Source organism: Novosphingobium indicum (assembly GCF_014645195.1).
GTDB classification, from domain to species: domain Bacteria; phylum Pseudomonadota; class Alphaproteobacteria; order Sphingomonadales; family Sphingomonadaceae; genus Novosphingobium; species Novosphingobium indicum.
Window position 1 is genome coordinate 1,542 of sequence record NZ_BMLK01000026.1, and the last position, 47,050, is coordinate 48,591.

46 protein-coding genes and 4 pseudogenes are annotated in these 47,050 nt (G+C 62.5%); 8 read left to right on the forward strand and 42 right to left on the reverse strand.

The window, feature by feature from the left end; genetic code table 11:
- Both IEX64_RS20045 and IEX64_RS20050 read left to right on the forward strand, forming a co-directional pair.
- A partial coding sequence (locus IEX64_RS20045) for an HpcH/HpaI aldolase family protein (RefSeq protein WP_229710598.1) occupies positions 1 to 605 on the forward strand: 605 nt, incomplete at its 5' end.
- Positions 606 to 609: 4 nt separating this feature from the next.
- Entirely contained in the window at positions 610 to 1,776 is a 1,167-nt protein-coding gene (locus tag IEX64_RS20050) for a CaiB/BaiF CoA transferase family protein (protein ID WP_188822604.1), read from the forward strand.
- Between the two features lie 9 nt (positions 1,777 to 1,785).
- On the opposite strand, the gene IEX64_RS20055 is transcribed toward IEX64_RS20050, so the two are convergent.
- Both IEX64_RS20055 and IEX64_RS20060 read right to left on the reverse strand, forming a co-directional pair.
- Entirely contained in the window at positions 1,786 to 3,018 is a 1,233-nt protein-coding gene (locus tag IEX64_RS20055) for a multidrug effflux MFS transporter (RefSeq protein ID WP_229710599.1), read from the reverse strand.
- A gap of 101 nt (positions 3,019 to 3,119) precedes the next feature.
- Positions 3,120 to 3,971: an IclR family transcriptional regulator gene (locus IEX64_RS20060; protein WP_188822606.1), complete on the reverse strand. Its 852-nt coding sequence runs from the start codon at positions 3,969 to 3,971 to the stop codon at positions 3,120 to 3,122.
- Between the two features lie 192 nt (positions 3,972 to 4,163).
- Between IEX64_RS20060 and IEX64_RS20065 the strand changes: the two genes are divergently transcribed.
- The 3 genes from IEX64_RS20065 to IEX64_RS20075 all read left to right on the forward strand — a co-directional run bounded on the left by IEX64_RS20065 (position 4,164) and on the right by IEX64_RS20075 (position 7,412).
- Positions 4,164 to 5,093: a fatty acid desaturase gene (locus IEX64_RS20065; protein ID WP_188822609.1), complete on the forward strand. Its 930-nt coding sequence runs from the start codon at positions 4,164 to 4,166 to the stop codon at positions 5,091 to 5,093.
- Between the two features lie 62 nt (positions 5,094 to 5,155).
- A complete protein-coding gene (locus IEX64_RS20070) occupies positions 5,156 to 6,475 on the forward strand; it encodes an LLM class flavin-dependent oxidoreductase (protein ID WP_061939696.1) in 1,320 nt (439 codons plus the stop codon).
- 4 nt (positions 6,476 to 6,479) lie between these two features.
- Positions 6,480 to 7,412 (forward strand): 2-dehydropantoate 2-reductase, encoded by a 933-nt coding sequence (locus tag IEX64_RS20075; RefSeq protein WP_188822611.1) that lies wholly within the window; start codon positions 6,480 to 6,482, stop codon positions 7,410 to 7,412.
- Here the strand turns inward: IEX64_RS20075 and IEX64_RS20080 are convergent, their stop codons facing one another.
- From IEX64_RS20080 to IEX64_RS20120, 9 genes are all read right to left on the reverse strand, one after another.
- On the reverse strand, positions 7,413 to 7,823 hold the full coding sequence (locus IEX64_RS20080) for a BphX family protein (RefSeq protein ID WP_008828093.1): 411 nt from the start codon (positions 7,821 to 7,823) through the stop codon (positions 7,413 to 7,415).
- 10 nt (positions 7,824 to 7,833) lie between these two features.
- Entirely contained in the window at positions 7,834 to 8,118 is a 285-nt protein-coding gene (locus IEX64_RS20085) for a DUF1330 domain-containing protein (RefSeq protein WP_008828092.1), read from the reverse strand.
- A gap of 44 nt (positions 8,119 to 8,162) precedes the next feature.
- Positions 8,163 to 9,230, reverse strand: a complete 1,068-nt coding sequence (locus IEX64_RS20090) for a tartrate dehydrogenase (protein WP_188822613.1) — start codon at positions 9,228 to 9,230, stop codon at positions 8,163 to 8,165.
- 13 nt (positions 9,231 to 9,243) lie between these two features.
- On the reverse strand, positions 9,244 to 10,257 hold the full coding sequence (locus tag IEX64_RS20095) for a ketopantoate reductase family protein (RefSeq protein ID WP_188822615.1): 1,014 nt from the start codon (positions 10,255 to 10,257) through the stop codon (positions 9,244 to 9,246).
- A 25-nt stretch (positions 10,258 to 10,282) separates the two neighbouring features.
- Positions 10,283 to 11,245 (reverse strand): dihydrodipicolinate synthase family protein, encoded by a 963-nt coding sequence (locus tag IEX64_RS20100; protein WP_010890876.1) that lies wholly within the window; start codon positions 11,243 to 11,245, stop codon positions 10,283 to 10,285.
- Positions 11,246 to 11,298: 53 nt separating this feature from the next.
- A complete protein-coding gene (gene ppdK, locus IEX64_RS20105; protein WP_188822618.1) occupies positions 11,299 to 13,965 on the reverse strand; it encodes a pyruvate, phosphate dikinase in 2,667 nt (888 codons plus the stop codon).
- A 72-nt stretch (positions 13,966 to 14,037) separates the two neighbouring features.
- Positions 14,038 to 15,135, reverse strand: coding sequence for an NAD(P)-dependent alcohol dehydrogenase (locus IEX64_RS20110; RefSeq protein ID WP_039336917.1), 1,098 nt, complete (start codon positions 15,133 to 15,135; stop codon positions 14,038 to 14,040).
- 42 nt (positions 15,136 to 15,177) lie between these two features.
- Positions 15,178 to 15,702, reverse strand: a complete 525-nt coding sequence (locus IEX64_RS20115; protein WP_039336915.1) for an aromatic-ring-hydroxylating dioxygenase subunit beta — start codon at positions 15,700 to 15,702, stop codon at positions 15,178 to 15,180.
- A 25-nt stretch (positions 15,703 to 15,727) separates the two neighbouring features.
- Entirely contained in the window at positions 15,728 to 17,107 is a 1,380-nt protein-coding gene (locus IEX64_RS20120; protein WP_039336913.1) for an aromatic ring-hydroxylating oxygenase subunit alpha, read from the reverse strand.
- Positions 17,108 to 17,244: 137 nt separating this feature from the next.
- Here IEX64_RS20120 and IEX64_RS20125 point away from each other — a divergent pair, with 137 nt between their 5' ends.
- A complete protein-coding gene (locus IEX64_RS20125; RefSeq protein WP_010890881.1) occupies positions 17,245 to 18,174 on the forward strand; it encodes a DMT family transporter in 930 nt (309 codons plus the stop codon).
- Positions 18,175 to 18,236: 62 nt separating this feature from the next.
- On the opposite strand, the gene IEX64_RS20130 is transcribed toward IEX64_RS20125, so the two are convergent.
- From IEX64_RS20130 to IEX64_RS20150, 5 genes are read right to left on the reverse strand one after another with little or no spacing between them, the layout of a single operon-like run.
- The gene (locus tag IEX64_RS20130; RefSeq protein ID WP_039336911.1) at positions 18,237 to 19,766 is read right to left on the reverse strand and encodes a DHA2 family efflux MFS transporter permease subunit; all 1,530 of its coding nucleotides are present in this window, start codon (positions 19,764 to 19,766) and stop codon (positions 18,237 to 18,239) included.
- Positions 19,767 to 19,772: 6 nt separating this feature from the next.
- Positions 19,773 to 20,918, reverse strand: coding sequence for an EmrA/EmrK family multidrug efflux transporter periplasmic adaptor subunit (locus IEX64_RS20135; RefSeq protein ID WP_039336910.1), 1,146 nt, complete (start codon positions 20,916 to 20,918; stop codon positions 19,773 to 19,775).
- Entirely contained in the window at positions 20,915 to 22,366 is a 1,452-nt protein-coding gene (locus tag IEX64_RS20140; RefSeq protein WP_039336907.1) for an efflux transporter outer membrane subunit, read from the reverse strand. Before IEX64_RS20140 ends, IEX64_RS20135 begins: the two co-directional genes overlap by 4 nt.
- Positions 22,356 to 22,769 carry a hotdog fold thioesterase gene (locus IEX64_RS20145; protein WP_188822620.1) on the reverse strand — a complete coding sequence of 138 codons (414 nt, stop codon included), beginning with the start codon at positions 22,767 to 22,769 and terminating at the stop codon, positions 22,356 to 22,358. Before IEX64_RS20145 ends, IEX64_RS20140 begins: the two co-directional genes overlap by 11 nt.
- 28 nt (positions 22,770 to 22,797) lie before the next feature.
- Positions 22,798 to 23,649 carry an alpha/beta fold hydrolase gene (locus IEX64_RS20150; RefSeq protein WP_229710600.1) on the reverse strand — a complete coding sequence of 284 codons (852 nt, stop codon included), beginning with the start codon at positions 23,647 to 23,649 and terminating at the stop codon, positions 22,798 to 22,800.
- Positions 23,650 to 23,723: 74 nt separating this feature from the next.
- Here IEX64_RS20150 and IEX64_RS20155 point away from each other — a divergent pair, with 74 nt between their 5' ends.
- Entirely contained in the window at positions 23,724 to 24,170 is a 447-nt protein-coding gene (locus tag IEX64_RS20155) for a MarR family winged helix-turn-helix transcriptional regulator (RefSeq protein ID WP_188822622.1), read from the forward strand.
- A 156-nt stretch (positions 24,171 to 24,326) separates the two neighbouring features.
- Here IEX64_RS20155 and istB (IEX64_RS20160) read toward each other — a convergent pair whose 3' ends face one another.
- The 10 genes and pseudogenes from istB (IEX64_RS20160) to IEX64_RS20200 form a co-directional block, all read right to left on the reverse strand.
- Positions 24,327 to 25,091 carry an IS21-like element helper ATPase IstB gene (gene istB, locus IEX64_RS20160; RefSeq protein ID WP_188822624.1) on the reverse strand — a complete coding sequence of 255 codons (765 nt, stop codon included), beginning with the start codon at positions 25,089 to 25,091 and terminating at the stop codon, positions 24,327 to 24,329.
- Positions 25,078 to 25,698: pseudogene (locus IEX64_RS24490) on the reverse strand (Mu transposase domain-containing protein); the annotation flags it as partial. The gene istB (IEX64_RS20160) and the pseudogene IEX64_RS24490, both read right to left, overlap by 14 nt.
- Positions 25,699 to 26,058: 360 nt before the next feature.
- Positions 26,059 to 26,304, reverse strand: a pseudogene (locus tag IEX64_RS24650) (IS110 family transposase); the annotation flags it as partial.
- 112 nt (positions 26,305 to 26,416) lie between these two features.
- A complete protein-coding gene (gene istB, locus IEX64_RS20170) occupies positions 26,417 to 27,262 on the reverse strand; it encodes an IS21-like element helper ATPase IstB (protein WP_188822627.1) in 846 nt (281 codons plus the stop codon).
- On the reverse strand, positions 27,259 to 28,761 hold the full coding sequence (gene istA, locus IEX64_RS20175) for an IS21 family transposase (RefSeq protein WP_419181723.1): 1,503 nt from the start codon (positions 28,759 to 28,761) through the stop codon (positions 27,259 to 27,261). Before istA ends, istB (IEX64_RS20170) begins: the two co-directional genes overlap by 4 nt.
- 469 nt (positions 28,762 to 29,230) lie before the next feature.
- Positions 29,231 to 29,799 (reverse strand): annotated as a pseudogene (locus IEX64_RS20180) (transposase); the annotation flags it as partial.
- 165 nt (positions 29,800 to 29,964) lie between these two features.
- Positions 29,965 to 30,495 (reverse strand): lytic transglycosylase domain-containing protein, encoded by a 531-nt coding sequence (locus IEX64_RS20185; RefSeq protein ID WP_308422620.1) that lies wholly within the window; start codon positions 30,493 to 30,495, stop codon positions 29,965 to 29,967.
- Between the two features lie 31 nt (positions 30,496 to 30,526).
- The gene (mobF, locus tag IEX64_RS20190; protein ID WP_188822629.1) at positions 30,527 to 33,490 is read right to left on the reverse strand and encodes a MobF family relaxase; all 2,964 of its coding nucleotides are present in this window, start codon (positions 33,488 to 33,490) and stop codon (positions 30,527 to 30,529) included.
- Positions 33,487 to 35,589, reverse strand: coding sequence for a type IV secretion system DNA-binding domain-containing protein (locus tag IEX64_RS20195; RefSeq protein WP_188822632.1), 2,103 nt, complete (start codon positions 35,587 to 35,589; stop codon positions 33,487 to 33,489). The genes mobF and IEX64_RS20195 overlap by 4 nt, the downstream gene beginning before the upstream one ends.
- A gap of 157 nt (positions 35,590 to 35,746) precedes the next feature.
- On the reverse strand, positions 35,747 to 36,025 hold the full coding sequence (locus IEX64_RS20200; RefSeq protein ID WP_229710602.1) for a CopG family transcriptional regulator: 279 nt from the start codon (positions 36,023 to 36,025) through the stop codon (positions 35,747 to 35,749).
- 536 nt (positions 36,026 to 36,561) lie between these two features.
- Between IEX64_RS20200 and IEX64_RS20205 the strand changes: the two genes are divergently transcribed.
- Positions 36,562 to 36,870: a hypothetical protein gene (locus IEX64_RS20205; RefSeq protein WP_229710603.1), complete on the forward strand. Its 309-nt coding sequence runs from the start codon at positions 36,562 to 36,564 to the stop codon at positions 36,868 to 36,870.
- A 159-nt stretch (positions 36,871 to 37,029) separates the two neighbouring features.
- Here IEX64_RS20205 and IEX64_RS20210 read toward each other — a convergent pair whose 3' ends face one another.
- From IEX64_RS20210 to IEX64_RS20285, 16 genes and pseudogenes are all read right to left on the reverse strand, one after another.
- Positions 37,030 to 38,010, reverse strand: coding sequence for a DUF2493 domain-containing protein (locus tag IEX64_RS20210; RefSeq protein ID WP_188822638.1), 981 nt, complete (start codon positions 38,008 to 38,010; stop codon positions 37,030 to 37,032).
- 410 nt (positions 38,011 to 38,420) lie between these two features.
- Entirely contained in the window at positions 38,421 to 38,663 is a 243-nt protein-coding gene (locus IEX64_RS20215) for a DUF6117 family protein (protein WP_188822640.1), read from the reverse strand.
- A gap of 68 nt (positions 38,664 to 38,731) precedes the next feature.
- A complete protein-coding gene (locus IEX64_RS20220) occupies positions 38,732 to 39,730 on the reverse strand; it encodes a DUF2493 domain-containing protein (RefSeq protein WP_188822642.1) in 999 nt (332 codons plus the stop codon).
- A 95-nt stretch (positions 39,731 to 39,825) separates the two neighbouring features.
- Positions 39,826 to 40,287 carry a DUF736 domain-containing protein gene (locus IEX64_RS20225; protein WP_188822644.1) on the reverse strand — a complete coding sequence of 154 codons (462 nt, stop codon included), beginning with the start codon at positions 40,285 to 40,287 and terminating at the stop codon, positions 39,826 to 39,828.
- Between the two features lie 480 nt (positions 40,288 to 40,767).
- Complete coding sequence (locus tag IEX64_RS20230) at positions 40,768 to 40,980, reverse strand: DUF5818 domain-containing protein (protein ID WP_054946280.1); 213 nt, start codon at positions 40,978 to 40,980, stop codon at positions 40,768 to 40,770.
- 186 nt (positions 40,981 to 41,166) lie between these two features.
- Positions 41,167 to 41,307 carry a hypothetical protein gene (locus IEX64_RS20235; protein ID WP_229710604.1) on the reverse strand — a complete coding sequence of 47 codons (141 nt, stop codon included), beginning with the start codon at positions 41,305 to 41,307 and terminating at the stop codon, positions 41,167 to 41,169.
- Positions 41,308 to 41,384: 77 nt separating this feature from the next.
- Entirely contained in the window at positions 41,385 to 41,774 is a 390-nt protein-coding gene (locus IEX64_RS20240; RefSeq protein ID WP_054946282.1) for a type II toxin-antitoxin system VapC family toxin, read from the reverse strand.
- Positions 41,771 to 42,016, reverse strand: coding sequence for an AbrB/MazE/SpoVT family DNA-binding domain-containing protein (locus IEX64_RS20245; protein WP_039286629.1), 246 nt, complete (start codon positions 42,014 to 42,016; stop codon positions 41,771 to 41,773). The genes IEX64_RS20240 and IEX64_RS20245 overlap by 4 nt, the downstream gene beginning before the upstream one ends.
- 144 nt (positions 42,017 to 42,160) lie before the next feature.
- Entirely contained in the window at positions 42,161 to 42,367 is a 207-nt protein-coding gene (locus tag IEX64_RS20250; RefSeq protein WP_067734561.1) for a hypothetical protein, read from the reverse strand.
- A gap of 59 nt (positions 42,368 to 42,426) precedes the next feature.
- A complete protein-coding gene (locus IEX64_RS20255) occupies positions 42,427 to 42,681 on the reverse strand; it encodes a type II TA system antitoxin, ParD family (RefSeq protein ID WP_067734560.1) in 255 nt (84 codons plus the stop codon).
- 131 nt (positions 42,682 to 42,812) lie between these two features.
- Entirely contained in the window at positions 42,813 to 43,100 is a 288-nt protein-coding gene (locus tag IEX64_RS20260; RefSeq protein ID WP_188822646.1) for a DUF5983 family protein, read from the reverse strand.
- Positions 43,101 to 43,172: 72 nt separating this feature from the next.
- A complete protein-coding gene (locus tag IEX64_RS20265; RefSeq protein ID WP_188822648.1) occupies positions 43,173 to 44,378 on the reverse strand; it encodes a DUF932 domain-containing protein in 1,206 nt (401 codons plus the stop codon).
- Positions 44,379 to 44,493: 115 nt separating this feature from the next.
- Positions 44,494 to 45,195 (reverse strand): hotdog family protein, encoded by a 702-nt coding sequence (locus tag IEX64_RS20270; RefSeq protein ID WP_188822650.1) that lies wholly within the window; start codon positions 45,193 to 45,195, stop codon positions 44,494 to 44,496.
- 30 nt (positions 45,196 to 45,225) lie between these two features.
- The gene (locus tag IEX64_RS20275) at positions 45,226 to 45,861 is read right to left on the reverse strand and encodes a hypothetical protein (protein WP_188822652.1); all 636 of its coding nucleotides are present in this window, start codon (positions 45,859 to 45,861) and stop codon (positions 45,226 to 45,228) included.
- Positions 45,854 to 46,339 carry a hypothetical protein gene (locus IEX64_RS20280; protein WP_188822653.1) on the reverse strand — a complete coding sequence of 162 codons (486 nt, stop codon included), beginning with the start codon at positions 46,337 to 46,339 and terminating at the stop codon, positions 45,854 to 45,856. Before IEX64_RS20280 ends, IEX64_RS20275 begins: the two co-directional genes overlap by 8 nt.
- A gap of 113 nt (positions 46,340 to 46,452) precedes the next feature.
- Positions 46,453 to 47,050, reverse strand: a pseudogene (locus IEX64_RS20285) (methylase); the annotation flags it as partial.

Sequence of the window (47,050 nt, forward strand, 5' to 3'; positions counted from 1 at the left end):
CGGTCGAGGCGACGCCGCCGTGTTCGGCGATCGTCCGGATTGCCGGCCACGATCCGGTAGCGATCAAGCAGGTTCTCGATCTTGGAGCGCAGACTCTGATGGTTCCGATGGTCGAGACCGCCGAACAGGCCCAGGCCATCGTAACTGCGTCCCGCTATCCGCCTGCAGGCGAACGCGGCCTCGGCGGCGCCCGTGCCGCGCGCTGGGGTGGCTATCCTGCCTATGTCGCAGAAGCCAATGCGCAGGTTTGCATCATCGCCCAGATCGAGACCGCGACCGCCGTCGACAACATTGAGGCGATCGCCGCAGTGGACGGAATCGACGCGCTGTTCCTTGGACCTGCGGACCTGGCCGCGACCGAAGGTTTGCTGGGCGCAATCAATTTCGATGCCCTGTTCAAGCTGACCGGCGAAGCACTGGCGCGGATCGTCTCAACCGGCAAACCGGCCGGGATCCTTTCGCGCGACGAACGCCTCGTCCAGCAGTTCCTCGATGGCGGTGCCCGCTTCATCGCCAACGGGATCGACAGCTTCACGATGGCCAAGGGCGCGGGCGACGGACTCCGGGTCTGGCGTGAGCGTATCGCGGCACAGGGCGGCAACTGAGGCTATGGCAAAACCGGCTTGGCAGACGCCTCGTTCCAGTGACCCGGTCAAACCGCTTGATGGCGTCCGGGTGCTTGAATTAGCCCGCATCCTGGCTGGCCCATGGTGCGGACAGCTGCTGGCGGACCTTGGCGCCGAAGTGATCAAGATCGAACGGCCCCGCGTAGGAGACGATACGCGGCATTGGGGGCCGCCGTTCGTGACAGCAGAAGATGGCACCAATTTGGGAGCGGCTTATTTCCATTCGACCAATCGCGGCAAGCGGTCTTTCGCAATCGACATCGCCAGCGCGGAGGGCCAGGCCATCATTCGCGATCTGGCAAGCGGCGCAGATATCGTGATCGAGAACTACAAGGTCGGCGGGCTGTCGAAGTACGGGCTTGACCATGCCGCGCTTTCCGCACTGAATCCCCACCTGATTACCTGCTCGATCACGGGCTTCGGGCAAACCGGTCCCTATGCCCATCGTGCAGGCTACGATTTCATTGCCCAGGCCATGGGCGGCATGATGTCGATGACCGGTGAACCCGATCGCGAACCGCAGAAGGCCGGCATCGCCGTGGCCGATCTGTTCACCGGCATGTACAGCACTGTTGCCATCCTCGCAGCGCTCCATCGCCGGGACCGCAGCGGACGCGGTGCCCATGTCGACATGGCCCTGCTCGACACCCAGGTCGCGGTCATGGGCAATCAAGCGCTGAACTGGATGACATCCGGTAAGGTGCCGCGCCGGTTCGGCAACGGTCATGCTAATCTCGCACCCTATCAGGCCTTCCCGACGCTTGACGGACCATTGGTGATTGCGGCCGGCAACAACGACCAGTTCGCGAGCCTTTGCCGCATCCTGGGATGCTCGCTGCACGAAGACCCGCTATTCGCCACCAACCCCGCGCGGGTTGCGAACCGGCAGGGACTTGTCGCAACCTTGGAAGCGCTTACCGCCCGATGGAACCGACAGGAACTATTCAACGCGCTGGAGGATGCGGGCGTCCCAGCCGGCCCAATCAATGAACTCGACGAAGTGTTCGCCGATCCGCAGGTCGTCGCCAGGGGCCTGACGACATCGGCTGGGGGTCGCAGGGGTGTCTCAAGTCCAATCGTGATAGATGGGGTGCGGATGGTTTCGAATCTGGCCGCGCCGGGAAGTCCCGAGCAGGTCGGAGACGAATAGGCGGCGCAGTCAGTTCGCAGCCTGAACCGGTATAGGTCCCCCGAACAATCGCCAGCCTTCGCTGAACAGTACAAGCACGATGGTCACGCTCGCCACCCCGAAGAACGAATAGGCCAGAGGCAGCGGGGAACCATTGTAGGCCTGCCCGATCAGTGCGCCCAGCCCCGCGCCAAGCACCAAACGGAAGAACGTCTGAACAGAGGCCGCGGCCCCGGCCACCTTGCCGAATGGCTGTAGGGAAATCGCGGTGAAATTGATGAAGACCGTGATCAGCAAGCACATGTTCGCGGATGTCAGAAGCACGAACTGAAGCAGGGTTTCGCCCGGTCGGGATGCCAAATAGATCTGGCCGATCGACACAAGGAAATGGCACAGGATGGCGGCATGGCCGATCCCCCGGATGCCGAAACGGTGTACGATCGCAGAATTGGCAATGCTGGCCAGCATCATCGAGCCCGCCATCAAGCCAAAGATTACCGAATAGGCCCCGCCGGCCCCGAAATGTTCGCCGATCAATTGCTGCGAGCTGTTGATGAAGCCGAAGTGAGCGCCGAAAATCAGGGCCATGCCAATGACGTAACCGATCGACCGGCGGTTTGTCAGAACGAGGCGGATGTTGCCGAACAATTCACTGGCACCATGGGACTGCCGCCGGGAAAGCGGCAGCGTTTCTTGCATGCGGTAGAAATACCATGCTGACACTCCCATCGACAGCACCCCGATGACGATGAAGACGGCACGCCAGCCGAGCACTGTAAAGATCACATAACCCAAACTTGGGGCAAGGGTCGGGACTGCCATAAACAGCATCGCGACAAAGGCTTGCAGCTTGGCCATGTCTTCGCCTTGATAGCGGTCGCGAATGATCGCCAGAGGAAGGACGGTCAGGGCGGACGAGGCACAGCCAAGCAGCGCGCGGGCCGCCAGCAGGACGGAAAAGTCAGTCACGAAAGCACAAAGCAGATTGATCAGGGCGAACAGGCCCATGCAAACCAGCAGGACCGGCTTCCGCCCAAGCCGGTCGGAGATCGTCCCCGGAACGAGCGAAAACAGGCCGGAGCAGATCAGGAATGTGCCGATGACCCATTGCCGCTGGTTTGAACCGCTTGCCCCCAGATCGTTTGCCATGACACCCAAGGCCGGCAGCAAAGTTGTAAACCCAAGTGACTGCAATGCCTGGATCATCGCCATCATGGCGATGAACTCCCGTTTGCCAATTGGCTCTTTATGGGTCAGCGACAACGTTGATACCTTCCGGATGGTCGGGCCTTGGCAGTGCCCTCGCCATGAAGCCGGTCCACCAATATGGAGGCCAGTCCACTTCTGATGAAAAACCGCAGGAGCTATCCTTGCCAGCCGATCGCACGGCTCGCTGCCATGGCCGCCGAACGGATCTTTTCGATCTTCGGCTTCGAATAAAAATGCTTGTCCTGAACTCGCGAGAGAACGCTCATCGTTGCAACAAGCCTGTTCCCGGAATCAAGCACAGGTACACTCAAGGCAGAGAGACCAGGCACAACCGTACCCTGTGTGGTTGCGTATCCCAGCTCGCGCGCTTGGACTACCTGCCTTTCCAGTTCGTCGTCGGAAACCTCCAGCCCGCTGGCACGCTCTTGCACGATGACGGGCCGGGTCAATGCTCGTGAACAATGGGTCAAGAACAGGATACCGGTAGACGACGCCTGCAAGGGCAAAACAGAGCCGACGTGCAAACTGGTCATCAGGGGCAGACCGCCATCGATCCAGCGAATCACCGATGGCCCGTAATTACCCCAGACCGCCAGCAACCCTGTTGTTTGCAGGTCTTCCAGCACACTCGCCAGATTATCGCCCGCTATCCGTACCGGCTCCACCCGCGCCAGGGCGGCCATGCCAATACGAACTGAAAATGCACCTAGTGCATAGCGGCCATTCTGGACATTCTGCTCGACAACGCCTGTGTTGACAAAAGCCAGCAGGTAACGGTGTGCCTGGCTGCGTGACAGACCCGATTTCTCGGCAACTTCACGCAGATGTGCGCCATCCCTTGGGCAATCCATCAAGGCCCTGAGGACGCGAACACCAATTTCCACGGACTGGATAGCCTTGCGTGGCGAATCAGTCGCGCTCCAATCTTCGGCGGGCAAGCGCTCGGTAGCCTGATGTTCGATTTCATCACCTTTACCTGCAAGCTGGTTAGCCTTGCGTGCATTCATCGGTATTCCCATTACCAGCATTCCCCGGCCCGAAGTCCCCTTGCATGACGGGAAAAGAGTTGCATATTGTCCAACGAATAGTGTAGGCGGCAAAATTGTGCAAGAGCATGACCTGAGTCAATTACGACAAAGAGGCCAAGCGTCAACCCAACTAGGCGCTTCTAAACCAGTGAGAGGAAAGGAACCCGGGTAATGGCTGCAATCGCGTTTCCCAGATCGTCCGAAGAGCATTTCGAACAGCTGCGAAAGGCGCCCGTTCTCGCCCTGCCGACGGCTCTCCTGTTTGTCATTTCCATGGCAGGGATCGCAACGACCTGGTACCTGGCGCTGAACTCGATGCTTCCGCTTTGGGTCGGTGCGATCTCAAACGGCCTCGTGACATATCTGCTCTTCAGCGTGATCCACGACGCCTCGCACAAGTCGTTGTCTAGCGTTGGCTGGATCAACGAATCGATCGGCGCGATCGGCTTGTTCTTCCTCTTTCCCTATGCCCCGATGGTCCTGCTCCGCTGGGTCCACAACAAGCACCACACGCATACCAATGGACCCAAAGACCCCGACCGGTTCGAGCATGAATCGCCCTGGTGGCAGGTTCCATTCCGCTGGACCTTCTTCGATGGTGCCTACATCTGGTATTTCGTCAAATATGGTCAGAACGTGCGCAAGAAACATGGCACCGAACTGCTTGTCTTCTATTCGCTCCTCGCGCTGCTGTTCGTTGCGGCAATTTACTTCGGCTTCGGCTGGGAACTGTTCATGCTGTGGTTCGTGCCGTCGCGGATCACGCTGTTCATCATCGCCATCGTCTTCGTCATCCTGCCACATCATCCCGCGATCATCGCGCAAGACGAAGACCCTTACATGGCGACAACCATGCGGTTCGGCTGGGAATGGTTGCTCAACCCGCTACTGGTTTATCAGAACTACCACCTGATCCACCACCTCTGGCCGGAAATCCCGTTCTACCGGATGCACAAGGCCTATTACCTCAAGTACGATGAAATCAACGCCAACCGCATCCCGCGCCAGAAAGCCTTCGCCCTGAAGCCCGAGAACTATGACGACCACTTTGCGGTTCGCCGGGAACTCGACCAGGCGCAAGGCAAGGCCATGCATGCCTAACGAAATAACGGCCGGACCGTTCGGTATGGTCCGGCCGTACCTCCAGATCGGGGAACGCACTGATGGCCAAGCAACTTCACCTTGGCGCGTTCATGCGCCCGGTCAGCATCCACACCGGAGCCTGGCGGTATCCAGGTGCCTTACCCGACGCGAACTTCAGCCTGGCAGCGATCCAGCGCTTCATCCGCAGCCTTGAAGCTGCCAAGTTCGATTATTTCTTCATGGCTGATCACCTCGGCGTGCTCAACCTGCCACGCCAGGCGCTGATGCGCAGCCACACTGTGACCTCGTTCGAGCCATTCACGTTGCTTTCCGCACTGGCCGGGGTGACTGAGCGAATCGGCCTCGTCGCAACGGCCTCGACCACTTACGACGAGCCGTTCCATGTCGCGCGCCGCTTTGCCTCTCTCGATCACATCAGCGGCGGGCGGACCGGCTGGAACGTGGTGACCACTTCGAATCCGGACAGCAGCCGCAACTTCGGCCTGGAGACCCAGCCAGATCACGCCGCGCGCTATCACCGCGCCCGCGAGTTTCATGACGTTGTGACCGGGCTGTGGGACAGTTTCGCCGACGATGCCTTCGTTATGGACGCAGCAAAGGGCATCTATTTCGACCCCGCCCGGATGCATGCGCTGAACCACAAGGGCGAGCATTTCTCGGTCAGCGGGCCGCTTAACATCGCCCGTCCGGTTCAGGGCTGGCCGGTCATCTTCCAGGCCGGTGCCTCGGACCCGGGCCGCCAGCTGGCTGCCGAAACCGCCGAAGCCGTATTTGCTGCGGAATCGACGCTGGAAGGCAGCAAAGCCTATTACGACGACGTCAAAGGGCGGGCGGCGACGGTAGGACGCAATCCCGATCACATCAAGATCATGCCGGCCGTATTCCTGGTTGTTGGAGACACCGTCGAGGAAGCCCGCGCAAAGCGCGCGAAACTGGACAGCCTGGTCCACTACGACAGCGGCATCCATTCACTGTCCGGCATGCTGGGTCACGACGTATCGGGCTTCGATCCCGACGGCCCCCTGCCCGACATCCCCGAATCCAACGCCAGTAAAAGTTCGCGGCGGTTCATGATCGAATTGGCCAGAGCTGAGAACCTGACGATCCGCCAGCTCGCTGCGAAGGCCGGCAGCTATGGCGGTTTGGCCTTTGTCGGCACCGCCAAGACCATCGCCGACGAGATGCAGCATTGGCTTGAGCAAGCCGCTTGCGACGGTTTTACCACCATGTTCCCTTACCTGCCCGAAGGCCTGGAAGACTTTACCGGCAAGGTTGTACCCGAACTGCAGGCACGCGGCCTGTTCCGCACCGAATACGAAGGCGAAACGCTGCGCGACCATCTTGGCCTGCCGCGCCCGGACAACCGCTTCTTCGCCTGATGCGGTGAGCCGGTTTGTCATCATCGGCGCCGGGGCAATCGGCAGTTTCCTGAGCACGCGGTTGCACAACGCCGGGCATGAAGTTCTGCTGATCGCCCGAGGAGCGCGGCTCGAGGCCTTGCGAAACACGGGCGTGCTGCTGTCCGAAGGCGGGGCCGAGCGGCAAGTGCGTGTGCCGGTGTCCGCAGCATGCGATCCCGCAACGCCGCCGGATCATGCCATCCTGGCAACCAAAACGTTTCAGATCGAATCCGCGCTTGCCCTGCTCGAACCACTGCGCGGAAGCCGCTTCACGCTGCTGACGGTGCAGAATGGGGTCGAAGCACCCGGCATCGCCCAGGCCGCCCTGCCCCGCGCTGTCGTGCTTGGCGCACGCATGCACGGCTTCTTCGAGCTGGAAGACGGGATCGTGCGCCACACCGGCGTCCCCGCCACGCTGCTGGCCGGCCCGGTCGCCGATCGCGCAACCGACCCGGCTCCCGGACAGGCCTCGGCAATCCTTGCGGGCGACCTTATTGCCGCTGGGGTCCCCACCACTCTGACAGGCGACATGCGCCCAGCGTTGTGGGACAAGTTCCTGATGGCCGCGACGATCGGCGCGGTGGCCCCGGCGTTCGGCCTGAAGGTCGGTCAGGTGCTAGGCCATCCCCAGGCCAGCTCGCTTTTGCGCGAGGCCATGGCCGAGGTCGAACGGATCGCAGCGGCGTTGGGCATCGAATTGCCGCCCGATTGCATATACGAGAAGCTGGACTTCATCGGCCGCTTTCCACCCGACGTCACCAGTTCGCTGCAGCGCGATCTCGAAGCGGGCAGACCGTCGGAATTCGTCCACCTCAGTGGGGCCATACCCCGCTTCGCGCGACAGGCCGACCTGCCCTGCCCGGCCACAGACGAAATCCTCGCGCGGCTGCGCGCCCGCGGGCTTCAACCTGATTGATCAGACGATATCCCGCTCCATCGCGCGCCTGGCAAACCATGCACCCGCCATGATCACAGCATGCGCGGCCAAGGTCGTCAAGCCGACCCACAAGGCTTCTCCGCTCCAAACGACGCTATAGATGTCCCAGGCGGAGCCGACGAGTTCGGTCAGCACGATCACCGGAACCAGCGCCCAGTAGCGCAACGGATCGCGCGCGCCCCACAACGCCACAAGGCCGATTGCCGCCAGTTGGATGCCAACGATCAACCAGGCATCAAGCAGCAGGCCGAAAGACGGCGTCCCCTGCCCCAGCGCAATACCGGGGTAGATCAGCCGCAGGGCCCCCGCATAGACCGGCGGCCAGAGCAGCACGAGATTGCAGAGATACCAGATCCCCACGGCAATCAGGTAAGTGCGCAGAACCTTCATGGCGGCCTCCTCAGGCGATCGCGAAGATATCCGATGTGGCGCAGGCGATGCGCGCATCCTTGTGCGGCGCATAGTCTGGATCGTTCATGAAGGCGTCGATCGCCTCCATCGAAGGAAACCGGATCACCACGACATAGTCAGGTGCGGCTCCCTCGCCCTCATAACGGACGAACTCGTGCGAACGGCAGACCATTTCCCCGCCGTGGCGTCCGACCAGCGCCGGAACTGCGGCCATATAGCCTGCCACCCAGGTTTCGTCGTGCGATTTGATCGATCCGATGAAATAGGCAGCCATCACTCCGTTTCCTTTGGTCAGCGCCGGGACCGCTAGCTTTCCCGCTAGAGCCCCAGCAAGGTGTTGCGAACAGCTTGCGCAAATCCCGCGGTTGTCCCGTTTCCGCCAAGATCGGGGGTCCTCGCAATATCGGGCGCAATGAGCGCCGTTTCGAGTGCGCGCATCACCAGCGCGGCGGGCTCGGTTTCGCCGAGATGTTCCAGCATCATTGCACCCGACCAAATCTGGCCGATCGGATTGGCGATGCCCTGCCCGGCGATGTCCGGGGCAGACCCGTGGACCGGCTCGAACATCGAAGGGAACCGCCGTTCGGGGTTGAGGTTAGCAGAAGGAGCCACAGCGATGGTGCCAGTGATTCCCGGCCCCAGATCGGAAAGGATATCACCAAAAAGGTTCGACCCAACCACCACATTGAACCGTTCGGGCGACATCACAAAGCGTGCGGCGAGAATATCGACATGATACTGATCGGCGGCAACATCGGGGTATTCGGCGCCGATCGCGGCAAAGCGCTCGTCCCAGAACGGCATCGAATGATAGAGTCCATTGGACTTCGTCGCGCTGGTCACATGCCTGCGCCCGCTCCGCCGAGCGAAGTCGAAGGCATAGCGCAAGATGCGGTCGGTGCCCCGGCGGGTGAAGATCGCCTGCTGGACGACGATTTCGTTCTCGCCGGTCCCGGTCCGACCGCCGATCTGGGAATATTCGCCTTCCGAGTTTTCGCGCACCACCCAGAAATCGATGTCGCCGGGAGCCTTGTCGCGCAGGGGCGAAGCGATGCCCGGCAGCAGCCGCACCGGACGCAGATTGACGTACTGCTCGAACTCGCGCCGGATCGGCAGCAGCAGCCCCCACAGCGAGATATGATCGGGTACCCCGGGAAAGCCGACCGCGCCGAGGAACACCGCATCATGATCGCGCAACCGGTCTAGCCCATCATCGGGCATCATCTTGCCGGTTTTGAGGTAGGTCTGGCAGCTCCAGTCGAAGTGCCGGAATTCGAGCACGAAACCGCACTTGGCCGCTGCCGCCGTCAGCACCTCGATTGCGGCAGGCACCACCTCGCGGCCAATTCCATCTCCCGGAATGCTGGCGATGGAATAACGCCTCATGGTCAATCTTTCCCTACAGATAGCTGTTCAAAGTCTTGAGCACCCGATAGGCGCTGAGAAAGGCTGGCGCAGGAACCTGCAGTTGCTCCGCTGCCGCCGCGAGCGGCCCCAGGACCTCGTCAACTTCCATCCGCCGGCCCGCCACGAGATCGTCATGCATCGAGGTGCGGACGGGACGGTTTTCCGGCTTGAATCTGGTGCCCATCGCCATGACACCGTACACTGCCTCTTCAAAGCCTTCACGGTCAATCTCGACCAATCTGGATACAGGCGCGAAATAGTTCTGCGGTTCGTAGCCAAGTGCCTTGTAGATCGCCAGCAGATCCTTGACGACGTGGACATAGTGTTCGGCGCCTTCGCGAACCGCCACACCATCCACAAAATCGAGCTTTGGAAGCGCGCCCAGCGTACTGGCGCTCCACGACGATGCTCCACCGACCTGAACCACTTTTTCCCAATGGACATGGACGATATCGGGAGTTGAGCGCGAACCCATGCCCGCAGCGTCGAGCGCTTCGGCCATGATCCGCGTGCGCTCGCTCTCCCCGCCTTCCAGCTCGCCGAAATAGGCGGTGACGGGAACCGCCATGTGATTGAGCGCCTTGCCCGGTTCGAGCAGGGTCGCCCCGTCCATGATCGAGCCGCCGATCACCTTGTCCTTGCCAAACGCGGCCTGGAGTTTGCCTTCCTTGCCCACGCCGTTCTGCAAAGTCAGCGCGCAAGCGGTGCGATCGACCAACACCTGCGCATCGGCCAGCGCCTGATCGGTACCCTTGGCCTTGGTCAGCAGGATGTAATAGTCGATGTCGCCTTCAACCTCCTCGGGCGTTTCGACCGCGAAGAGGTTTTCGCGCTGGACGAATTGCGCCCGCACACCCGAAATACTCAGGCCATCCCGGCGGATCGCCTCGACATGGGGCTTGCGCGCAATCAGCGTGACCTTGTGGCCGCCGCGCGCCAGGAATCCGCCGATGACCGAGCCTAGCCCGCCGGCGCCGTGGAAACAGAAATGCAATTGCTTGGACATGCTTTGGGATTCCCGTTGGTTCGGTTCAGGCAATGCCCAGTTCGACCAGCTTGGCCCTGATCTGCTCTTTCTTTTCCGGCGTCACATCAGCCACCGGCGGCAGGATCGGGCCAGCCTTGAGGCCAATCGCTTCGTACCAGGCCTTCACATTGGCAAGTGCGCTGGCATAGGTCGCGGTGCGGGCGATATCCCACAGGAAGTTGTCGTGATAGAATTCGCGGACTTCGCTGAGCTGATCGGAAGCGGCCCGCGCTTCCTCCCATTTTCCTTCATGCGCCAGGCGGATGTATTCCTTGGCGAAATGGCGCTTCTTGCCGTACAGCATGTAGGACAATTCACCCCAGCAAACGGTGCCGCCAAGACGCAGATCGTCGAGGAAGAAGTATTCGAATGGCTCCATCGTGTTGAAGCCTTCGGGCATTAGCTGGCGGATCTTGATTGTCTCGGCACGGCTCATGGCACCTTGTTTGACGCCGATCACGGTATCGATATCGGCCAGGCGGCGCATCAGGTCCCAGCTCAGCACGGTGCCCGAAACCGGGGTCCGGTAGAGGCAGACGGCCAGATCGGTGTGGTCGGTCAGGAACTTGAACCAGGAATAGATTTCGTCGTCGCGCTTGAGCTGCACAACCGGGTTGATCACCTCAGCCCCGTTATACCCGAGCTTCTCGACGAACTGCATCTTCTCGATCGCGGTATAGACGCTGGGATCGAGCACGATGGTCCACAGATCGAGCCGCCCGGCATTCGCCTCGGCGACGATCTCGTGATAGCGAAACCAGTCTGACGCTGAGACGTTCCAGCATTCGGCGATGAACCCGCCGACGGCCAAGCCATCTACGCCCATTTCGACATATTTATCGATGTTGTAGCGGATACCGTCCACATCGAACTTGTAATCGGCGGTCATCGGGGTGATCGGACACTGATAGAAGCCCCTGACGGTCTTCGTTGCCCAGGCCTTGGCGTCCTTACGATCATATTCCATTTGAGGTGCACCTCATCTCGATTTGGTTCAGAATTTCAGCTTGCATCGGCCGTTCATGAAGGCGCCAGCGCCGCCTGGGCCGCAGCCAGTCGGGCAATCGGCACCCGGAAAGGCGATGCGCTGACATAGTCCAACCCGATCTCCTCACAGAAAGCGATCGTGGCCGGATCGCCGCCGTGCTCGCCGCAGATCCCCAGTTTTAGGTCGGGCCGGGTTTCGCGCCCTTTGCGCGATGCCATTTCGATCAGCTTGCCGACCCCTTCGATATCGAGGGTGACGAACGGGTCCTTGGCGATAATGCCTTTTTCCACATAAGCACCCAGGAAACGCGCCGCATCGTCGCGGCTGATCCCCAGCGTAGTCTGGGTCAGATCATTGGTTCCGAACGAGAAGAATTCCCCGCTTGCAGCGATTTCGTCGGCAACCAGGGCTGCCCGCGGCAGCTCGATCATGGTGCCAACGCTAAAGGCGATCCGCTCGCCTTTTTCGGCGAACACGACTTCAGCGACCCTGTACAGGGTATCCTTCAGTGATTCCAGTTCACGCGGCAATCCGACCAGCGGGATCATGATTTCGGGACAGACCGCCATGCCCGCCTCGCCCGCGACTTCGAGCGCAGCCTCGAAAATCGCGCGAGCCTGCATTTCGTATATTTCGGGATAGACCACGCCCAGTCGGCAGCCTCGATGCCCCAGCATGGGGTTGGTTTCCGCCAATTCGATTGCGCGATGCCGAACCTGCTCCACGTCAATACCCATCGCCCGCGAAAGCTCGGTGAATTCGCTATCCGTATGCGGCAGAAACTCGTGCAGCGGCGGATCGAGGAGGCGGATGGTGACTGGCAAGCCTTCCATGATCTCAAAGATCCGGCGGAAGTCGGCGCGCTGTTCGGGCAATAGCTGGTCGAGCGCGGAGCGTCGTTCCTTTTCGCTGTCGGCCAGGATCATCTGCCGCATGGCGAGGATCCGGCTTTCATCGAAGAACATGTGCTCGGTTCGGCAAAGCCCGACCCCTTCGGCCCCGAACCGGCGGGCCATTTCGCAATCGAGCGGGGTTTCCGCGTTGGTCCGAATCTTCAGGCGGCGATGCTTGTCAGCCCATGCCATCACCGTTGCGAAATCGCCCGAAAGTTTGGGCAGGATCGTCGGCAGTTCGCCCAGGAACACTTCGCCGGTCGAACCGTCGATCGTGATGAATGCGCCCTCTTCGAGCCGCTGGCCGCCGATCTCGGCGACCCGCGCGACCGGGTCGATCTTGAGACTGGCGGTGCCCGCCACGCATGGCCGGCCCATACCCCGCGCGACCACGGCCGCGTGGCTGGTCATGCCGCCGCGCGCCGTCAGGATGCCGGTTGCGACGTGCATGCCATGGATGTCGTCAGGCGACGTCTCATGCCTGACGAGGATGACCTTCTCTCCCAATTCGGCCCACCGTGCCGCTGTTTCCGCATCGAATACCACACCTCCCGAGGCTGCCCCGGGCGAGGCAGGCAAACCCTTTCCGAGCAGCACCCGCGGGGCATTCGGATCGAGCGAGGGGTGAAGCAACTGGTCGAGCGAGGCCGGGTCGAGGCGGAGCAGCGCGGTCACTTCGTCGACCAGGCTCTCTTCGACCATGTCGACGGCAATCTTGAGCGCGGCCTTGGCGGTGCGCTTGCCCGAACGGGTCTGAAGGAGGTAGAGCCTGCCGCGTTCGACTGTGAATTCGATGTCCTGCATGTCGCGATAGTGGCGCTCCAGCAGTTCGAACACCTCAGCAAGTTGGGCATAGGCCTTCGGCATCGCTTCCTGCATTGAGGGAAGCCGCGCACCTGCGGCTTCGCGGGCAGCCCTGGTCAGATACTGGGGCGTGCGGATGCCGGCGACAACATCCTCACCCTGGGCGTTGGCCAGCCATTCGCCGTAGTAGGCCTTCTCGCCGGTTGCAGGGTTGCGGGTAAAGGCGACGCCGGTAGCGCTGGTCTCGCCAAGATTTCCGAACACCATGGCCTGGACGTTAACCGCCGTGCCCCAATCTCCGGGGATATCGTTCAGGCGCCGGTAGACCTTGGCTCGCGGTGAGTCCCATGAGCGGAACACCGCCTCGATTGCCGTCCAGAGTTGTTCCTGTACATCCTGAGGAAAGGCCGCGCCGTGATGGGCAAGCACGAGATCCTTGAAGGTCGCGATCAGGCCGCGCAGATCCTCCACTCGAAGATCGATATCCTCATCGACGCCGCGATCTTCCTTGATGCGGTCAAGGGCTGCCTCGAATACGCCATGCTCGATTTCGAGCACGACACTGGAATACATCTGGATGAAGCGGCGATAACTGTCGAGCGCGAACCGCTCATCCCCGGAGGACTGGCCCAGGCCGGTGACGGTCGCATCATTAATGCCAAGGTTGAGGATCGTGTCCATCATCCCCGGCATGGATACCCGCGCGCCCGAACGCACCGAGACCAGCAGGGGATCGCGAGGATTGCCGAACGTCTTGCCCGTCGCCCGTTCGACCAGCCCCAAAGCAGCCGAAACCTCATCGCGGATGCGATCAAGTGAAGCTCTGCCGTGGTCAAGATAAGCGAGGCATTCGCCGGCGGAGATCGTGAATCCAGGCGGGACGGGCAGCCCGATCCGCGCCATCTCGGCGAGGTTGGCCCCTTTCCCGCCCAAGACGCGCTTGTCGAGGCCAATCTGACCTGCGACCAGAACGCCGGAACCGAAGGAAAACACACTCGACATTGTTAAATTCCTGAGGTCCAAGTGCAGGTCCAAGGCGGCGCAATTCGATTGGTGCGCCGCCCCAAAAGCGATCTACATTTTGAGAATGGCCTTGATCGCCTTGCCGGTCTTTTCGGTATCCTCGACGGCCTGGTTGATCTGGTCGAGATCATAGAAGGTGCAGAGCTTCTCGAACGGGAACAGCCCGGCCTTCTGCATCGCAATCAGTTGCGGGATGAAGACCTGCGGGGTGCTCGATCCTTCGACTACGCCGCGCAACTTGCGGCCAAACAGCATGTTGTTCATGTCTAGCGAAAATTCGGTGCCCAGCTTCGCCCCGCCGACCACTGCGGTTTCACCCATGTTGTGCGTGCTGTCCACCGCCGAGCGCAGCACCGCTGGAATGGCGGTGGTATCCATGGCATAGTCGGCGCCGCCACCGGTCATCGCGACGATCGCTTCCTGAGCGTTGACCGTGTTGGCGTCGATCACATCGGTGGCGCCCAGTTCACGCGCCAGTTCCAAGCGGCCTGCGTTGCGGTCAACCGCGATGATCTTGAGGCAGCCCGAGGCCTTGGCGGCCATCACTGCGCTGAGGCCGACCGACCCGACCCCGAAGATCGCGATCGAGGAGCCAGGTTCGGGACAAAGCGCATTGAGGATGCTGCCCGCCCCGGTCTGGATGCCGCAGCCCAGTGGGCCCAAAAGTTCGATCTGTGCGTCGTCGGCAACCTTGACGCAGTTGTTTTCCGACGCGATCGAATAGGTCGCGAACGAGGATTGACCGAAGAAGCAGGCGTTGACTTCTTGGCCGTTGCGGGTGATCGGCGTCGAACCATCCAGGCGGCGGCCCATGAAATTGAGCGGGAACAGGCTCGGACAATAGGCCTGATGGCCCTTGAGGCACGATGGACAGGTGCCGCAATAGCTGAAGGAGAGCACGACCTTGTCGCCTGGCTTGACAGTGGTCACGCCGCGGCCGACCTTTTCGACAACACCCGAACCTTCATGGCCCAGCACCGCCGGCAGCGGCGTCGGATAATATTGATCGCGAACCGTCAGGTCGGTGTGGCATATGCCAGCTGCGGCAACCTTGACCAGCACTTCGCCGTCGCGCGGATCCTCGATGGAGACGTTATCCAGAACGAATTCGCCACCCTGACGCTCGATAATTGCCGCGTATGCGTCCATTTTTGCTCTCCCGTTTCCTGATTTCTATTTGATTGAATTTGCTTATACAAAGAAATAGAGATTCTTGTCCTGCACGACGCGCGCGTCGATATTCAGCTTTCTGCTGAATACCTTGAAGCCGCTGTCTGTTTTCCGCAGCTTGTCTTCGCGTCCCAGCGTGTGCACGTAAACTTCGCTCTGTCGGCGATTGCGGTGCACCAGAACGTTAGAGAAGACCTCGAATTCAAACGGTGCAATTTCGAATGCTTCGACATTGGTGACGAAATAGCGGATTCGTGATGGCGGATCTTCCATCCATACCTGACCCGTCAGCAACCGGTCGACCCGCTGCTGCAGCTCGGAATAGTCATCGTTGTAGATTGCGGCATCCCCCGGGGTTGGATCCGGGCGGCGGTCACGTGCGAACCGCTGTTCGTAAACTGGCATCCAGTAATGGATATCTTCGGCGATTACAGTATCGAACCATTCGCGATATTGCTGGTTTTGCAACATCCGCACCTCGGCGGAATAGTGACTGACGATGGCATGATGCAGTTCCATGCCTACGGGCTTGCGTGTTTCGGTCATCTTGCGGTCCAGATTGCTGTCGGGATCAGTCTTGCGGCTCGGCTTGCTTCGCCGACAGACGATCAGGCCAAAAATTACGGTTGGTCCACATTACATCCCAGGTATCGTCATTGGCCCGGATAGCTGCCCAATCCGGCGCATCGAGCATTTCTTGCCAGAAACGATAAAAGCCCCGATACGAGGTTTCGCCGATGAAGCTGACCCCGACAATTCCTGGATAGACGGGGTGCGGCCCTTCGCGGTCCTTGCCCATGCTCGAATTCATCCGCCCCTTGCGGGTGATGATACCGTTGTTGATGTAGGTAGCCGACGACATATTTTCGCCATCGTCGCTTTCGAGCGTTCCCGCCGTTCCGAATGAACGGATCGCTTCGCGCTGGATCGACCGCTTTGTTTCGGTGTCGGCATTCTTCGGCACCATGGTATAGGTCCAGACCTCGATTTCATGCGGCCCGCGCGGATGCCAGATCTTGAAGGTGTTGGTTCCGTAGAGGAACGAACAGTTTGGGAAGATCGACGTATTCCAGTGACCGACATAGAGCCGTTCGCGCTCCGGCCCGAATTTTTCGCGAATTCCGCCCCGCGTCTCCTCGAGATATTTGACGTACCCGTCGCGCTTGACGTGGATCGCAGTCGCCGCGTTATCGATCAGGCCAAACCCGTGGCCATGCCGCATGGTGAATTGCAGACCAAGGTCGTCAAACGGCATGTCGGCGCGATTGCCCGACAGGCCAGCCAGCTCGCCCCCGATCATCTGGAGAGCGGCGGCATGCGTCCAGCCCACGTGATACCCATCGCCGACGAAGTTCTCGGTCGGGACTTTCCAATTGCAGGCGAGGGTGCTCTTCAACGGCGGCCCGAGCAGTTCCAGACCACCGTCCGGACCGTCCCAGATCGTATCGAGGTACCAGCAGAAGTCCCCCAGATAGTCCTCAAGCGATGGCGCTTCGGGATCATGGCAGCCGAAGATGAAGCCCTTGTAAGTTTCGACCCGGATCGGCGCGAGCCCCAGCTTGGATTTGTCGAGATCGCTGTGATAGCACCGCTCTTCCATCGGAACATCGACGAGCGAACCATCCTGACCGAAAACCCAACCATGATAATTGCACACGAACGCCTTGGCGCTGCCGCTGTCGGCATGACAGATCTGGTTGCCGCGGTGAGTGCAGGAATTGATGAACGCCTTCAGCGAACCGTCCGGCTGCCGCGACAAGATGACACGGTCTTCTGCCATGTACGTCGTAATGAAGTCGCCCGGTTTGGGAACTAGCGAATCATGTCCGAGCATGAGCCAGCATCGCGAGAATATCCGCTCCAGCTCCAGCTGATAGACATCTTGATCCCAGAACACCCGGCGAGACTGGCTCGCACCGGCGTTGTCGACGAGTGCCGACGATCCATTCATCGCATCGCTCCCATGCTTTTTGTTCCGAGTGCTGCATAGTCGATTCGCGCTATACATGCAACGCGATGCACCATATGCAAAACCTACCGTTGGCGCAAGGACGATTCTCAAGCCGCGTTTCTGGGGAGAATTTTAGGTTGCAAGATGCCGACCGCAACACGTCCAGCATCCTGGGTCTTGTGTCCAGGCTCTGGCAATCACCAGCCCTGTTGCTGTGTCTGGCCTCGTTCTTTTGGGCCCTGAATCCGATCGTCGGGCGGGCGGCCAAGGACTTGCTCTCACCCGTGACGCTGGCGTTCTGGCGGTGGGTGGTGGCGCTGGTCTTCGTGCTCCCGTTCGCTTGGCGACACCTCCGCGACGACCTGTCCGCCATTGTCGGCGGCTGGCGGTTCCTTGGGCTCCTCGGGGCCTTAGGAGTGGGGCTGTTTTCCTTTCTCGTCTATCAAAGCTTGCAGTTCACCACCGCGACCAACAATCTTCTGTTGCAATCGACCATGCCGGTGATGACCCTGCTCATGCCAGTTGTGCTGTTTCGGGAGAGGGTGCACCCGATCCTTCTCGTTTGCGCACTCCTTTCGATCACCGGAATCGCGTGGATCATGACCAAGGGGCATCCCGACTATCTGCGCTGGGATGCGCTGAACCGAGGCGATCTGCTCGCCATCATTGCGGTTTTTCTCTATTCCGCCTATGCTACCTTCCTGCGCCGCGCACCGGCGATGCACCACCTCAGTTTGCTGGTTGTCCTGTTCGGGGTCGGGATCGCGGCTTTGAGTGTGCCCTATGCCTGGCACCTCTGGTGGGCTGGCCTGACCGTGGCTTCACCCGCAGCGCTCGCATCCCTGCTCTATGTCGGGATATTTCCTTCGCTGCTGTCCTACGCGCTGTTCAATCGCGCGGTCGCCTTGGTCGGCTCGGGCCGCGCGGGGGTCTACATGAACCTGCCATCAGTGTTCGGGGTTCTGATGGCCGTACCACTGCTTGGAGAACGGTTCGCAAAATACCACCTGATCGGTTCGCTGTTGGTGGTTGCATCAATCCTGCTGTCGCGTCGGGTCAAGACATAAGGCCAATGAAGTTCTGGAGCCGACAGAGCCAGATCTGCCTCCTGGTTGCCGGTCAGTCTTCTTTAGTGGCCCATCGTAATGCCGCCTGATTTCGACGGTCGTGGGGCAAGCCAGATCAGGGCGGCGGCAAAAAGCAAAACGGCTGTGGTCGCCCAGAAGGTATGAATAAGCGCCAGCGTTGTCGCCTCCAGCTCAACCATGTTGCTGAGCACTTGCCTTATCTGTTCAGAAGGGAAGCCGAGGCTGGAAAGGCTTGCCTGCGCCGCTTCCGGCTGCAGGACCGCCACCGCATCGCTGCGCGCGATGCGCTGGGTATCACCCCAATAAGACAGAGTGATGGAAGTCGCTACGGCGGTGGCGATGGTTCGCATGAAGCTTTGCAGGCCGGCGGCCGATGCCACCTCGTTTTCCTCAACCGTATTGAGCGTCAGGGTCATGAGAGGAAGCATCATGAAGGGAGTGCCCAGCCCCTGAACGAACTGCGGAATGCTGAGGGTCCAGAAATCGGAGTCTGTTGTCCAGGTTGTGCGCACGAGCGTCATCGCCGCAATCCAGGTGACGCCGCACGAAACAAGGACACGCAGGTCGAGGCGGCTCATCAGAAAAGCCACCACCGGCGCGGTAATCAGTCCGCCCATAGCCGAAAACGAAGAGGACAAGCCGGCTGCTGTCGCAGGAAATCCGAGCCAGGCTTGCTGCCACTGGGGGACAACGACAAACCCCGCGAAGTATCCGGCAAATGCGAGCGACAGAACAGTCAGGCTGACGCTGAAGCCACGGTGCCGCAGGACTCGCAAATCGACGATCGGGTGATCCTCGCCCAACTCCCAGATAATGAAAACGATAAAACCCACGGCAGAGGTGATCGCCAGCGCCACGATCATCGGGTCGGCGAACCAGTCGTGGTTACGGCCAAGGTCGAGCACGATCTGGAGGCAGCCGACCCAGAGCACCAGCAAGGCAAGGCCGACATAGTCGATCGGCAGGATCTGCCGCTCGGTCTCGATCGGCCTGAGCAGCGCGAAACCCACCACGATGCACAGGATGGCGACGGGCAAGTTGATCAGGAATATCCAATGCCAGGAATAATTTTCTGTGAGATAGCCACCGATCATTGGACCAAGAGCAGGTCCCATCAGCAGTGTAACAGCCCATAGTCCCATCGCCATATTGCGCTTCTCGGGCGGGAACACGCTGAGCAGCAAGGTTTGCGACATGGGCATCAGGAAGGCGCCGAAAATTCCCTGTCCGATACGACTGGCGACCAGCATGCCCATCGTGACTGAGATCCCGCACAGGAATGAGCAGATCCCGAACCCGACCATGCTGAACAGGAAGGTGCGTACCGATCCGAAGCGTCCGGCGACCCATCCGGTCAAGGGAACGCAGATCGCCTCGGCGACCGCGTAGGAGGTGATGACCCATGCGCCTTGTTCAAGCGTGATGCCCAGATTGCCCGCGATATGCGGGATCGAGACATTGGCGATGCTCAGGTCGAGAATGACCATGAAATTGGCAAGGGCAAGCACGAGCCCGGCAACAAGCTGCCGGGACGGGGCTATTCCTGCGCCTGATGAAGCGGTCTCGCTCATCTGGTTTCACTCACCGGAAACATCGATCTCGACTTCCATCGACAGCCCGACGCGCAACGGGTGCTTGCGCAGTTCGGCAGGATCAAGCTCGATCCGCACCGGCAGGCGCTGGACAGTCTTGATCCAGTTGCCGGTGGCGTTCTGGGCGGGGATGATTGCCATCGACGATCCCGTACCGCCGGCCAGCCCGGTGACCTTGCCTTGGTAGACGACATCGCCGCCATAAAGATCCGACTTGAGGGTTACAGCCATGCCAGGACGGACACGGCCGAGTTGGCCTTCCTTGAAGTTGGCATCGACGTAGAGCTTGTCGATCGGGACGATGGTCATGATAGTCTGACCGGGGCTCAGGCGCTGTCCCACCTGAATCTGCAGGCGGCTCACCACCCCGGAAACCGGCGCGCGAATTTCGGTACGCTGGAGGTCGAGCAAGGCGGCATCGAGCCGGGCCTTGGCCGCCTGAACCGCTGGGTCGGTATCTACGCTGGAGCCGCGCACCAGGGCGTCGTTGGCGGCAAGTTGCCCTTGCGCGACCCGTCGGGCCGAAGTGACTTCGGAGATGCCCCCGCGGGCCGCCTCGAGCGCCGCGTTGGCGGAGGCGTAGGCCTTGCGCGCCTGGGTCAGTTCCTCACCCGAGATCGCGCCGCTGGCAATGACGGCCTCACGGCGCCGCAAGTCGATCCGCGCCTTGTCGAACTCGGCCTGCGCGGAGCGGAGCCTTGCCTGCGCCTGGACAAGACCGGCGCTTGATGTGTCGATCTGCGCCGACAGCGCGCTGTTGGTCGCAACCGCCTGCCCGAATTTGCGGCGGGCGGCGGCAAGATCGGCTTCAGCCTGCGCGACGGCGATTTTGGCATTGGCCTGATCGAGCCGGACGAGGACATCACCCGCCTTCACCTGCTGCGTGTCTTCGACCAGCACCTCGATGGCCGATCCGACAACCAGCGGCGTGACCTGCGCCATTCGCGCATTCACGTAGGCGTTGTCGGTGCTGACATAGTTGCGGGCGACCAGCACATACCAGGCACCCCATGCGAGAGCCGCCACTGCGAGCACAATGGCCAGGCGCTTGAGCCACATCGTCCGGCGTGCCTTGCGAAAGGCGGACAGTTCCGGATCGACTTCGGCAGCTTGTGTCGCAGTATCGCTCATTGCTCGGTCTGTCCTGATGGTTGGGTAGTGGCCGCGTCGAACCCGCCGCCCAGTGCACGGATCATCGCCAGCGTCGCCCCGCGTTCGTATGTCTCAAGGCCGATGACTGCGACGCGAAGGTCTTGCGCGCTGCGTTCACTGGCGAGGACATCGAGGTAACTGGCAAGCCCGGCCTCGTAGCGTGTGCGCACCAGACCTAGCGCTTCCTCGCTTGCGGCCAGCGCCGTGCGGGTTGCGCCAAGCCGCTTGTCCGCTGCGTCGCGCTGGGTCACCGCGTCGGCAGCCTGCTGGTACGCGGTGACAACGGTCTGGTTGTAGTTCGCAACGGCCTCGTCATAGGCCGCCTCAGCGCTGCCATATTGCGCCTTGAGCGCGCCGCCCTGGAAGATCGGCAGGCTGATTGCCGGACCGACGGCTCCGAATAGCGAGCCCGAATCGACCAGATTGCCAAGTCCCAGCGCCTGAAGCCCTACCAATGCCCTCACGTTCACGGACGGAAAGAAGCCGGCCCGCGCCACCTTGACGCGGCTGGCTGCGGCCTCGACCCGTTCGCGCGCCGCGACGATATCGGGCCGCCGACCAAGCAGATCGGTGGTGACACCGGCGGGAACCCCGCCGGGTGTCGAGGGTGCAAGCGGCGGACGGGTAATCGACGTTCCCCGATCCGGGCCAGCACCCAGGAGCGCGGCAAGCTGGTTGCGGCGGATGCCGATGTTCTCATCGACGGCTGCCAGATCCTGCTCCGCCAAGGCAACTTCGGCATCGGCGCGGCGCAGGCTGGCGAGGTTGTCGAGCCCGTTGCGTTGGCGCTGGGCGACAAGCTCGCGCATCGAGCGGCGGTTGGCGAGCGTGGCCGCTGCGTTGTCGCGCTCGCGGTAATGGCGCCCGAGCTCTGCGTAGGCGGCGGCTATCGCGACCGAGAGCACGAGGCGAGCCTGCGCCGCATCGACCATCGCCGCGCGGGCCTCCGATGTCGCGGCAGCATAGGCAGCGCGGTTGCGACCCCACAGGTCGAGGTCGAAGCCGAAACTCAGCGAGGTCTGCCCGTAGTCTTTCCAGCCATCGGGGAGGAACTGCGCGGGGATGCCGTTGTTGCCGCTCTGACGGCGCAGGCCGCCTTCGGCCTCGGCACCGATCGCGGGAAGCCGCGCGGCCCCGACGCGCTGCGCCTCGGCTTCCGCGCGCCTGACCCGCGCCACCGCCACCGCAACCTGCGGCGAATTGGAAAGGCCCTCCTCGATCAGCGCGGTCAGTTGCGGATCGCCCGCAAGGCGCCACCATTGGTCTGGCGGCCAGGCCGTATTGCCGCGCACGGCCAACGTCTGCGCAGCCTCGATTGTGTCGGCGGTTTCCATGACCGGACGAACTCCGGCGTCGGGGACCGCAACGCAACCCGCCAGCGCAAGTACTGCCAAGGCTCCCGGAGCAGCTAAGGGCTTAGCCGACATAGGCACCCCGTCCGCTGGCCAGCAGCCTGCCCTCGGCATCTTCGATCCGGGTCTCGGCAACGCTCAATTGCTTGCCCAGCTTGACCACCCGCCCGATCGCGCGCAGCGGCCCCGAAGTGGCGGGTCGGTGGAAATCGACCCGCATGTCAGCCGTCGCGTGCGCCGATCCGCCGAGCGCGTTGATGGTGTAAAGCCCGGTCAGGTCGATCAGCGCCGAGAGGACACCGCCATGGGCCGATCCGATCATCGGGTTGGAGACGATTTCCTCGCGCCACGGCATCTCGAGGACCAGCGCCTCGCCGGTAAGTTCGGCGATATCCAGCCCAAGCCATTGGTGGAACGGCGCGATGAGCAGCATCGCACGGAGCTGTTCGAGGTCGACCTTCGCTGCAGGTTCGCTCATGCCGCGATCTCCGTGCCGTGTGTCCGCATCAGGAAATCGAGGATCGCGTCGCCAAAGGCGTCGTTCTGGTCGCCGACACCATATGCGTCGCATCCGCGATGTCGCTGTAAGCGGCGTGGGGAACCAGCGCGCGGAAATGCGCGACGGCTTCGGGCGAGACCAGATCGCTCGATCCGCCCCGGATCAGGTGGACCGGCAACGCAAGCCGCGCAGCGGCTTCGCCCAGCTCACCCAGTCCATAGTCGCTGCCATCGCCGCGCTCGGCATGGCGACGCATGATGCCGTCGATGAACGCCGGGTCCCAATGCCAGTAATAGCGTCCGTCTTCCTTCTGTCGCAGATAATGGGCGAGGCCCGACGAGGCCTTGCGGCTTGGACGGTGGGGGAGATATTCGGAAATCACCCGCGCTGCCTCGTCGGGCGAGGCAAAGCCTTCGCGCGCGTGCGCCGCCATGAAACCAACCACGCGCGTTACTCCGCCCGCCTCCATTTGCGGGGTGATGTCCACAAGGGTCAGCGAGGCGAAGCTGCCGGGGGCGACCTCACCTTCGGCCATGATCCCGGCCAGCCCGCCAAGCGATGCCCCGATCAGCGCGGGCTTGCGGTCGAGCGACCCGGCGATGGCGACCAGATCGCCAGCGAAATCGACGATGTCATAGGCACCGTCATCGGCCCAGGCGCTTTCGCCATGACCACGCAGGTCCAGCGCGATGGCGCGGAACCCATGTCTGGCCAGCATCGCCGTCACCTGCTTCCACGCCCGCTTGGTCTGCCCTCCACCGTGGGCGAGAAGTACCGGAAATCCTTGCTCAGGTCCTTCGGTAAGTGCGGCGATGGCATGACCGGAATGGCCGGAGAGTGTAAAGTGCGGATTCGGCATGATCATATCTTACTATAAAATATTTTACAGTAAAGACTGTCCTCTTGAGCAATCGAAGGCTATGAGCGACGACCATGGCGAAGACGTCCGACGAGCAAAGCTACCTTACCGAAGCCGATGGGCTCGTGTTCCTGATCGAGGAGGTGCCGCGCAAGCTTCGCCGCGTGTTCGATGCATCCACCGCGAAGTTCGGGCTAACCCGCACCCAATGGCGCGCTCTCGCCTACATCTTCAGGACACCCGGCCTGACCCAGACTGAACTCGCCAAATGCCTGGAGCTGGAGCGTGCAAGCGTTGGCCATGTCATAGACCAGCTCGAAAAGGCGGACTATGTCGAGCGCCGCGCTGTCGAAGGCAATCGCCGGGTGTGGACCTTGCATCTGCGCCCAAAAGCCATCGGCATCCTGCCCGCGCTTAGGGCGGAAGCCGATGTGGTCTACGAACGGTTGCTCGCTGGCATATCGGCTAATGACATTGCCACCTTCAAGCAACTCCTGGCCAGTATGGCCGCCAATCTGTAGTATTGGCACCGAACGCGTCTATCACAACTCGCGAGACAGTGATCAGCCATCGATTGTCAACCGAACCGAGGATTTGCCCCCCCCTGTTGCCTCAATGTAGATTGCCGCTGAGAAGTGACCCGGGTGGAAGTTATGTCCCGCGGTGCGGGGTTGAGGTCAAGCGGGTGATTTTTCCTTTCTGGTTTTGGGTGCTGCCGAGCTGGCCCTGAACCGGAAGCTGTCGTTGCCGGTCTCGACGATGTCGCAATGGTGGGTGATGCGGTCGAGCAGCGCGGTGGTCATCTTGGGATCGCCGAAGACAGTGGGCCACTCGCCGAAGGCCAGGTTGGTGGTGATAATGACCGAGGTCTTCTCGTAGAGCTTGCTGATCAGGTGGAACAGCAGCTGCCCGCCTGAGCGGGCGAACGGCAGGTAGCCCAGTTCGTCGAGGACCACGACGTCGAGCCGGCTGAGCTGGGCGGCCATGGCTCCGGCCTTGCCGATCCGGACCTCCTCCTCGAGCCGGGTGACCAGGTCGACCGTGTTGAAGTAGCGGCCGCGGGCGCCGGCGCAGACGACGCTGGCGGTGATCGCGGTGGCCAGGTGGGTTTTGCCAGTGCCCGTACCGCCGATGAGCACGATGTTGCGGCGACCGGGCAGGAATGAACCTGCATGCAGAGAGCGCACCAGGCCCTCGTTGATCGGCGTGCCCTCGAACACGAAGGCATCGAGGTCTTTGACCACGGGCAACTTGGCTGCGGTCATGCGGTAGCGGATCGAGGCGGCATGGCGATGCGCCGCTTCTGCCCGCAGCAGGTCGGTCAGGATCTCGTGAGTCGTGCGCTTGCGCTGCAGACCCGTGGTGACGGCCTCGTCGAACGCGCCGGCCATGCCCCTGAGGCCGAGCCCGCGCATCGCCTCGATCATCTCATGCCGCTGCATCAAGGCCTCGCACGGTATCGTAGCGGGCGCAGTCAGCGATCGGCGGATGGCTGAGCTTCAGATCGACGACCACGTCGAGAGGCCGGTCGGTTGCCGGCTCGCGGTATCGGGCTAGGATGTTGAGGATCACCTCGTCGCTGGCAGCGCCGGCATCGAGCGCCTCGCGGATTGCCGTCTCGACCGCGTCCAGGCCATCGGTCAGAACGGCCGCCAGCACCCGGACGAAGCGCCGATCGGCCTCATCGCCGCTCCCCAGCTTGCGGCGCAGCCGCGCCATTGCCGGCGGCAGGTCCCAGCCCTGGAACGGCGCCCCGTTGCGCAAGGCGCCGGGCTTGTTGGCCAGGACCGGCAGATAGTGCCAGGGATTATAGATCGTCCGGTCACGGCCGAAGTGCCGGGCATGTTCGGCAACGACCTCGTTGCCGAGGCGGACGACGATCCGGTCGGCATAGGCGCGGACCTGGACCGCCCGCCGCGCGGCCTTGGCCATGACGGAATAGCGGTTGCGGTCGAAGCTGATCAGGCAGGTGCCGGTCACGGCATGGGCCGTCTCGTGGAAGCCATCGAACGGCGCCAGCATCGGCTGCAGGGCTGGCCGCTCAAGCTCCTGGTAGAGTTCAGCGATGCGACGTTCGAGCGAGGCAACGGCAGCCATCTTGCTCAGCACGATTTCAATTTCCGTTGCCACTTCGAGCTGCAGCTCGGCAAAGTCGACATGGCTGCCATGGAGGGACTGGGCCTGTCGGGCCGCTAGACGCAGGCCTTCGATCAGCCCCTCGACGAAGGGTCCGCTGTGCGGATGATTGCCGCTGGCGTGTTCGGCGATGTACCTGCGCAGGGTTGGCCGGCGTGCTGCCAGCACAACTTCGGGGTCGAGCCAGCGGCGGAACAGCGACAGCGAGAGGCAGGTGCTCAAGTCCGGCAGCACTCGCTCAAGTTCAGGTAATGCCCATCGTACCAGATCGAGCAACCGGCGCTTGGCCGCCGAGATATTGTCCTTGAAGCGTTCGCGCTGCTTGGTCAGCCGTTGCAGGGCATGGCTCCGGGCGGCAGGGATGTGGACTGGATCGAGACGTGGTCCTCCGAAGGCCGGAATGGAAGCCAGCACCTGCGCATCGGCAAGATCGGTCTTGGCATGTTCTGAGAGGTACCGCCGCAGCGCCTTGACCCGTTTGCCCTTAACCCTGGCGACTTCGACGCCGGCATCGATCAGGCGCTACTCGCCTATAGCGCGGCGATCTGGATGAGAGGCGGGCGTCAATCAGGATGAGAACAGATTGTCGCGGCGGTTTGTTTGTGCCGGTTCAGATTGACGCTGGCAAGCTCTATTCGCCGGCTTGATTGTCGCGCGGCGACAATTCGTCGGCGGTTTTGATTGTCGCGTAGGTCGGGGGCCGTCCGGCGCGTGATTGACGCTGGAGGGCGGAGCGCCGGCGGTAGCTCTCGACATTCATCTCGAAGATGGTGGCGTGGTGGACCAGACGGTCAACGGCGGCGAGCGTCATGGCGGGATCGGGGAAGACACGGTTCCATTCACCGAAGGGCTGGTTGGCGGTGATGAGCATGGAGCGACGCTCGTATCGGGCGCTGATCAGCTCGAACAGGACCGAGGTCTCGGCCTGGTCCTTGGTGACATAGGCGAGATCGTCGAGGACCAGCAGGTGATATTTGTCGAGCTTGGCGATGGCGGCTTCGAGCGCGAGTTCGCGGCGCGCGACCTGGAGTTTCTGTACGAGGTCGGAAGTACGCGCGAACAGCACGCGCCAGCCATTTTCGATCAGCGCCAGGCCGATGGCTGCGGCGAGATTCGACTTGCCGCAGCCGGGCGGGCCGAACAGGATGAGATTGGCGCCTTTTTCCAGCCATCCGTCGCCCGAGCACATAGCGGTCACCTGCGCGCGCGAGATCATCGGCACGGCATCGAAGGCGAAGCTTTCGAGCGTCTTGCCCGGAGGCAGCCGCGCTTCGCCCAGGTGCCGTTCGATGCGGCGCCGATCGCGTTCGGCGATCTCATGCTCGGCAAGGGCCGCGAGTAGCCTGGCGGCGGGCCAGCCTTCCTTGTCGGCGCGCTCGGCGAAGTCCGGCCATACCAGCTTGATGGCCGGCAGGCGCAGGTCGTTGAGGATGAGGGTGAGGCGCTGGGCGTCGATTGCCTGGGTTGCCTTGGTCATGCCGCTTCTCCCGTCAGCAGGACATCATAAGTGCTGAGGGGCGCGAGTTGGATGACCACCTCGGGCAGCGCTGCCGGATTGGGAGCGAAGCGCTCCCTGAGCGCAGCGATGTCGGGCAGGCGGCCGGCGGCAAGATCGGTGCCCAGCAGATCGGCGAGCTCGGCCTCGCAGGCGCGTTCATGCGCCATGGCCAGCAGTTCGACCATCATCCGGCAGGCGACGCGTTCGGACAAGGCCTCGACCAGCCTCTCGAAGGTCCGGGCGTAGGCCTCGCGGGGGAAGAGCTGATCGCGATAGACCAGCTTCATCAGCGCCATCGGCTTGCGGCGCAGGCTGTGGATCACATGCCGGTAATCGACGACATGACCGTGCGCGCCATTGCTCTTCGAGCGTCCGCGCGCCAGCGTCATGAGATGGGTGCCGCCGATGAACAGGTCGAGCCGGTCATCGTAGAGCCGGACCCGCAGCCGGTGTCCGATCAGCCGCGAAGGCACGGTGTAGAACACTTTCCTCAGCGTGAAGCTGCTGGTCGACGTGACGGTGACGATGACTTCCTCATAATCGCTGGTGCGCCGGTCGGGCAGCGGTTGCAGCGCGGCGCGCTCGGCATCGATGCGGGCACCGCTGCGTCGGTTCTTGGCCGCCACGATCTCGTCGATGAAGCGGCGATAGGCGGCCAGATCATCGAAGTCGCGCGAGGCGCGCAGCAAGAGCGCGTCGCGAACCGCCGCCTTGAGATGGCCGTGCGCGCTCTCGATCCCGCCATTCTCATGCGCGATGCCGCGGTTGTTGCGGGTCGGCGTCATGCCGTAATGCCCGCACAGCGCGTCGTAGCGGGTGGTGAGATCCGCCCGGGCTTCGGCATCAAGATTGCGGAAGGCCGCCGACAGGCTGTCGCTGCGGTGCTCCGTCGGCGCACCGCCCAGCGCCCACAGCGCGTTCTGCAGCCCTTCGGCAAGCGCGACGTAACTCTCGCCGCCCAGGATCACATGGGCATGTTCGAAGCCCGACCACATCAGCCGGAAGTGATAGAGGCGATGATCGAGCGGCTGCCCGGCAACCAGGACGCCAAGATCGCCCATGTCGGTGAAGTCGGACAGGCCGAGCCGGCCCGGCTCATGGATCTGACGGAAGATCACCTCCTGTTCGGGTCCGTGAAGCGCCCGCCAGGAGCGGATGCGCCGTTCCATGGTGCGCCTGACCCCGGGATCGAGATCGGGATGACGCCGGCGCATCTCTTCGAAGACCGCCACCGCCCGCAGCCCCGGCGCTGCCTTCAGGAGGGGCACGATCTCGTGCTCGAAAATCTCGGCCAGTGGATCGGGCCGGCGCCGCTCGCGCGTCTTGGCGCGCTGCGAGGGAAGCACCGGCGTCTGGGCAATCCGATAACCCGTTGCCGTGCTGAACCCCGCCTTCGCGGATGCCGCCGCGATGCCGTTGGTCTGTCGAAGCTTCATGAAGAACCTCATCTGATGATCGTTGACGTGGCAACCCGGCACCCACGGCATCTCCCTCAACCTTGGAAATGCTCGTGAATATCGGGTCAACCCCGACCATCAGCGCCCCCTTTGGAAAAGGGCGATCGGTGTTTGCCGTGTCGTCTCCGGGCTGCGGGCTACGCCCTCCGCCCTCCACCGACACGGCAAACACCGATTCCCATCTTGATTGACGCTGCATTCTCATCCTGTTTGTCGCGCGGCAGCGCGACCGGGAACCAGCTCATGCCGGTGGGCTCCATCACAGCCTGCATGCGGTCGCCCTCGACGAGGCCGTCGCGGAGGCGAGCGACAAGGCTATCCAGTGATGCAGGATCATGCCGGAAGCGTATTGGCCGTCCGGCAGGACGGCCGTCATCGAAGATCTGAGCCACGTGATCGCCGCGGATCGCCAGATCAATGCCTATAGTGCGGTGTCTCCTCAACAAGATTCCCCTTCCAGTTCGGAACCGACGCCGCAGGCACAGTCAGGTACGCGCCGCTTGGGTGTCTTGTTGCGCAGCTGCAAGCCTAACTCCCTATAAAGCCGATAAACCTTCTTCAAGTTCACGGCCCAACCATCGCGACGCAGGATGTAATACACCCGACGATAGCCGTAGCGGACATGCGTCTCGCAGATCTCCTTGATGCGCTTCTTCAGAAAGGCCGGATCGGTGCGGCGGGATTGGTAGTGATAACTGGAAGTATCGAACGGCAGAACCCGGCAGGCCCTCCGGATCGACACACTCCAGTCCGCCAGCATCCCGTCGACCAGCTCGCGCTTCCGATCCGGCCTTAGAGCTTTCGTTTGATGACATCCTGCAACATCTCGCGATCGAGCGTCAGATCGGCGACGATCTTCTTGAGCCGGCTGTTCTCATCCTCCAGCTCGCGCAGCCGCCGCATCTCCGATGGCATCAGCCCCGCATACTTCTTCTTCCAGTTGAAGTAGGTCGCCTGGCTGATCCCCGCCTTGCGGCAGATCTCAGCAACCGGCGCTCCCTCCTCGCCCTGCTTGATGACGAACGCCTTCTGCGCGTCCGTAAACTTCGATGCCTTCACGCCAAACCTCCTCGCCCAGCCAAGGAAATCTACGGCGGAAAGCTGTACCCGCAAATGGCCCAGTTTTCAGGTGGCAGAGCAGTCCAAAATCACGCACCTTCCAGAAAGGCCGAGTACTTTCTATTGCAGACAAGCATAACACTTCAAGCCGTGTGCGGTCAGAAATTACGGATCGCTGTAGACATCTTTCCCAAATCTCTGATGCATGCGCTTCGCCACGCTCAGCGAATATCGACGCTGGCGCCAGGCCGTCGGGCTGTGATAGATGCCTACAGCTTTCCAGAAATCCCCGGTATCCTTGAGTGCGGCCAGAAATATCCAGCGGGCCGCCTCCACGTTGAAACAGGGATCGAAGCGCAGCCAATGGCGAACCTCGGGCGCAGGCCGACCCACGAGCGCGGCGATCCTTGATACCCACCTGGTGTTGATCTGCAAGGGGCCCAGATCGTGCGTGCCGTTGGTGTTTCCGACCTCGGCACCGATCCAGCCCGCCTCCTGGTCGCGCAGGCCCCAAAGGGTCTTTTCAAGCCAGGGACGGCCCGCTGCGGCGCCGTGAATGCAACTGGCAATACGGGCCTCATCAGACTTGCGTACCGCGGCATGGACCGGTGTTGCCAAAAACATGAACGCCGACGCTGGCAACCAAAGACGAGACACCTGCCCGAATAGCGTTGGTCGAAGGACATTGGCGATCATGGACGAACTCCTTCACAGTCAGGCAATGGCATCAGCGGTCAAAACCGGACCGATCGTTGGATTTCTGGTGATCTTGATCTGCGGCTGGCGAAGCATGTCCCCTGCCTGCGTGCGCATGACTGCGGCCGGTGCTGGCTCGGCGGTCAAGTGCCGACTTCAGGATACGATCCATGATTTCCGCAATGCCGCGCGCGCCTTCTGCGAGATGCTCACCCAGGCCCTGCGGTGAGCGGCGTTGATCAAGCTGACGTTCCAGCAGCTGGTCGCGCCGGTCCTGGCGACGATGTTGCTGGTCCTCGAGCGCCTGCGCCAGACGGCCTGCATGACGATCGGCGTAGGCCCGGACGGTATCGCGATCGAGCCGGCCAAGCCCTTCCAGCGCCGAGGTCTTCTCACCGGACCGGGCCTCCAGCTTCTCGACCAGCTTCTTCTCGCTTTCGGTCCATAGCTTGACGCCCAGGCGTGCGCGGGTAATCGCGGTATAGTAGTTCTGCCCATTGACCAGGGCGGAATTGACCGGCGCCAGCACGTAGATCCGGGCATAGGTCTTCGACTGCGCGGAATAGACCGTCTCGGCATAGCCGTGGTCCCAGGTCTTGTGCCGCGAAAGATCGATGGTCTGGACGCGCTCCCCGCGGTCCCAGCGGATAGTGGCAAGCCCCCCTTCCAGCTTCTCTACCGTCCCGCGCTCGGCGTTCTTGAGGTCCAGTTCGCGATTGACCAGTCGCCATTGAATACGATCCCCCTCAGCCAACTCACGCTCTTTGCGGTCGAACACGTTGACGTGACGCGCCTGCCCGAGGCGCGGGTCCCACCGGATCATGCGCCCGTTCTCATCGACAAGCCGAACGAGTTGGCGGCCATTGGCATCCTGGGCGAGACCGACGACGCGGTATTCGGTGTCGCGGGCGATACCGGGAGCCGCAAGGTCGCGCGCGAACATCACGACCTGCCCGCCAGAATAGAAGCGCGCCAAGTGCTTTTCCTGGGCGGTCATCCCCGCTGGAGTGAGTACCGAGAGGCGAACATCTTCCGCCGCGATCGCGCCCTCGGACTTCAAAGTCCCGCGGATTTTCGCGTTAACGAGAATCCGGGTCTTGTTCTCGAGCACGAGGATATTGGTCGTCTGGCGAGTCTCGGACCCGAGCCGGGTCCATTCCTCGACGAGCCCCCTCGCCAGGCGCTCAGCGCTTTGCCCGCTCACCACCTTGTCGAGCTTGTCGAGTGAGGCGGCATAGTTACCGGCGCGCGTCTCGGTGACCGCGGCCTTCATCGTGCGCGTTTCCTGACGCATCGATTCCGTCAATTCGGCGGTCGGGAGCCCGAGGCGCTGAAGGAGCCAGAACGGCTTGCCCTGCTCGATTGCGCCGGTCTGCCGGTTGTCGCCCAGCAGGATGAGCCTCGCGCCTGTCTCCCGGCTGATCTGGAGCAGACGTTGTGCCTGCCGGTTTCCCAATTGCCCGGCTTCGTCGACCAGCAGGACATGGGCATCCGTTACTCCGTGCCCGCCGCCTGCCAGCAGGCTGGCGATGGTTCGCGCCTCGATACGGACCCCGTCCCCCAAGTTGGCAGCTGCCGAGGATGTCGGAGCCAGAGCGAGAAATTGGGTTCCCGGTTCGGCCGCTTCGGCAAGCGTGCGCATCAAGGTCGACTTGCCCGCACCGGCGACGCCGTGGAGACCCGTGACACGGTCGCGCGAGGATGCGAGCATGACCAGCGCTTGTTCCTGCGCCGGGTTGAGCCCGGCCTTCTCGAGCCGGACCAGCAAGCGATCGGATGAAGCAATCGGCCTGGCATCGCCCAGTGCAAGCGCGAGTTCGCGCGACAAGGCCTGCTCAAGTCGGGCACTGCGCCGCGTCGTGCGCCCCCGCGTCAACGTATAACTTCCTGTCGGCTCATGCACCGCGAGCAGCTTGCGCCGGGCTTCATGCTCGGTGATGAGCGGGCGCACATCGGTGAGGCGTACCTCCCCGACATGGCTTGCCAGGGCATGGCGATAGAGCCAGCCCAGGTTGGAGACGGCCTCCCGGGTTTCGGCCTGGCGGATCCCGAACAGCGCTGCACGCCGGCTCGCCATGGGATCGTTTGGCAGCCCCTGCCCTTCGCGCCCTGCAGCCAGGAAACCAAGGTCGGCCAGATCCCTGGCATAGGGTTTTGCGCGCTCGGCCCATTGCTCTTTCAGATCCTCGATCCCCACTTTCACTTTGGCACCACGCGTTTCGTAGAAGGAGGCCCGGCGCGCGGCCTGCCCGGCCAGGCCATGTTCCTGGGCATGAGCATCGATCTTTCGGGAACGCTGCGAGGTGTCGCGGATGAAGTCCTTGGGCACGCCAGCGATCTCAAAGAGGCCCCGACGCGGGTCGAATTCGATTTCGAAGCCTTGCTCGCGCAGGTCCCGCGCGAGTTCGTTGCGGTACACCTGTCCCGCCACCATCTGCTCGGTAAACATCGCCCGGGTCTCAAGGCTCGCCATCGGGCCATCCACCTCACGATTGGTCATGTTGAGGACGACGACATGCGTGTGAAGGTGCGGGTCAAGGTCCCGGCTCGCATGCTCGGTAAAGCGGGCGAAGAGCAGTCTTCCGGTCGTCTCGTGGATGACCTCGCCGTCCTCGCGCCTGCGGAGCGAGGCATGTTCTTCCAGATAGGAAAGCGCCGCCGTCACCGCGCGCTCGTGCGCCTCGATGATCCGCTCATCGCCCGCGACGAGCGCCATGATCGAAACCGACTTGGGCGCATTGACCGCAAAGTCCCATCCCGGATGGTGCTGGATTTCCCCGTCTGCGCGATGCCGTCCAAGCTGCTGGCCGGCCACGCGCCCGGCAAGCAGTTCGGCAAAGACATGAGGATCGACCTTGCCTTCGAGCCCAAGTTCGGGCGCAAGGTGCCCTCCCCATTGGCTGGGTTCGTCACCACCCTTGGTGTAATAGTCGCCCACCGTATAGTAGCGCGCGATATTGCCTGAAGTGCCCTTGAGACGGCGGGGGTGGATCATGCCGGCCGGGCCTTGCGTGAAGGTCCGCCAGCACGGTTATAGACATCGATCTCGATACGCGGACGGCCGCGCTTTGCGCCAAGTGTGAAGTCCTGCACTTCGCGTGGTTGGCCTGGACTGTCGTCCGGGATGGCCTCGCCCGTATCCGGCGATACGGGGGGAACAGGTTCGCGGGGAGGCTGACCATCCGTCGGAGGGGCATTCTCGAATAGATCAGGCTGCCCATCTGCATCGCCGGACTTTCTACCTGGATTGCGTCGCGGCTCGCGCCGGCCTGGATTTCCATTCGCAGTGCCCGCTTCACCGGGTTCGGAGCACACATACGGTCCCTCTTGCGCCCGTAGGGCAGCAATGATCGCAGCGCCGTCTCCGTCACGCAGCGGAGGATCGACACGTTCCGCAAAGCCTTCGGCAATCGTCGGCAAGGAATTGAACTTGTCCTTGAACCGCACCACCGGCAGGTCCCGGCCGAAGCGCAAATAGCCCGAAAGATTGGGCAGATTGGTGACCTCGGTGTGCATGACGAGCGGGCGCGTCACCTGCATGCGCGAGAGGTTCACCCCGTCGCGCATGTCGTTGACGCCGTAGGACATGCCTTCGTTCGCCTCGATCTGTTCGACCTGCCCCAGGTTTTCCGAAACGTGCTTGGCTGTGGGCGTATCGTTCGCCCGAAGCGCGACCCAGGTCGAGCAATAGCCCGTGATCGCCGCGGCATCCTGGATGCCGTAAGTCGCTTCCAGTTGCGGGTAGGACTGGAAGCCGAGGACACCGCAGCCGCCGTACTTGCGCGCGCGGGCGAGGAAGTCCGACAGGGACGGCAGCTTTTGCAAGGTGGGTAGTTCGTCGACGACGCAGTAGAGGCGGCGCCGGTGATCCGGTGCCATACTCATGATTGCCGAGATCGCGATGTCGAGCCAAACGGTGATGAGCGGTCGCAAGGAAGGAAGCTGGTCGGCCTTCACGGTGATGAAGAGCCAGTTGCCTCCTTCCTCGTTGCTTACCCAGTCGCGGATCGAAAGGCCCGTGCGGGTATCGTCAAGGTAGGAAAAACTGCGCATCACCGATGCGAGCTCGGCCTGGATACCGGCCGATGTCCGGTCCCCTTCCATGCTGATGAATGCCGCCGCCTCGGTATCCTTTGCGAAAGCCACCAGGTCCTTGAGCCGGGAACGCAGCAGGCGGTCGAGAAGCACCGAAACCAGCATCTCGCCTTCGCGCGCAAGCTTCCTCAGGACCGCGACAAGGGTCCCGCGCGCGGACCTTGCCCAGAACGGATCGCCCGCCTTGTCGGGGATCGTCGATTCCGCCATCTGGTCATAGTGATATTCACGCGGAACGTCCCCCCAGGGCGACCAGTGGGCCGTTCGGGCATCGAGCGGATTGAGGATGATGTCCTTGCCCGGGCGGTAGAACTTCTCAACGAAGGTCCCTGCCGTATCGTAGACGATCGCGCGCTTGCCCTCCTTGCGAATGCCTTCGAGCATCTTGACGATGATGTTCGTCTTGCCCGTGCCGGGGGCGCCGCACAGGAGTATATGTTCCGGCTCAAAGGCATCGGGCACCGGAACACCGCCGATCCGGAAGCTGCCTCGCTCGAATTTGGAGAGCACCCGCCGGACCTGCCTGACGGTCCCGAAACGCGCCCCGCGCAGGTATTCGTTCGAGCCAAGCCCCCTGCCCGTGCGGGTAAAGGCATACCAGGCGCAGGCGAGCACGACGAGTGAACCTGCTCCCGACAGAATGGCGCCCCGGATGCATTCAGCTTCAAAGGCATGGAGGGTTTTCGCGGCGATCGGCGATGCCAGCAGCCAGTCGGCCGAGGTCCAGTACTGGGAGCCGGCGGGTGTCTTGAAGAGGACGGGATCGTTCGTTCCGGGGGCGGCCTGAACCTTCATACTCGCTTCAAGAAGCTTGAGGAGGACAAAGCGCTGATAGTCACTGATATGTTCCAACACCCACCAGACCGTCAGGATCACCCATAATCCCAGCCCGGCCATTACGGTCTGGAACAAGACCTGCGTGGTCATGCGAACGTTATGGACGATCGACTGCCCGCCGCGCGTCCAGCTCCCCAGGGTATCGTTGCGAAAGATGCTCATGAGCGCCTTCCCTCCTGCGCAAAAGGGAATGCCCCAGCGCCGAAACACAGGCCGGGTTGGACCCGATCGGGGAAAGCGCCGTGCCCGCACCGGGGAACAGCAGGCGACGAACAAACCGCACCCTTTAGGGGCCGCCGGCCTCCGGACATGCCCCCCTTCATCGGTCCTGCTCCGGATCGAGGAGGCCCCGTTCGCCGAGGATCGCACGGGCATCGAGCATCCCCCGCTCGAGAAGTTCGGGCGATCGCGCGCCGATCGAGGTGGCAAGCAAGGTCAGTATCTGGATCGAGGTCGCCAGAACCTCGTCCTGCGAGGAATAGATGTAGCGCCCGTTGGGATCGGCCGCTTCGCCCAGAACCTGGCGAACAAACTCGGACAAGGTGAGATTTGCGCCGTAGGAACGGCGCTGAAGTCGCCGGTAAAGGGCGTCATCCACGCGCACGCTTATTCTTTGCATAACACTGCTCCGCTGTGCGGAGCCCGGCGTCAGAATGTCATGAAGCGAGAGTTCTCTACCGCAAATCGGCAGAAAACTCAAGAAATGCCGCTGTCCGCCACGGCACACGCAGGAATATCTAAGAAGTCCAAAGGCTTGGCAAGGAGAGGCACCATCGCGAAACTACCAGTATGACGCCAACGCAAGCCGGCGGATGACACGGCACCCTTCCCAACCCACTGAACAAGCAAAGAAAACTCGCGCAGCACTGGTGCGTACGGTGCATTACAAAACGGCCACGGCCGTGCGTCCTTTCTTGCGCAGCGAGTTCTCGCTGCGTCGCCACGTCCCGGAAGGGGCGCGGCTCCCCCGAAGGGGGCCTTGTCCTTTCGCCGGTGGGACACCGGCAGGTTGATCAGGGTGCCGCACAGGGGAACCTCTGAATTCATGATGACCTCACGGGTCCAGGGATTGCAGGCCGCCTTCCGGCGGCCGATAAGGAGGACGGCGGGCAGACCATCGAAGGAGCGATGGACATGCCCAGGAAGACCGACCGCGAACGCCTTGCCGACCTCGAAGCGCGCCAACGCATGATGGCCGAAGAGGTAGAAAAGACCCGCCGCGCCTTGCGCGGCAAGTACGCCGAGATCGTCATCGACCTGCCCGTAGAGGACTTCACCCAACGGGAATTTCGAGACCTGCTTGCCGCAGCGATCCGGTGTGGCGGCGCGGTGGCTGTGACCGCCCTTCGTGCTCTTCCGGAGGCAAGCACTTCGTCCCAACCCGGTGTCCCCACAAATGCCAAGTCATCCCGCAGGGATGGCCCAGCGACGAGCATGGCGTAGCCACGCGCAGGAGGCCGGAGCCACACTCGTGGCTCCGCATCGGCGCCGCGACGGGCGCGAAGCCGAAAGGCTTCGGGTCCCTGAGCGGGGGCGACTTCCACGCGGGCAAAAAGAAGGAGACCGACCGAGCCGAAGCCCGACCGGTCCCATCCGTGCCACCTAGGCTGCCGTCCGATTGGTGCGCTGGTCCTTCAGCGCGAAGAAGTGGGCCGGTATCCGCTTTGCCCTCACCTCACGGGCAAGATGTGACTGCAGCCCGGAGCCCTCGCAGACGATCGCTTCGACCGGACGCAGACCCAGAAGTTGCTCGTTGCGGGCAAACCCTGCCCGCTTGCCAAGGCGCCGGTCGAGTGTGAAGGCGATGAGCATGGTGCCGCTGCGCGCCGCCCAGGCCGCCGCAATGGCATCGCAGCCCTTGTCCTGCGCAGTGGTCGCCAACACCATGTTCGGCACGCGCGCCTTCACCGCATCCAGCGCTTCGGTAAGAAGCTCGTGATCCTCCCACACCTGTCCTCCGGAAAAGACCACCACCGGACCTTTCGGAGCATGCGCCTCGGCCTTGCGCATCCTCCGCGCGGCCAGAAAGTCCTGTGCGGCAATAACCGAGGCGGTGCGCTTGGAAGAGACTAGCGATCCTCTCACCGACGACCAGGGCCGCCCGCTTTCCGCAAGGTAAGTTGCCGCCGCGTGGTCTCGCATGCAGGCGACCGCTTCGCGCGCTTCGTCAAGGGACTGGCAGAGCACCTGCGCTTCCTCCAGTTCACCCATCAGAACCTCGCTGCCGTCGGCATCGCGGGCAAGATCGCGAACCTTCATCGCTGCCCTGTCGGCTTCGCCATCAAGCTGTTCGGCGACCTTGTGGAAGGAGTTGACGATCCCCCAGGCAAGACGCGGCGCAAGGCTTTCTATGCGGGTATCGCGCAGTACGTCGAAGAGCGTGGCGACCAGCATCTCGGTAGCGAGTTGGGCCTGCATGGCGTCCGGCATGTCGCAGGTCAATTCGTCTTCGGCGACACCCATGCGGCTTGTATCGAGGCCGGTTTCGAAAGCGGTTGAGAAGCCATCGGCCGGTGTCAGGGTTTCCGCGGCGATAAGATCGGCGATTTCGGAAAAGTCGCGAATGGTGCGCTTGATGTTCATCGTAGCCTCCTTGAAACTAGGAAAAGAGGCTTCCCCTCCTGCACGGGCTGCGAGCGCCGGGGTCAAGGACCGGGCGCAGCCCGGCCGCGAAGCGGGCGACGGAGGAACCGATTTGCGCAGCAAATTGGAGGGGCCGTCGATCCTTGAGGCCGGGGCTGACCCCGTGCCAGACTTGGACTTGTTGGAAGAGAGAATAATACACAACGCCTGCCCCATACGCCCGAGCCCTGGCATGGGCTCGATGCCCATGACGGGGCTTTTGCATGGTTCACGGGTGTGTCTTTACCGTTGGGATCAGCGGAAGGTGTGAATTCCCCGGCAGCACAAAAATGGGCTGGCGCGCGAGGAGTGCGGCCAGCCCGAATTGTTCAGTTCAGTCGCGCGGACGAACCATATCTACGCCGGTGTCGTCACGCGCGCGGCTGTGTCCCATCGCCCGGATCGGGCGGAATGTAAGCGTCAAATGGGTTCCCATTATGGAGATGCCCGAAAGGCGTCATGACGTAGTCGTCCCCGTTGCGGCCCACGGCCGTGACGACGTAGCGGGGAACGCCGGTTTCGGCATCGCTGCACTCCAGGAGCGCGAGATTGCCATCGGCCGCGGCGCGAAGCAGCGTCTCGAAATTGCGGCGATAAGGTTCAGGGATTGCCATGCGAACCTCCTGTCATCGGGAAATGATGGGGCGGACCAAAGGCCCTGCCCCGGGTGATCAGGCCGGCTTCACGCCCGCATACGCGGGACAGAGGTGTCAGCGATCTGGTCTGCCTTGCGGAAGGCATGGATTGGAACATTGGCTTCGCGCAGGACCTGATAGAGGTTGGCTTGCAGGCCGGATCCTTCGCACAGCAGCGCCTCGACCGGCTTCAGTTCCGCCAGCTTGCGATTGCGGGTAAAGGCCGTCTTCCGACCCGAACCGTAGAGCCCGTAGGCGACGAGCGGCACGCTGTTTTCCGGACGCGCTGCCCAGGCCGCTGCGATGGCATCGGCGCCCTTGCGCTGTCCGGTCGTCACCAGTGTCATGTGCGGCACACGCGCCTTGATCTCGTCGAGCCGCGCCCACAAGGTTTCCCAGTCGTGCCATTGGGCCGGTCCGGAAAACACAACCACAGGGCCTTTTGGACTATGCTTCTCGCGCGTTGCCAGTTCGCGGGCACGCAGGAAGTCCAGCGCCGCAATCTGGCTGGCGGACGAGGCCGAGGAGGCCTTGCTGCCGCGTGCCGGCGACCAGGGCCAGCCTGACTGCACGCGGTACATCTCGGCGGCATAGTCGCGCATGCATTCAATCGCGGCGCGCTGCTCGGCCAGCGACTGACACAGGAGCTGCTTTTCCTCGAGCTCGTTGTTGTAGACTTCGCTCATGTCGGGATGGCGCGCCAGATCGCCCAGTTCGAGCGCGATGGCGTCCTCGCGCCGTTCGAGCTTTCCCGCGACGAAGTGGAAGCTGTTGACGAACCCCCAGGCGATTTCGGCGCCAAGCGGTTCGAGCCGGGTGCCGGTAAACAGGTCGAAGATCGCGGCGATCACGCCGCCGCATTCGGCCTGGGCTGCAAAGGGTTCGGGCATGTCGTGTTCGCCCGGCTCCTCGCCCAGCTGGGTAATGGAAACAGCAAGCGGGTCGCCGAATGCCGCCTGGAATTCCGGAGTGGCAGTCATCTGAGCATAGAGGGTCTTGAGGTCGGCGAAGCGATCGACGCTGCGCGTGAGATTGGTGCTGGTCATGGCAAGGTGCCTTTCACGCATCGGAACTTGAACAAGAAAAAGGCCGGAGGCACTCGGTGCGCCTCCGGCCTTCACAGGGTGCTGTTCGTGCAGGATCAGAACAGCGGTTCTTCGCCTTCGTCGGCGCCGGCGCCCATCAGCGCGCCATCGGCTCCTGCGGTGCTGCCACCGAAGCCTTCCTGGCCACGCTCGTCATAGGAGCGCTGCATCCCGCCGAAGCCTCCGGCGAACTCGGACCGCATGGTCTCGCGCCGCCAGGCGATGGTGTAGCCGCCGTCTTCGGTCGGGAAGAGCGCGACGGGCAGCGGTTCGGGAAGGCCCGGATCATCGACCGATCCGGCGAGGAAGGCTTCCCCGGTCTTCTTCGAAAAGGCCTCCCACAGCGCGCCGATCTGCACCCAGCGCCGGGCCACGTTGAGCGCCAGGATCTCGTACGCGGGCGCCCGGTCACTCATGCTCTCGACCTTGCGCAGGCCGATACGCGGCAGGTCAATGGTGCGGGTAGCGATGGCTCCGGTAAGGCGGCCATTGACGCTGCGGATTTCTCCAATGTTCATGATCTTCACTCCTTGATGATGTCGCTCTCGAACCATTTCTTCGCGACACATTCTCCGGACCTCCTCTCCTCTGTATCCCGCGCTCGCGGCTTACCCCTGCGCGGCCAGGCGCAACTCCCTCGCCTCCCGCACTGCGCCGTTACCGGGCCATCCGCGAACCTCGGCGGACTGGCCTGCTGTTCACATCAGGGGTATTCTTGGGCCATGGACTCGGAGACGCTTCGCACTGTGGCGGACCTTGCCCGCAAGCGCGCAGCGCGCGGGTGTTCAGGAACGCGTGACGACGGCATGATACGGCTGGGCGCAGCACGCGCCCTCACCCAGCTTGCTGTGGATCTCGAAGTTTCCGCGGCCGAACTTGAGCGCACCTCCAGTTCACGGCGAAGGCGGAACTGATCAGCGCCTTGGGGATGAAAGGGCGATCCGGTCGCGTTCCGGACCACCGCACCTCAGTTTCCAATCACACGGCGCATGTCGAGGTCAGGCTGAAGCGGGAGCGATCCAGGTCAGCGTGAGGCGGTCAGGTCCGGCCATCTGGCCCTCGGCGACAACCTGTTGGTCATGGAATGGGGCAAGATCGTCCTCGGAAACGAGGAAGATCAAATCCCCATCGCCCGTTTCGAGAACGGCGCTGCGGCCGTTGAGGCGCAGCAGGCCAGTAAGGCGGCGATAGGTAGGATGGTGCGACGCCATCAAACCATGGCTTTCAAGCGCGGCGCACCGTATGCGCCAGTGTGAGCACGGAACGTCCAGCAATTGATTCGCGGCAAGACCATGCGCCCCCTGTCCGGCGATCCTCCGCAATGATCAAGGCTTAACATATGGCAGATGCTATCCTGGTGTTTCCGCGTCGCGGCGCAGAAGAAGGCTGCAGATCGATCAACTGTTCGTAGCGCCGGCGGCGATGCCGGCGATCCGTTTGCGGGCGTTCGCGAATACCTGATCACCGGAAATGCCGGGGCCGCTGGTGGCACCATGCTCGATCTCGGCGCGAAGCGCATCGAGCCGCGCCTGACGCATTGCGTCCTGTTCCTTGAGCAAACCAAGGCTATCGCTGACGGTTCGACGATAGGGTCGGCGGTCCGTTCCTTCCGTTTTCACCGAATGACGACCACTTCAACACCGACCTTTTCGGCAACTGCGCTCCACTGCCTGTCCGACGTCCAGGCCGGCACATTCTCGATCGAGGCCAGAGCGAGACAGAAGCGGTCGCCCAGGGACAGTCCGGCGTCAGCGGTCAAGGCACGCAAGTGCCCTGCAAGCCGGGCGATATCGGCATCAGCCGGAACAAGGGAGATTGGCAAGGGATGCAGCATGTCATCCACTTCGTGTGGGGGCATGCCATTGTGAATGAAGTGGCTGACGACTTCCGCGTAGTTGACCACGCTCATGCGCGCATCGCCAAGCGCTTCGGCCACCTTGTCACCGCCCGGCTCCTCCCGGAGCATGGCCAGGAGCGCGGACGCATCGAGAATGAATGCGCTCATGCCCCGCTGTCTTCACGCCGGTTCGCGAGAAACGCATCGACCGAGGCATCAGGCCGGTCAGCGGTATATTTCCGGGCGAGCGCGCGGGCATGCGCGACCGACTGGGCGACAGTGCGCAGGATCACGCCGTCAGGGGTTTCCTCGACGATCAGCGAGCCGCCACCTGCAAGGCCAAGCCGCTTGCGGATATCGGCGGGCAAGCTCAGCCTGCCGCTGGGTGTTATCGAAATCTGGATTGTCATAGCGCAGGCCCATATGGCTGATGATCAACATTGTGACATAATTTAGAATACATGGCATAATTTACACCTCTTGTCATGCGTCGCAGATCGCCGCCCAACGCGGCAATGGTTGACGGCAGCAGGCGCGGCGAGTGGACAGTCCCTTCATGCGACAAGCGCGAGAATGATTTCGTCGTTCCCAGGCGCCAGACAACTTGTGCGGATCGGTTGAAATGGATTGCCGGTCCTGACGATGAACTGGCGCAGACCCGTTTGCTGGCGCGCGCGGAGGGCAACATTATAAGCCCGATCAAAATTTGTGAGTTCTGCCCGGCGCGGCGATAGCGTGCAGCCGGTATCGGCATTGTGCATGGAGCTTCTCCAATCCAGGGTTCGCCGCGATCATCAATGTTGCCCGAACGGGCTGATCGTCAATCCCGGCGATCCTCGCCGAGCTCCTCATCAAGTATCGTACCAATGCTCTTGCCTGAAATACCGCCCGCAAGGCCTTGGTCGATCCGTTCGCCCAGAAGCGCTTTCAGTTCAGCCCAAGGCTGATCGGTGTCACCATCGGCCGGAAAAAGCCGCTCGATCGCATACTGCCGGATCGTCTTGCCCTGCAAGGCCGCCAGGGCCTTCAGGCTCTGGTGCTGCTGCTCGGAGATATCGATGGTGAGCCGACTCATGGGGGGCCTCGCAAGTTTCTACAAACGACCATTTACAGAAATGTGGGTTTGTTGTCATGCATGCCGGCAGGGCTGTAATGGTTTCACCGCTCACACTGTGCCTCGCGCTCCTGGCAAACGCAGGGCCGGAGTCACCACGGAAACACCGGCAGGGCATCAATGGTGTCGGCATCGCAGTCAAACAGCAGGTAACTGCACCCCAGATCGCGGGCGAACCGCATGGCCGCCAGAAGCTCCTGCGGGATTTTCCGACGGTACGGTTCGGGGATTTCGCGGCTGGCCACGAACCAGCCTTCATGGGTCGATGCGACAGCCAGGGGCCGAAGCGAGCGATCGAGCGCGGCCCAGGCATCAAGCCGCTTGGCTGTACTCAGGCACACATGGGATGTGCTGAGCACGAGGTAGCGCCCGAATTCCACAGGCACCTCCAACGGTTATGGGATGGAGACGTACCGGCCGATGCTTAAATCGCTCGGCCGGCACGTGGCGGTTCAATTGACCTTTTCGAGAATCTTGCGCGCCTTGCCTTCGATCTCGAGCCGGGCGTCCTGGTTGGTCTTGCTCCGCGCGTGGGCGGTGATCCCCTGCACGAAGTCATAGAGGCTCTCGGGCGGACGGCCTTCCTCGGCGAGCACGCTGGCAATGATCTTGCCGGTCTCGGCCTTGGAGAAACCGCGCTTCCGCAGGAAGTCCTCGCGGTCCTCGTCCTTGCGGGCGACGATGCGCTCGCGGGCCTGCTTGATGCCGTCGACAAAGCTCCTGGGCGAGGAATCCGCGAAGTGCGCGAGGGCGGGTGCGGCTTCATGCGCGAAGCGATTGGCGGCGAACTTCGAGTGGCGGATGTTGATTTCCTTGAAGTTTTCGACGCCCCACAAATTGCGATTCATACACACGGCGCGAAGGTAAAATGTCGCGATTCCCAGCGTCTTGGCGCCCACTTCGGAGTTCCAGGCATAGAAGCCGCGGAAGAAGAGATCAGGCTCGCCATTGGGCAGCTTGCCGGCCTCGATCGGATGGGTGTCATCAACGAGGAACAGGAAGACATCGCGGTCGGAGGCATAGAGCGTCGTCGTCTCGCTGCTCACATCGACATGGGGATTGTAGACCATAGAGCCCCAGTCGAGCACACCGGGAACCTTCCAGCGGGTATCGCCTACACCGTCACCGGCGATGCGCATGACCGCGCTGACGAGTTCGTGGTCCCAGATGCGGCCATAGTCGGGGCCAGTCACCGCGCGCAGTTCGGTACGGCCAGTATCGGTCTGGAGCAGTTTCACCTGTTCGCCGCGATGGGCAAGCAGGCCGTGCTGCATGTTGATGCCGGCAAGCGCGGCGGGAAGCGTGCGCAGATAGGACGCAGGCGCCCCTACCAGGCTCGCGAGCTGACCGAAAGACCAGTTGGTCGGCGCGATCGGCGTGTCGTCGCCCGGCGCGATCAGCGTGAGCATTTCCGGGTCTTCGCTGCGCGCCTCGACACGAACCTGCCTGCTCTCGACGATCCGCGTGGTCGCTTGGTCAGCCCGGCGGCGCACGCTGGCGTGCAAGTCTGTGAGCGAGAGATAGCGTTCGTCGTCGGGCCGCGAGAACCATTCGGACGATACGCGCGAGATGTTCTGGCCGCGCGAGATGTCAACGCGGTATCCGCCGCTGACGGGCGCGTCAGAAGGGTTCTCGATGATACGGGCGAATGTGGTCATGACAGGGCTCCTCGTATGGGAATAGGACATGAGCCGGAGCATCACTGCCCCGCACTCGCCCTTCCCCACCTCCTCCCCCTTCACCGCATGCTTGCAGGACCTGTCCCGCACGGCGTCACCCGTCGATGGCGTGCCATTCGTAAAGCAGGTGAGCATCCGGATCGTGTTCATTCCCGATCGCGATCCGCACCAGGCGTCCATCGCAGGCAAAATTGCCGGCGCGCGGGAAATCACAGTAGCTGCGCCCTTCGAACACGAAATCCCGCGAGCGGACCTCGATCACCTTGCGCGCTGCGCCCAGTGCGCGATGGTTGAAGGGCGCGTGCAGGAGTGTGAGGGTATCGCCGGGTTTCAGGCGCTTCCTGAAGCTGGCGAGCGAGACCAGATTATCGACCGGATTGGCCTTCCCGCGCCGGGCCGCAAGCGCCGCCCAGTAGGCCTGCCCGATGGCCACTTCTGCATAAAACGAGCAGCTCCAGTAATCCTGGAGCGGGTTGGTGCGGCAAAAGCCGAAGCGCTCGATCTGATCGCGCACCGTCGTGATGAACGTCTCCTGCGCGTCGCGCGTGGACAGATCGCCGGGAGCGTCGAGAACTTCGGCCGTGATCTTGCGGCCGCCGGTAAATCGCTCGCTGCGAAGGATGAAGCGGATTTCAGGGAAATGGCTCGCAAGGTGCGTCTCGATCCGGCGGCACAATGTGCTGAGGTCCTCGGAGGGACGATAGAGGTCGCCCTGGTAATGGAAATTGCCGTACTCGTCGTAGGGGGTCTCGCTGTAGAGGCGCGAAGGCGCCTCCACCGGGGTGGTGGATGGCATCATCGTATCCTTTTCAATGAGGAAGGAGGGTCAGGCCCGGCTCAAAGCGACCCAGGGCCAGTAGCCGAGCCGCGTACCGCCGTTGGCCACTTCCGACTGCCAATCGGCGAGAGGGTACTCGGGATCCTCGCTCCAACCATGGCGGCTTTCAGCAGTGGAGGCCGCATGGGATTTTCGCGACAGCATGGCACTCAGCATGGCGCCTGTGGTCTTGAAGACCATGCCATCGGCAAAGATCGCGCAGGCCCCGCCCCCGAATTCACCCACCCGGGGCCGAGAGCAACTGCAGGCCCATTCGAACCCGATGGGCGCCTGGCGCAAGGTATCCTGGCAGCAATGCCGGATCAGCTGCGCGAGCGCGTCCGGCTGGAAGTCGGTCGTCGAGTACACGAAGACGGTGGATAGCTCCGGACGCTCACGCGGGTTCTCAGCTTCGAATTCCACCCCGAAGTCCGGAAAATCCGGATCGGGAAAGATGGCAAGAAACCCGCTCCACGGATCGTCCGGATTGACCGGCGGAAAGGCGGCCAAAAACTCGGGCGATGGATCGGCGGGCGTGTCTTCGGCCATGAACGCGTAGCTCGCCTCGAAAGCCTCCTCGATCAGCGCCAGTTCGGCATGGGTGCAACTGAAGGAGAAACTGCCCTGCACGTAAGAGTCAGCCATTGTCCGTCTCCCCATTCTCGCCGGTGCCCGCAGTGCTGTCTGCGAAGGTGATTGGCGGGGGCTGGAATTCCGCGCTTTCGAACCATGCTTCGATCGCCTCAATCGTCGCGAGAGCGCGGATCATGCTGCGGGCCAGCACGATTTCCTCGTTCTCGGTCATGTCGAACTGTGCGGGCGTGCCTGTGCCGGAAAAGACCACGCGCTCGGGGCCGAACACACCGCTGCAGCTCCCGGAATTGCGCACAAAGGCAATGCCGTGATCTTCGCAGAACTGCTCGGTCCACTCGAACATGCCGCCGGGCTGCGCATAGGCGAAGGCCTCGAGGGTTTCGCCAGCACACAGCGATGCAGGATCGAGTGGTTCGCCCTCCCAATCGGCCCGCCCCCCGTCGCGATCAATCGCTTCGAAGAGACCGGAAATACACGAATGAGGAATCACGCCGCCAATGCGGATCGACGCACTTGCCCGGTCAGCCATGTGGGTTCTCCATATTTGAGGTTCTGGAATGCGCGCCCGGCCAACCGGGCGCACCTACCCTCCCCCACTCCCTTCACGAGCCAGGGCGTGACGGTGTGAATGCCGAAGCCGGGTCAGCCTTGCGATATCGCCGTCAGCACCTCTTCAGCTCGATCGAGGGGGACGAAAACGCGCGCTGCGAACGCCACGATCTCGACGAAACAGCCAAGAGACTTGAGCCAGTTGCGCCGCTCGGGCGGATAGCTGCGGATCTCGAGGCGGCGCTGCCCGTTGACGAGTGCGGTCACCAGGTGTGCGCCGCCCAGTGCGGGCAATGCCACGCTGCCGCCATCCCTTGCCGCGGCAATCATCGCGGCGGGGGTTAGGCAAACCCCGGTGTCGGTATCGAAAGCCGCACCCAGTGCGCCAAGTGCCCGGTCGGGCACAATGCGCCCCAGCAGGCTCTGTCCATGCCCGTCGGATAATCGCCAAACGCGCACGTCATCCGCTGGAAGCTTGTGCCAGACGGGCAGCAGGAGCCCGGTCACGATGCTCACCGTCTCGGTATCGATACTGGCATGAACGTCAGCCACCTCCGCGTCCCAACTGGCACGGAAGTCGTCCTCGCCGATCGGCGTCCAGTGACTGTGCGCAAGCGCGCCTATGGCGGTGCGCTCACTCATCGCGGGCCGCACGAGCCTGCACATGGGAATGATCCGGCCGTCTTCGTCG

What these genes read in the sequence shown, in the direction of transcription:
- IEX64_RS20050 (WP_188822604.1), top strand. Translation starts at nt 610, where the DNA reads ATGGCAAAACCGGCTTGGCAGACGCCTCGTTCCAGTGACCCGGTCAAA.
- IEX64_RS20060 (WP_188822606.1), bottom strand. Translation starts at nt 3,971, where the DNA reads ATGAATGCACGCAAGGCTAACCAGCTTGCAGGTAAAGGTGATGAAATC.
- IEX64_RS20065 (WP_188822609.1), top strand. Translation starts at nt 4,164, where the DNA reads ATGGCTGCAATCGCGTTTCCCAGATCGTCCGAAGAGCATTTCGAACAG.
- IEX64_RS20070 (WP_061939696.1), top strand. Translation starts at nt 5,156, where the DNA reads ATGGCCAAGCAACTTCACCTTGGCGCGTTCATGCGCCCGGTCAGCATC.
- IEX64_RS20080 (WP_008828093.1), bottom strand. Translation starts at nt 7,823, where the DNA reads ATGAAGGTTCTGCGCACTTACCTGATTGCCGTGGGGATCTGGTATCTC.
- IEX64_RS20085 (WP_008828092.1), bottom strand. Translation starts at nt 8,118, where the DNA reads ATGGCTGCCTATTTCATCGGATCGATCAAATCGCACGACGAAACCTGG.
- IEX64_RS20090 (WP_188822613.1), bottom strand. Translation starts at nt 9,230, where the DNA reads ATGAGGCGTTATTCCATCGCCAGCATTCCGGGAGATGGAATTGGCCGC.
- IEX64_RS20095 (WP_188822615.1), bottom strand. Translation starts at nt 10,257, where the DNA reads ATGTCCAAGCAATTGCATTTCTGTTTCCACGGCGCCGGCGGGCTAGGC.
- IEX64_RS20100 (WP_010890876.1), bottom strand. Translation starts at nt 11,245, where the DNA reads ATGGAATATGATCGTAAGGACGCCAAGGCCTGGGCAACGAAGACCGTC.
- ppdK (WP_188822618.1), bottom strand. Translation starts at nt 13,965, where the DNA reads ATGTCGAGTGTGTTTTCCTTCGGTTCCGGCGTTCTGGTCGCAGGTCAG.
- IEX64_RS20110 (WP_039336917.1), bottom strand. Translation starts at nt 15,135, where the DNA reads ATGGACGCATACGCGGCAATTATCGAGCGTCAGGGTGGCGAATTCGTT.
- IEX64_RS20115 (WP_039336915.1), bottom strand. Translation starts at nt 15,702, where the DNA reads ATGACCGAAACACGCAAGCCCGTAGGCATGGAACTGCATCATGCCATC.
- IEX64_RS20120 (WP_039336913.1), bottom strand. Translation starts at nt 17,107, where the DNA reads ATGAATGGATCGTCGGCACTCGTCGACAACGCCGGTGCGAGCCAGTCT.
- IEX64_RS20130 (WP_039336911.1), bottom strand. Translation starts at nt 19,766, where the DNA reads ATGAGCGAGACCGCTTCATCAGGCGCAGGAATAGCCCCGTCCCGGCAG.
- IEX64_RS20135 (WP_039336910.1), bottom strand. Translation starts at nt 20,918, where the DNA reads ATGAGCGATACTGCGACACAAGCTGCCGAAGTCGATCCGGAACTGTCC.
- IEX64_RS20140 (WP_039336907.1), bottom strand. Translation starts at nt 22,366, where the DNA reads ATGTCGGCTAAGCCCTTAGCTGCTCCGGGAGCCTTGGCAGTACTTGCG.
- IEX64_RS20145 (WP_188822620.1), bottom strand. Translation starts at nt 22,769, where the DNA reads ATGAGCGAACCTGCAGCGAAGGTCGACCTCGAACAGCTCCGTGCGATG.
- IEX64_RS20150 (WP_229710600.1), bottom strand. Translation starts at nt 23,649, where the DNA reads ATGCCGAATCCGCACTTTACACTCTCCGGCCATTCCGGTCATGCCATC.
- IEX64_RS20155 (WP_188822622.1), top strand. Translation starts at nt 23,724, where the DNA reads ATGGCGAAGACGTCCGACGAGCAAAGCTACCTTACCGAAGCCGATGGG.
- istB (WP_188822624.1), bottom strand. Translation starts at nt 25,091, where the DNA reads ATGCAGCGGCATGAGATGATCGAGGCGATGCGCGGGCTCGGCCTCAGG.
- istB (WP_188822627.1), bottom strand. Translation starts at nt 27,262, where the DNA reads ATGACCAAGGCAACCCAGGCAATCGACGCCCAGCGCCTCACCCTCATC.
- IEX64_RS20185 (WP_308422620.1), bottom strand. Translation starts at nt 30,495, where the DNA reads ATGATCGCCAATGTCCTTCGACCAACGCTATTCGGGCAGGTGTCTCGT.
- mobF (WP_188822629.1), bottom strand. Translation starts at nt 33,490, where the DNA reads ATGATCCACCCCCGCCGTCTCAAGGGCACTTCAGGCAATATCGCGCGC.
- IEX64_RS20195 (WP_188822632.1), bottom strand. Translation starts at nt 35,589, where the DNA reads ATGAGCATCTTTCGCAACGATACCCTGGGGAGCTGGACGCGCGGCGGG.
- IEX64_RS20205 (WP_229710603.1), top strand. Translation starts at nt 36,562, where the DNA reads ATGCCCAGGAAGACCGACCGCGAACGCCTTGCCGACCTCGAAGCGCGC.
- IEX64_RS20210 (WP_188822638.1), bottom strand. Translation starts at nt 38,010, where the DNA reads ATGAACATCAAGCGCACCATTCGCGACTTTTCCGAAATCGCCGATCTT.
- IEX64_RS20215 (WP_188822640.1), bottom strand. Translation starts at nt 38,663, where the DNA reads ATGGCAATCCCTGAACCTTATCGCCGCAATTTCGAGACGCTGCTTCGC.
- IEX64_RS20220 (WP_188822642.1), bottom strand. Translation starts at nt 39,730, where the DNA reads ATGACCAGCACCAATCTCACGCGCAGCGTCGATCGCTTCGCCGACCTC.
- IEX64_RS20225 (WP_188822644.1), bottom strand. Translation starts at nt 40,287, where the DNA reads ATGAACATTGGAGAAATCCGCAGCGTCAATGGCCGCCTTACCGGAGCC.
- IEX64_RS20230 (WP_054946280.1), bottom strand. Translation starts at nt 40,980, where the DNA reads ATGGCGTCGCACCATCCTACCTATCGCCGCCTTACTGGCCTGCTGCGC.
- IEX64_RS20235 (WP_229710604.1), bottom strand. Translation starts at nt 41,307, where the DNA reads ATGCGTCAGGCGCGGCTCGATGCGCTTCGCGCCGAGATCGAGCATGGT.
- IEX64_RS20240 (WP_054946282.1), bottom strand. Translation starts at nt 41,774, where the DNA reads ATGAGCGCATTCATTCTCGATGCGTCCGCGCTCCTGGCCATGCTCCGG.
- IEX64_RS20245 (WP_039286629.1), bottom strand. Translation starts at nt 42,016, where the DNA reads ATGACAATCCAGATTTCGATAACACCCAGCGGCAGGCTGAGCTTGCCC.
- IEX64_RS20250 (WP_067734561.1), bottom strand. Translation starts at nt 42,367, where the DNA reads ATGCACAATGCCGATACCGGCTGCACGCTATCGCCGCGCCGGGCAGAA.
- IEX64_RS20255 (WP_067734560.1), bottom strand. Translation starts at nt 42,681, where the DNA reads ATGAGTCGGCTCACCATCGATATCTCCGAGCAGCAGCACCAGAGCCTG.
- IEX64_RS20265 (WP_188822648.1), bottom strand. Translation starts at nt 44,378, where the DNA reads ATGACCACATTCGCCCGTATCATCGAGAACCCTTCTGACGCGCCCGTC.
- IEX64_RS20270 (WP_188822650.1), bottom strand. Translation starts at nt 45,195, where the DNA reads ATGCCATCCACCACCCCGGTGGAGGCGCCTTCGCGCCTCTACAGCGAG.
- IEX64_RS20275 (WP_188822652.1), bottom strand. Translation starts at nt 45,861, where the DNA reads ATGGCTGACTCTTACGTGCAGGGCAGTTTCTCCTTCAGTTGCACCCAT.
- IEX64_RS20280 (WP_188822653.1), bottom strand. Translation starts at nt 46,339, where the DNA reads ATGGCTGACCGGGCAAGTGCGTCGATCCGCATTGGCGGCGTGATTCCT.